The sequence below is a fragment of the Colwellia sp. BRX8-9 genome (assembly GCF_014077245.1).
Lineage (GTDB): Bacteria > Pseudomonadota > Gammaproteobacteria > Enterobacterales > Alteromonadaceae > Colwellia_A.
This window is the reverse complement of sequence record NZ_JACGVN010000034.1, coordinates 1-42091: the sequence shown is the minus strand read 5'-3', so window position 1 is coordinate 42091 and position 42091 is coordinate 1. Positions and strand designations below refer to the sequence as shown.

The 42091-nt window shown below is 39.2% G+C and carries 34 protein-coding genes, 1 pseudogene and 1 riboswitch; of the genes and pseudogenes, 14 read left to right on the top strand and 21 right to left on the bottom strand.

The features are described from left to right. Positions 1-200: 200 nt before the first annotated feature. From gmhB to H4J70_RS19205, 5 genes are all read right to left on the bottom strand, one after another. Complete coding sequence (gmhB, locus tag H4J70_RS19225; protein ID WP_182217466.1) at positions 201-737, bottom strand: D-glycero-beta-D-manno-heptose 1,7-bisphosphate 7-phosphatase; 537 nt, start codon at positions 735-737, stop codon at positions 201-203. A 165-nt stretch (positions 738-902) separates the two neighbouring features. Then, on the bottom strand, positions 903-1664 hold the full coding sequence (locus H4J70_RS19220; RefSeq protein WP_182217464.1) for an SDR family oxidoreductase: 762 nt from the start codon (positions 1662-1664) through the stop codon (positions 903-905). Positions 1665-1683: 19 nt separating this feature from the next. Further along, on the bottom strand, positions 1684-2790 hold the full coding sequence (locus tag H4J70_RS19215) for an enoyl-CoA hydratase/isomerase family protein (RefSeq protein WP_182251716.1): 1107 nt from the start codon (positions 2788-2790) through the stop codon (positions 1684-1686). Positions 2791-2839: 49 nt separating this feature from the next. Further along, entirely contained in the window at positions 2840-3883 is a 1044-nt protein-coding gene (locus H4J70_RS19210) for an oxidoreductase (RefSeq protein WP_182244837.1), read from the bottom strand. A gap of 113 nt (positions 3884-3996) precedes the next feature. Further along, a complete protein-coding gene (locus H4J70_RS19205; RefSeq protein WP_182217459.1) occupies positions 3997-7377 on the bottom strand; it encodes a methylmalonyl-CoA mutase family protein in 3381 nt (1126 codons plus the stop codon). A 192-nt stretch (positions 7378-7569) separates the two neighbouring features. On the opposite strand from H4J70_RS19205, the gene H4J70_RS19200 reads away from it, so the two are divergent. Together H4J70_RS19200 and recQ are read left to right on the top strand one after the other, a co-directional pair. After that, on the top strand, positions 7570-8493 hold the full coding sequence (locus H4J70_RS19200; protein ID WP_182217457.1) for an AraC family transcriptional regulator: 924 nt from the start codon (positions 7570-7572) through the stop codon (positions 8491-8493). A 305-nt stretch (positions 8494-8798) separates the two neighbouring features. After that, a complete protein-coding gene (gene recQ, locus H4J70_RS19195; protein ID WP_182251715.1) occupies positions 8799-10595 on the top strand; it encodes a DNA helicase RecQ in 1797 nt (598 codons plus the stop codon). Positions 10596-10734: 139 nt separating this feature from the next. Here recQ and H4J70_RS19190 read toward each other — a convergent pair whose 3' ends face one another. Continuing rightward, a complete protein-coding gene (locus H4J70_RS19190; protein ID WP_182217453.1) occupies positions 10735-11919 on the bottom strand; it encodes an acetyl-CoA C-acyltransferase in 1185 nt (394 codons plus the stop codon). Positions 11920-12170: 251 nt separating this feature from the next. Here H4J70_RS19190 and H4J70_RS19185 point away from each other — a divergent pair, with 251 nt between their 5' ends. The 10 genes from H4J70_RS19185 (at position 12171) to H4J70_RS19140 (ending at position 22902) form a co-directional block, all read left to right on the top strand. Beyond that, positions 12171-12572 (top strand): MerR family DNA-binding transcriptional regulator, encoded by a 402-nt coding sequence (locus H4J70_RS19185; RefSeq protein ID WP_070376356.1) that lies wholly within the window; start codon positions 12171-12173, stop codon positions 12570-12572. 39 nt (positions 12573-12611) lie between these two features. Next, entirely contained in the window at positions 12612-13781 is a 1170-nt protein-coding gene (locus H4J70_RS19180) for an isovaleryl-CoA dehydrogenase (protein ID WP_182217451.1), read from the top strand. A 123-nt stretch (positions 13782-13904) separates the two neighbouring features. Further along, entirely contained in the window at positions 13905-15512 is a 1608-nt protein-coding gene (locus H4J70_RS19175; protein WP_182217449.1) for a carboxyl transferase domain-containing protein, read from the top strand. Positions 15513-15523: 11 nt separating this feature from the next. Then, a complete protein-coding gene (locus H4J70_RS19170) occupies positions 15524-16348 on the top strand; it encodes an enoyl-CoA hydratase/isomerase family protein (RefSeq protein ID WP_182217447.1) in 825 nt (274 codons plus the stop codon). 34 nt (positions 16349-16382) lie between these two features. Next, complete coding sequence (locus tag H4J70_RS19165; protein WP_070377225.1) at positions 16383-18407, top strand: acetyl/propionyl/methylcrotonyl-CoA carboxylase subunit alpha; 2025 nt, start codon at positions 16383-16385, stop codon at positions 18405-18407. Next, positions 18407-19324: a hydroxymethylglutaryl-CoA lyase gene (locus H4J70_RS19160; RefSeq protein ID WP_182251714.1), complete on the top strand. Its 918-nt coding sequence runs from the start codon at positions 18407-18409 to the stop codon at positions 19322-19324. Before H4J70_RS19165 ends, H4J70_RS19160 begins: the two co-directional genes overlap by 1 nt. Positions 19325-19392: 68 nt before the next feature. After that, on the top strand, positions 19393-20100 hold the full coding sequence (locus H4J70_RS19155) for a CoA transferase subunit A (RefSeq protein WP_182217443.1): 708 nt from the start codon (positions 19393-19395) through the stop codon (positions 20098-20100). Between the two features lie 20 nt (positions 20101-20120). Then, positions 20121-20777: a 3-oxoacid CoA-transferase subunit B gene (locus tag H4J70_RS19150; protein ID WP_182217441.1), complete on the top strand. Its 657-nt coding sequence runs from the start codon at positions 20121-20123 to the stop codon at positions 20775-20777. Between the two features lie 249 nt (positions 20778-21026). Continuing rightward, a riboswitch (cyclic di-GMP riboswitch) is annotated at positions 21027-21126 on the top strand. 63 nt (positions 21127-21189) lie between these two features. Then, positions 21190-21549, top strand: coding sequence for a DUF3718 domain-containing protein (locus H4J70_RS19145; RefSeq protein WP_070376350.1), 360 nt, complete (start codon positions 21190-21192; stop codon positions 21547-21549). A gap of 198 nt (positions 21550-21747) precedes the next feature. Further along, a complete protein-coding gene (locus H4J70_RS19140; RefSeq protein ID WP_182251713.1) occupies positions 21748-22902 on the top strand; it encodes a patatin-like phospholipase family protein in 1155 nt (384 codons plus the stop codon). 398 nt (positions 22903-23300) lie between these two features. On the opposite strand, the gene H4J70_RS19135 is transcribed toward H4J70_RS19140, so the two are convergent. Continuing rightward, on the bottom strand, positions 23301-25268 hold the full coding sequence (locus H4J70_RS19135; protein WP_182222802.1) for a monovalent cation:proton antiporter family protein: 1968 nt from the start codon (positions 25266-25268) through the stop codon (positions 23301-23303). A 250-nt stretch (positions 25269-25518) separates the two neighbouring features. Here H4J70_RS19135 and H4J70_RS19130 point away from each other — a divergent pair, with 250 nt between their 5' ends. Next, complete coding sequence (locus H4J70_RS19130; protein ID WP_182217435.1) at positions 25519-26409, top strand: GGDEF domain-containing protein; 891 nt, start codon at positions 25519-25521, stop codon at positions 26407-26409. A 10-nt stretch (positions 26410-26419) separates the two neighbouring features. Here H4J70_RS19130 and H4J70_RS19125 read toward each other — a convergent pair whose 3' ends face one another. From H4J70_RS19125 to H4J70_RS19060, 14 genes are all read right to left on the bottom strand, one after another. Beyond that, positions 26420-27073: a hypothetical protein gene (locus H4J70_RS19125; RefSeq protein WP_070376346.1), complete on the bottom strand. Its 654-nt coding sequence runs from the start codon at positions 27071-27073 to the stop codon at positions 26420-26422. Between the two features lie 20 nt (positions 27074-27093). Next, a complete protein-coding gene (locus tag H4J70_RS19120; RefSeq protein WP_182217431.1) occupies positions 27094-28413 on the bottom strand; it encodes a DEAD/DEAH box helicase in 1320 nt (439 codons plus the stop codon). A gap of 79 nt (positions 28414-28492) precedes the next feature. Next, positions 28493-29896, bottom strand: a complete 1404-nt coding sequence (locus tag H4J70_RS19115) for a sodium:alanine symporter family protein (RefSeq protein WP_220470405.1) — start codon at positions 29894-29896, stop codon at positions 28493-28495. Positions 29897-30049: 153 nt separating this feature from the next. Beyond that, the gene (gene pntB, locus H4J70_RS19110; protein ID WP_182251712.1) at positions 30050-31453 is read right to left on the bottom strand and encodes a Re/Si-specific NAD(P)(+) transhydrogenase subunit beta; all 1404 of its coding nucleotides are present in this window, start codon (positions 31451-31453) and stop codon (positions 30050-30052) included. A gap of 11 nt (positions 31454-31464) precedes the next feature. Beyond that, complete coding sequence (locus tag H4J70_RS19105) at positions 31465-33000, bottom strand: Re/Si-specific NAD(P)(+) transhydrogenase subunit alpha (protein ID WP_182251711.1); 1536 nt, start codon at positions 32998-33000, stop codon at positions 31465-31467. 233 nt (positions 33001-33233) lie between these two features. Then, complete coding sequence (locus H4J70_RS19100; RefSeq protein ID WP_182251710.1) at positions 33234-34571, bottom strand: lipopolysaccharide assembly protein LapB; 1338 nt, start codon at positions 34569-34571, stop codon at positions 33234-33236. A 10-nt stretch (positions 34572-34581) separates the two neighbouring features. After that, positions 34582-35199: an energy transducer TonB gene (locus H4J70_RS19095; protein WP_182251709.1), complete on the bottom strand. Its 618-nt coding sequence runs from the start codon at positions 35197-35199 to the stop codon at positions 34582-34584. A gap of 15 nt (positions 35200-35214) precedes the next feature. Next, positions 35215-35628, bottom strand: coding sequence for a biopolymer transporter ExbD (locus tag H4J70_RS19090; protein WP_070376341.1), 414 nt, complete (start codon positions 35626-35628; stop codon positions 35215-35217). Between the two features lie 27 nt (positions 35629-35655). Then, complete coding sequence (locus H4J70_RS19085) at positions 35656-36186, bottom strand: MotA/TolQ/ExbB proton channel family protein (RefSeq protein WP_070376340.1); 531 nt, start codon at positions 36184-36186, stop codon at positions 35656-35658. Positions 36187-36189: 3 nt separating this feature from the next. Further along, positions 36190-37584: a MotA/TolQ/ExbB proton channel family protein gene (locus H4J70_RS19080; protein WP_182217424.1), complete on the bottom strand. Its 1395-nt coding sequence runs from the start codon at positions 37582-37584 to the stop codon at positions 36190-36192. A 10-nt stretch (positions 37585-37594) separates the two neighbouring features. After that, on the bottom strand, positions 37595-38386 hold the full coding sequence (locus H4J70_RS19075; RefSeq protein WP_182217422.1) for a DUF3450 domain-containing protein: 792 nt from the start codon (positions 38384-38386) through the stop codon (positions 37595-37597). 475 nt (positions 38387-38861) lie between these two features. Continuing rightward, the gene (locus tag H4J70_RS19070; RefSeq protein ID WP_182217420.1) at positions 38862-39515 is read right to left on the bottom strand and encodes a helix-turn-helix domain-containing protein; all 654 of its coding nucleotides are present in this window, start codon (positions 39513-39515) and stop codon (positions 38862-38864) included. Between the two features lie 496 nt (positions 39516-40011). Continuing rightward, positions 40012-41244, bottom strand: coding sequence for a serine hydrolase (locus tag H4J70_RS19065; RefSeq protein ID WP_182251708.1), 1233 nt, complete (start codon positions 41242-41244; stop codon positions 40012-40014). A 313-nt stretch (positions 41245-41557) separates the two neighbouring features. Continuing rightward, complete coding sequence (locus H4J70_RS19060) at positions 41558-41791, bottom strand: hypothetical protein (protein WP_182243800.1); 234 nt, start codon at positions 41789-41791, stop codon at positions 41558-41560. A gap of 148 nt (positions 41792-41939) precedes the next feature. Between H4J70_RS19060 and H4J70_RS20805 the strand changes: the two are divergent. After that, positions 41940-42091, top strand: a pseudogene (locus H4J70_RS20805) (transposase); the annotation flags it as partial.

The following is a 42091-nucleotide window of genomic DNA, read 5'->3' as shown; positions in this document are numbered from 1 at the left end:
TTCAAACCTTATCTATAAAACGTTAAGTTAACTACTTTACTCTAAAGTGATGTAGATAACTTATCAAAACAGCTCTTTCGTGGTTCGTTTTGACTGAACCCCTTGGAACTGGAGCGCATTCTAGAGATTTCTCGCTGGGCGTCAACCCTTTTTTGTAATAACTTTGAAATAAATGTTTGTTCGCTTATTTATCGAACAATTTAGCTAATATACGCGCTAGCTTCGCTAATTTTATTGATACGGTCTGCTTTAATCGCCTCATTATCGCTATATTGATCAACAAGCAATATCCTACTTTTTATACCAGCACGCTCAGCAGCCTGCATATCTGATACTTTATCACCAATAAAAATACTCTTTGCCAAATCAATGTCATGCTTTTTAGCAGCTGATAAAATCATACCAGGTTCTGGTTTTCTACAATCACAGGCCACCTTGTATTCACCAACGCCTTTATCTGGATGATGAGGGCAATGATAGACATCTGCAATTACGATCCCTTTCGATTTAAATTGCTTTACCATCCACAGAGTCAGTTGATTAAATTGCTCAACAGTATATTTGCCTCTAGCAATACCCGATTGGTTAGTAATGACAAATATTTCATAACCTTTATTGTGCGCATCCAAACAAACAGTAAAGATATCTTCGACAAATTCAAATGCTTCTTTTTTATAAACGTAACCATGGTCAACATTGATAATGCCGTCCCTGTCTAAAAACAGTGCTTTTTTCATAGTTAATTTCTTTTGACTCAGCGGCTAATGATAGGTTTTTTGATAGATTAATTAAGCCATCGCTCTTAAATATTTTGCTGCACGAATTAACAAATGATTTGCAGTATAGATATCTAAGAACGACATTTTGCTCAATATCTGCTGTTAATAAACAGCAGATATTTGTTACATGCAAAGACCGCCATCAATTTCTACGACACGGCCGGTAAAAAACTCATTTTCAAAAATATACTTTACGGTGTGAGCAATTTCATCTGCTTCACCTAAGCGGCCAACAGGTTTCATTTTTTCTAAACGGTCGCGCATTTCTGGTTTCATCGCATCAGTCATTGCGGTGCGAATAACACCAGGGGCAATAGCACCAACGCGAATACCATGACGCCCTAACTCGCGCGCCCAAGTAACGGTCATCGCGACAACACCCGCTTTAGATGCAGCATAATTGGTTTGTCCCATATTACCGGCTCTTGCGATGGACGACATATTAATAATGACACCTTTACGTTTACCTTCAATCATGTGAACAGCAGCTTCGCGACCACATAAGAAAACACCCGTTAAATTAACATCGATGACTGATTGAAACTGATCCAATGACATTTTCTTAGCAACGACTCCATCTTTAGCTTTAACGAACATACCGTCACGTAAAATGCCGGCATTGTTAATTAAGCCGTCGATACCTGAAAAATCATCATTAATCTGGCTAAAAATAGCTTCTACTTCACTTTCATTGGTGACGTTGGCTAAATAATACTTTGCCGATGAACCTGCTGCTTCAATAAGTTTTACTGTTTCTTGTAGTAACGTTTCATTTAAATCGATTAACGCTAATTTAGCACCATTCGTTGCTAAGCTAATAGCCATAGAACGTCCTAGGCCTTGTCCACCGCCGGTGATGACGATAACTTTATCATTCAAATCCATTATTTTTCCTTTATCTCTATTATATTTGTTCGTTGATAGCGCTAAAAAACCAATCAACTAATTTATGGTCAACATCACTAATATTTGAAAAAGCCCAATTTGGATTTTTGTCTTTATCGACTAATAATGCCCTAATACCTTCGCGAGCTTCAGTATACTGACAACAACGAAGGATTAAATTTAACTCTGAAGTAAAACATTCACTCAAACTTAACGTTTTAGTCGTTTGTAACTGCCTATATATAATACAAGCACTCAATGGGCTACCCGCCAGTAATTTGTTTTTTGCCTTATTCAGCCAATTATTGTCTGTTTGTACATTTAAAATCGCTGTGTGTATATCAGCAATATTATCGAAAGCTAATAATTTTGCTATAGCCACTTCATTGTTTTTTACCTCATTGGGTAAATGGTGTTCAAAACGGTTCGAAAACTCGGTCAATGCTTGCTTTAGCAGAGAGTTATTTCGATCATTGTCTTGCCAGTCAACTGTTAGTAAGTGATCAAAAACACCATTTTTAGATGAACTATCAATAATATAATCCGACAAGCCAAGATAATTAGCATCTACGGCATTAAACACAGCACCGGTGATCCCTAAAAACAAACCAAGATCTTCTGGTGTTTTATTTAAAAACCAACTCGACCCTACATCAGGAAATAGCCCTATTGATACTTCTGGCATTGCCATCAAAGTGCGCTCTGTGGTTACACGATGACTAGCACCAGCAAATAAACCTATGCCGCCGCCCATGATATAACCATCTCCCCAGATCATAATGGGTTTATTAAAATTATGAATTAATTGGTCAAGTACATATTCTTCACTAAAAAATTCATTAGCGAAGCCTGATGTAATGACATCATCATCTATTGGTGTGTCTAGTTCGTGTAAATAGTGATACAGGCTAACAACATCTCCACCAGCACAAAACGCTTTTTCACCCGCGCCCTGTAAAATAACCATCGCGATATTGTCATCTTGCTGCCAAGACGACAGTTTTTTGGTTAACAGCTTAATCATCGAAAGATTTAATGCATTAAGCGATTTAGGCGCATTAAGTTCTGCTATAGCTATCAGTTTATTATTATTACTGCTTAACTCTTTAAATATCACATCTGTCATTTAATTTAGCTCCGATTTTTTACGGGTTAATGTTCTCTTTGATAGCTATTTAAAGACTAGCATCAATCGCTACGACAGTTCGTCCGGTAACCGTGCCATCGACGTAAGCGTCAAATGCATTCCCTAAGTCTCGAAATTCAATGGTCGTAGGAGAAATCAGATCAAGTTTTGTTGGTTTTAAATCTGTTGCTAATCTTTTCCATCCTTGCGTGCGCACTGAAAGTGGCATTTCGACTGAGTTAATACCAAGTAGGCTCACGCCTCTTAATATAAAGGGCATAACAGTGGTCTCTAATTTGAAGCCACCGGCTAAACCAATTGAAGCAATATTTCCCCAAACATGAGTGGTGCGTGTTAACCAAGCTAACGTTTCACCGCCAACACTATCGACCGCCCCACCCCACTGTGCATTTTCTAGCGGTTTGCTGCCCATTTCAATATCATGACGACTAATAAGCTTAACCGCACCGAGCGCTTTTAAATAATCTTCTTGTTCTGTTTTACCCGTAAAAGCAATCACTTCATAACCAATATTTGACAGCATATTAATAGCAAAACTACCAACACCACCGGTAGCGCCAGTGACGACAATAGGACCTCGCTCTGGAATTTGACCATTATCTTCCATACGCTGAATAGCAAGAGCGGCAGTATATCCTGCGGTACCGAGTGCCATCGCATCACGTAAACTCATGCCTGTTGGCAATGCCACGACTGAATCTGCTTTTACCCGCGCATACTCACTGTAACCACCATCATAGAGTTCAGATAATTGTGCGCCGCAAACCAGCACTTTATCGCCGGCTTCAAACCTGTCATCAACAGAGCTAACCACAACACCCGACAAATCAATACCGCCTACTAAGGGATAAGTACGTAAGATTCTTCCTTTCCCTGTGGCAGCTAGAGCATCTTTATAATTAATGTCTGAATAGGCGACTTTAATAACCACTTCACCTGCGGTTAAATCATCAATACCAACTTGCTCAAACCCACTGGTGATTTTTTTCTTATCACCCTCTTGTATTTGATGAATACGAAAAGCCGTAAATTTTTCTGGTACTTGCCTTAACTCCGTGATCAACGTTGACATAATTATTCCTATTCAATTATCTAAATAAAGGTGTATGAAGAATTAACATCAAAGCATAAGTAGTGCACAGGCACTACTTTACTCTAATCTAATAAACTGACTATCTACTAGTGTTACATATTGCGACGATATTGACCGCCTGCTTCAAATAACGAACTAACAATTTGCCCTAAAGAACAAACCTTACAAGCATCCATCATTAATTCAAAAATATTTTCATGATTAATGGCGGCTGTTTGTAAACGCTTAAGTAAGACTTCTACTTCTGCTGCATTAGCTTTGTTTAAACTCGCTAACATATCAATTTGATAAGTTTTTTCTTCTTCGGTAGCGCGAATAACTTCTTCAGGCACAATCGTTGGCGAGCCCGTTGAACTAAGGAAAGTATTTACACCTATAATAGGATATTCACCTGAGTGCTTTAAATGCTCGTAATACATACTTTCTTCTTGAATTTTACCACGCTGATACATAGTTTCCATGGCACCAAGTACACCACCACGTTCGTTAATACGATCAAATTCAGTTAATACCGCATCTTCAACTAAGTCAGTTAACTCTTCAATAATGAACGCGCCTTGAATAGGGTTTTCATTTTTAGAAAGTCCTAATTCACGGTTGATGATTAATTGAATCGCCATCGCACGACGAACACTGTCTTCGGTAGGCGTAGTAATAGCTTCATCATAAGCATTAGTATGCAAAGAGTTACAGTTATCGTTTATCGCATAAAGTGCTTGTAATGTGGTACGAATATCATTGAAATCAATTTCTTGAGCATGCAATGAACGACCTGATGTTTGAATATGATATTTCAACATTTGTGCACGAGCATTGGCACCATATTTATTCTTCATCGCTTTTGACCAAATACGACGAGCCACTCGGCCAATGACAGCGTATTCTGGGTCGATACCGTTTGAGAAGAAAAACGATAAGTTAGGACCAAATTCATTAATGTCCATACCGCGGCTTAAGTAATATTCAACAAAAGTAAAACCGTTTGCCAACGTTAACGCCAATTGAGTGATCGGATTCGCACCAGCTTCTGCTATATGATAGCCAGAAATAGACACTGAATAGAAATTACGCACACCTTTTTCAATAAAGTACTCTTGCACATCACCCATTAAACGTAGGGCAAATTCAGTGGAGAAAATACAGGTATTTTGCGCTTGATCTTCTTTTAAAATATCGGCTTGTACCGTGCCACGCACTAGCGTTAAGGTTTTAGCTTTTATCGCTTGATATACCGCTGGAGGTAAAACTTGATCGCCAGTAACACCAATTAACATCAAACCTAAACCGTCGTTGCCATCGGGTAATTCACCTTGATAGCTTGGACGTTCACAGCCTTTGTCTTTATAAATTTTAGCTATGGTTGCGGCTACTTCTTTTTCCAAACCATTTTCGGTAATAAAACGCTCACATTGTTGATCGATAGCGGTATTCAAGAAAAAACCTAACAACATCGGCGCAGGGCCATTAATGGTCATGGAAACTGACGTCATCGCATGGGCTAAGTCAAAACCAGAATACAGTTTCTTGGCATCATCTAAACAACAAATAGAAACGCCGGCATTACCTATTTTTCCATAAATATCAGGACGAATAGCTGGATCGTTACCGTATAGGGTCACTGAATCAAATGCTGTTGATAAGCGTTTAGCCGGCATACCTTTTGAAACATAATGAAAACGACGGTTGGTTCTTTCTGGGCCGCCTTCACCCGCGAACATACGTGTTGGGTCTTCGCCTTCACGCTTAAAGGGGAATAAACCAGCGGTATACGGAAATTCACCCGGTACATTTTCTTGTAAGTTCCACTTTAAGATATCGCCCCACCCCTGATATTTAGGCATACTAATTTTAGGGATATCGCTACCAGAAAGTGATTTTGAATGAGTGGCTATCGACAGTTCTTTGTCTCGTACTTTAAATTTAAATTCAGGGTCTTTATAACGCTGAACTTTAGTCGCCCATTGCTCGAGTAATAATTTGTTTTTAGGGTCTAAGTCTAATTCGACTTGAGTATAAAGCGCTTCAAGTTGCGTCACTAAATCAGCAGAAACCACCGTTTCAGTGTCTTTTGCCGTTTCAATCGCCTGATGAATACCATAAAGTTTTTGTGCAACCGTTGTTTGTTTTTCAACCCAAGCATCATAACCGCGATTACTTTCTGATATTTCAGATAAATAACGAATACGATTACCTGGGATCACGCTACTTTTATTGGCTAATGTGCCTTCGGTAGAGAGAATATCGCCAACAATTAAGCCCGCTTTAGTGTTTAATGCTGTGATCACCGCATTATATAATTCGGTCATACCACGGTCGTTAAATTGTGAAGCTATCGTGCCGTAAACGGGTACTTCATCATCACCGGCTTCAAACATGCCACGGTTACGTTTATATTGTTTTTTCACGTCACGCAAGGCATCTAAAGCGCCCCGTTTATCAAATTTATTGAGCGCAATAATATCAGCAAAATCGAGCATATCGATTTTTTCTAATTGTGTTGCCGCGCCGTACTCTGGCGTCATCACATATAAAGAAACATCGGAATGTTCTTCAATTTCGGTATCTGATTGACCAATACCCGAAGTTTCTAGAATAATTAAGTCGAAATCGGTCGCTTTTAAAATTTCTAAAGTGTCATTAACATAAACAGACAATGCCAAATTTGACTGACGTGTGGCTAACGAACGCATGTAAACGCGATCATTGTTTACCGCATTCATACGAATTCGGTCACCGAGTAATGCACCACCGGTTTTACGCTTAGACGGGTCAACCGAAACAATGGCAATTTTGCTGTCTGCTGTTGCCATTAAAAAGCGGCGAATTAATTCATCAACTAGCGAAGATTTACCTGCACCACCGGTACCGGTAATACCTAATACCGGTGTTTTACTTGCTGAAGCAATTTTACGAATTTTCTCTAAATCGGCTTTATTTTCTTTTGGCGCATTTTCAGCCGCTGAAATTAAACGCGCAATCGCTTGTTTGTCATTTTTCTTTAAATTAGCAACATCGTCTTTTTTAACATTGACGCCAGTTTTAAAATCACAGCGCTCTAACATGTCATCAATCATGCCTAATAAACCCAGTGCACGGCCGTCATCAGGAGAATAAATACGGGTAATACCATAATCTTGTAGCATTTTAATTTCGTCAGGTAGTATCACGCCACCGCCGCCGCCAACGATACGAATATGTTCACAACCTCGTTCTTTAAGTAAGTCGTACATATATTTAAAATATTCGTTATGCCCACCTTGATAAGAAGTCATCGCAATAGCATTAGCATCTTCTTGAATCGCGGTATTAACCACTTCTTCAACACTGCGGTCATGGCCCAAATGAATAACTTCAGCACCACTTGATTGTAAAATTCGGCGCATAATATTAATCGCAGCATCGTGCCCATCAAAAAGTGATGCGGCAGTGACAATTCTAATTTTATTCTTGAGTTGGTATCTTTCAGTTGTCATTTTGAATTCTCTTTTATTAACTTACTCACCATTATAGGTGTAATATTTGTAGGTGTAATTTTTGGTGCTGAATTGCTATTTAAATTTTTTATTAATAATATTAAATCATAAAGAAAATGGTATTAACATTGATTTTATTGCTAATTTGATGGACTATCTTGTTATGGAATAAAAACGCGTAGCTTATTAATTATGCTTCAACAATCAAAGTCAGCAAAGCCGATAAAAACAGCAACTATCATTGATGATATTCGTTTACTTATTCCCGTTTTTTTATTGAAAAAATTGCAAGTTCATCCGCTAACCTCCAGTCTTTATCCATTATCGCTTGGGAAGCATTCAGATATTTCTTATCAAATAAATAAAAAAAACAGTGACCATCACAGCTTACTTTATTGTCAATCAACTAGCGCAACTCTAGACTATAAAAACAAAGTTAGAGAAGTTAAATCGGGCGATCTTGTTATTATACCAGCCAATGCGAGTTTTAAATTTACCGCCATTAACAGAGAAAATAACAGTGAAATTAAAAACAAGTCAGGAAAAGTCTATTGGTTAAATTTTAAAGGCGATCTCGCCAGTAATTTTGCCGAACGTTTATTAATGAAAATGGATGATGGCCTCGCACACGTCGGGAATGTAGATGAAGTGATCCGAGATTTTGACAATTTATTAGCGCTAGGTCGCCGCGGCTATACCGCTACTAATGTTATTCACGCGGTACATATTTTACAGCAAACCTTAAGCTTTTTAGCATTACAGTTGCGTTTAACTGACTTTAATAAAAGTTCTACTTTTGATATTGATGCGGTCGAACGTTTAATGCGCAATAATCTTCATCAAGAATTGAGTTTGGATACATTAGCGCATTACAGCCAGCTATCTAAATTTCATTTTTCAAAGAAGTTTAAAGAACTCACCGATACATCACCAATACAGCACTTTATTAATATGAAAATTCAACGCGCCTGCTCTGAGCTTGATAATAGCTCACAGACTATTAAAGATATTAGTGAGGGCTTGGGATATAGCGACCCTTACTATTTTTCACGCCTGTTTAAAAAATCGCTAGGAATGTCACCAAAGCAATATCGTGACTCTCGTCACAGTGCTTAAAAAAATAACTAGCAGTACGAGTATTAGCAATTTATTTAGCCAATAGCTAACTGTTGACCACAATAGCAAAGCGTTAACTATAGTAGTCTAATTTTACTCACCTTCATTTATAACGGCGTTGATGATACCTTTATCATATAATTGCTCGTTAAAAGTAAATAATCATTGCCTGCTATACTCAAGGTTACGCGATAACATCATCTATACTTAACTTTTAACCCGCTATTTAATACTCACCACTTAATATCACTTAATCTATGCTATTTAATTTCACTGACTTGTCTAGCGTTAAAAAGGAAATCAATATGGATATCAATACGGCAAAATCGGTTTTACAAAATACCTTTGGTTACGCTGACTTTCGACATCAACAAGCGAAAATAATTAGTGAATTAATCAGTGGCGCAGATGTTTTTACGCTTATGCCAACCGGTGGTGGAAAGTCACTATGCTATCAAATACCAGCGATAGTCCGTGATGGCGTAGGCATAGTGGTGTCGCCACTAATAGCGTTAATGAAAGATCAAGTTGATGCGCTAAAACTACAAGGCGTAAAAGCAGAGTTTTTAAATTCGTCGCAGGACCATGAAGAACAAAATCGTGTCGAGCAGCTAATAAGATCAGGCAATGTCGACTTATTGTACGTTGCGCCAGAGCGACTATTGAGTGATTATTTTCTAAACCTTATTGATAATATTACCATTGCACTCTTTGCCTTTGATGAAGCACATTGTGTTTCACAATGGGGTCACGATTTCAGACCTGAATACCAACAACTGTCCATTATCAGCCAGCGATATCCCCACACGCCTAAAATTGCCTTAACAGCGACAGCGGATATGAAAACGCGAGATGAAATTGTTCAAGTATTAAATTTAACGGCTGCTAAAATCTTTGTTCATAGTTTTGACAGACCCAATATTCAGTATCGGATCAGTGAACAAAAAAATAACAAAGAACAGCTCCTTAAATTTATCAATACCGAACATAACAATGATGCCGGTATCGTTTATTGTCTTTCAAGAAAATCTGTTGAGGCCACAGCTCAATGGCTGAGTGAACAAGGAAAAGTTGCTTTGCCTTATCATGCAGGTTTGGCCAATAATATTAAAGATAGCAATCAACAACGTTTTCTCAGAGAAGACGGCATCATAATCGTTGCCACCATTGCCTTTGGTATGGGTATTGATAAGCCCGATGTTAGGTTTGTTGCCCATTTAAATTTGCCTAAAAGTATTGAGGCCTACTACCAAGAAACTGGCCGAGCAGGCCGTGATGGTATGCCCGCCAATACTTGGTTAGCGTATGGCATGCAAGATGTTATTAAGCTAAAACAAATGACAAGTCAAAGTACTGGTAATGAACAGTTCAAGTTTATAACTCAACGTAAAATTGATGCCCTGCTTGGTTATTGCGAAGTGTGCTCTTGCCGCCGGCAAGTATTACTCAATTATTTTGGTGAAACGTTAGCTGAGCCTTGTGGAAATTGTGATAACTGTTTGAATCCACCCATAACATGGGATGGCACTGCTGCCGCTAGAAAAGCACTTTCAACGGTTTATCGAACGGGCCAAAGATTTGGTGTAGGCCATCAAATTGATGTCTTGTTAGGTAAGCAAACCCCTAAAGTTATTCAGGTCAATCACCAACAACTTTCTACCTATGGTATTGGTAAAGAGCATAAAGCAGAGGAATGGCAAACTGTGTTTAGGCAACTCATTTCAATGGGATATTTAGCCGTAGAAATGGAATATGGCGCTTTAAAACTTACTGAAAAATCTCGACCTTTATTAAAAGGCGAACTGACCATACAACTCAAGGTAAGAGAATACGGTAAGGCAAAGCTTGCGCGAAAATCAAAACAACCTAATGCCAGCAATTTATCAACACAAGAAGAAACCGTATTTGAAAAGCTCAAGCAACAAAGAGCATTATGGGCAAAAGAGAGAAATGTACCATCATTCGTTATTTTTCATGACGCTACCTTAATGGATATAGCCAAAGCTAATCCCAAAAACTCAGCGCAACTATTAAACGTTAATGGTATAGGTAAAACAAAACTTGAGCTTTATGGTGAAAAAATTATCGCACTACTCCACTAGCTAAAACCCTTGTCTTTGTTCAAAATACGTCTGTGCAATCAATTGAGCATTAATAAAAAAGCCGCAATGACTTAACATAGCGGCTTTAAAAATTTAATTTTTATCAGCATTACCTGAAAATAACAGCGAACTTAATGGTCTAAAACATTTCAACCGCAATCGCTGTAGCTTCACCACCACCAATACAAAGAGAGGCTAAACCTTTTGATAAACCTTTGTTTTTCAATGCATGGATTAGCGTTACCATAATACGAGCACCACTAGCACCTAAAGGATGACCCAGTGCACAAGCGCCACCATTGACATTCACTTTTTCAACATCTAAGGCTAACTCTTTAATCGCTAACATGGTAACCATGGCAAATGCTTCATTAATTTCCCATAGATCAACATCTGCAGCCGTCCAGTTTGCTTTTGCTAAAACTTTATTCATTGCGCCAACGGGTGCTACCGTAAACTCTTCAGGTTTTTGTGCATGCGTTGCATGAGCAACAATTTTACATAAAGGGCGTAGACCACGTTTTTCTGCTTCTGACTGTTTCATCATCACTAATGCCGCAGCACCATCTGAAATAGAGCTAGAGTTTGCAGCCGTAATAGTCCCGTCTCTTTTAAAAGCGGCACGTAATGAAGGTATTTTATCAGGGCGGGCATTACCCGGCTGTTCATCTATTGCAAAGACAGAGTCGCCACGACGAGATTTAATCGTTACTGGCGATATTTCATTTTCGAAAGCACCGGCAGCAATCGCTGCATTGGCACGTGCTAATGAGCGAATAGCATATTCATCCATGTCTTCACGAGTAAACCCAGCATCATCGGCAGTTTCTTGTGCGAAACACCCCATAGCTATACCATCATAGGCATTTTCTAAACCATCAGTCATCATATGATCAAGAATTTGACCATGTCCCATTTTTATACCACTGCGACCTTTAGGTAAAAGGTGCGGTGCATTAGTCATGCTTTCCATACCACCGGCAACAGCAACATTAATAGAGCCAGCCATCAGTGAATCATGTGCTTGCATTGCAGCTTTCATTCCAGAGCCACAGACTTTATTAATGGTGGTACAAACTGTTGATAATGCCAAATCAGCCGCCAAAGCTGCTTGACGAGCAGGCGCTTGTTTTAAACCTGCAGGCAATACACACCCCATGATTACTTCATCAACTTGATCGTTAGCAATATTTGCCGCAGCAAGTGCGCCGCGTATAGCCGTTGCGCCTAAGTCAGGTGAAGTTACAGCAGATAATCCGCCCATAAAACCACCCATAGGGGTTCTAGACGCTGAAACAATAACAATAGGATCTGTAGTAGACATGAAAGCTCTCCGAGATAAAAATAAAAAGGGATAAATTAATGATTAACACCATAACTTATATTTGACGTTTACGCCAACGTAAACTTTAATAGTAAGGACACAATTATAGCCAATTTATATAGTAACGATTTTAACTGAGCGGGTAAATTATTGACGGGATATTTATTAGCAGCTTGATGAAAAAAGCTCTTACTTTACGTTAACGTAAACTTCCTGTAAGGTGAGTGCATAACATAAATGTAGAGTTTTTCATGGCAGAATTAAAAGCACGGACTTTTTCAATCAGCGATCTTTCTAAAGAGTTCGATATTACGACTCGCAGTATTCGTTTTTACGAAGATCAAGGCTTGCTTGCCCCGACTCGCAAAGGACAAACTCGAATTTATAACCAAAGAGATAAAGTTCGACTAAAGTTAATTTTACGCGGTAAACGCTTGGGGTTTTCATTAGCCGAAACAGGTCGCATCTTTGAATTATACGATTTAGACAATACCAGCGCCAGCCAATTAAAACTGATGATGGATATTATTGAACAAAAAAAATCAGACTTACATCAACAACTCGACGATATAAAAGTGGTGTTGATGGAATTAACAAATTTAGAAGAAAGCTGTTTAGCTACTTTATCAGCTATCGACAATACAAAAACCTAACGCATAACTTTACGTAGCTAACTAAGCTAAGGAAATAACATGATTTCTACTTTTTCATCATTAAACTTTAATCTAGGCGAAACCGTTGAGATGATCCGCGAGTCAGTTAACGCTTTCTCTCGTGACGAAATTGCTCCACGTGCCGCACAAATAGATATTGATAACGAATTCCCAAATGATTTATGGCGCAAATTTGGTGATTTAGGCTTATTAGGCATGACCGTTGACGAAGAATATGGCGGTTCAGGCTTAGGCTATTTAGAACATATGGTGGCAATGCAAGAAATTTCACGTGCGTCTGCTTCTGTTGGTCTAAGTTACGGTGCTATGTCTAACCTTTGTTTAAATCAATTAAACAAAAACGGTTCGCATGAACAAAAAGCTAAATATTTACCAAAACTTTGTAGCGGTGAGCATATTGGCGCATTAGCGATGAGTGAACCTAATGCAGGTTCTGATGTAGTCAGCATGAAATTGCGCGCCGACAAAAAAGGCGACAAGTATATTTTAAATGGCAACAAAATGTGGATCACCAATGGTCCTGATGCCAACGTTTATGTTATTTACGCAAAGACTGATACTTCAGCGGGTTCAAAAGGCATTACTGCTTTTATCGTTGAGCGTGATTACCCAGGTTTTTCTCGTCATCAAAAATTAGACAAATTAGGTATGCGCGGTTCAAACACCTGTGAATTAGTTTTCCAAGACTGTGAAGTACCAGCAGAAAACATTTTAGGTGAAGAAGGTAAAGGCGTTCGAGTCTTAATGTCTGGCCTTGATTACGAGCGTATCGTATTAACCGGTGGACCTTTAGGTATTATGGATGCGTGTATGGACTTAGTTGTTCCTTATATTCATGACCGCAAACAGTTCGGTCAATCCATTGGTGAGTTCCAATTGATCCAAGGTAAAATTGCCGATATGTACACCCAAATGAATGCGGCTAAATCTTATGCTTATTTATGTGCACAAGCGGCCGACAGAGGTGAAACCACACGTAAAGATGCGGCCGGTGTTATCTTAGTTGCTGCAGAACTTGCGACAAAAATGGCCTTAGATGCTATTCAATTACTTGGCGGAAATGGTTACATCAATGAATTTCCAGCAGGTCGTTTGTTACGTGATGCTAAATTATATGAAATTGGCGCAGGTACTTCAGAAATTCGTCGTATGCTAATAGGTCGAGAGTTATTCGCCGAGTCTATATAAGGTTATAACTTGCTACAGCCTCTCGATTTAGAGAGGCTGATGAGAGCCACACTGCTCTTGTTTAGCGCGTAACATTAAAGCTAATGTTCTTACTGATAAAATTCCATAATAAAGGCAAATATCGTGGCTAAAATAATTTCAAAAATCAATGTACGCAGCCCAGAATTCATTGAAAACGCTGCTCATATGCAAGTTCAAGTAGACGATTTAAAAGTAAAGCTTGAGCAAATAAAATTAGGTGGCGGACAGCGCAGCCGTGATCGTCATTTATCTCGCGGTAAATTATTACCACGCGATCGCGTTAATGCCCTACTTGATGCTGGCTCACCATTTTTAGAATTATCTCAACTAGCCGCTTATGAAGTTTATGAAGCAGATGTTCCCGCTGCTGGTATTATCACCGGCATTGGCCGAGTTGGTGGACAAGAGTGTGTTATTGTCGCTAACGACGCTACCGTAAAAGGCGGAACCTATTTTCCGCTAACGGTAAAAAAACATCTTCGCGCACAAACGATTGCCCAAGAAAACAACTTACCCTGTATTTATTTAGTCGACTCTGGTGGCGCTAACTTGCCTAACCAAGACGAGGTTTTCCCTGATAGAGAACACTTTGGTCGCATATTCTTTAATCAAGCAAATATGTCAGCACAAGCCATACCGCAAATTGCTGTTGTTATGGGCTCTTGTACTGCAGGTGGCGCTTATGTACCCGCAATGGCCGATGAATCTATTATTGTTAAAGAACAAGGCACTATATTTTTAGCTGGACCGCCGTTAGTTAAAGCCGCGACTGGCGAAGTCGTTAGTGCTGAAGACTTAGGTGGCGCAGACATACATTGTCGTACCTCTGGTGTCGCCGATCATTACGCACAAAATGATCATCACGCTTTAGAAATTGCCCGCAGTATCGTTGGTAATTTAAATCGTGTTAAACCGGTAACCATGAATATTCAACCTATTGTTGAGCCCGCTTACGACGCACAAGAAATATACGGTGTGGTACCCAAAGATGCCCGCCAACCTTTTGATATTCGTGAAATTATCGCCCGTGTCGTTGATGGTAGTAATTTTGATGAATTTAAAGCCCTTTATGGCACGACTTTAGTCTGTGGTTTTGCACGGATATTTGGCTACCCCGTAGGCATTATCGCCAATAACGGCATTCTCTTTGGCGAATCAGCTCAAAAAGGTGCTCATTTTATTGAATTATGTGCACAACGAAAAATTCCTTTAGTCTTCTTACAAAACATCACCGGATTTATGGTCGGTAAGCAATACGAAGCAGGCGGTATAGCTAAGCATGGTGCAAAAATGGTCACCGCCGTTGCCACGGCACAAGTCCCCAAATTTACCGTGCTAATTGGTGGTAGTTTCGGCGCAGGTAACTATGGTATGTGTGGTCGTGCTTACGATCCACGCTTCTTATTTATGTGGCCAAATGCCCGTATTTCAGTGATGGGCGGTGAACAAGCGGCTGGCGTTTTAGCACAAGTTAAACGTGACCAAAAAGACAAACTCGGTGAACCGTGGAGCGAGCAAGAAGAAGCTGACTTTAAACAACCGATTATTGATACTTATGAGCATCAAGGCCACCCTTACTATGCTTCAGCTCGCTTATGGGATGATGGTATTATTGACCCTGCTGATACTCGTCAAATATTAGGTTTAGCCATTTCTGCTTCGTTGAATAAACCTATTGAGGATACCAAATTTGGTATCTTTAGAATGTAGGGCTGAACAAGATGACACCATTAAAAGAGATCAATACCGGTCAAGTATTATTTAACGTAGACCGTTACGGGGTAGCAACAGTTACCTTAAATAATCCTGACAAGCACAATGCTTTTGACGACAAAATTATCGCCCAATTAACGATGATATTTATCGAAATAGCCCAACGCGACGATATTCACCTGATGATACTCGCATCGACTGGCAAAAGTTTTTCTGCTGGGGCTGACTTAGCGTGGATGAAGCGCATGGCCAGTTACTCATATGAAGAAAACTTACGTGATGCTAACGCGCTTGCTCAGATGTTACATGCACTTAATTTTCTACCGCAAACCACTATTGCACAAATACAAGGTGCTGCTTTTGGCGGCGCAGTGGGTTTAGCCAGTTGTTGTGACATTGTTATCGCCAGCAATAAAGCCAGCTTTTGTCTCAGTGAAGTTAAATTAGGTTTAATTCCTGCGACCATCAGCCCTTATGTCGTCAATGCTATTGGCCAAAAAGCCAGTCGTCGATACTTTCAAACGGCAGAACGTTTCTTTGCAGACAAAGCGCAACAGTTAGGCTTAGTTGATGAGATTGTTTCGTTAGAAGCGTTAGAAAGCACCGTTATTGATATGGTGAGTACAATATTGAGCAACGGCCCGAAAGCCGTTCGTCAAGCAAAACAACTTGCTTTAGATGTCGCTTATCAAGAAATTAATCTTGAATTACTTAGCATGACCAGTGAACGCATCGCATCAATTCGCGTTTCTGCAGAAGGCCAAGAAGGCTTAACTGCTTTTTTTGAAAAACGACCAGCAAGCTGGCAAAAAGAACCGACGAGTGAAGGATAAAAACATGTCTCAACTAACAACTAAAACAGCTAAAATGTTTACTAAAATTCTTATTGCCAACCGTGGTGAAATCGCCTGTCGCGTAATTAAAACTGCTCGTAAAATGGGTATTTTAACCGTTGCCGTATATTCTGATGCTGATGCTGACTCGCTTCATGTCAACATGGCTGATGAAGCCATTTACCTTGGTCCATCGCCCTCTCGCGAAAGCTATTTATTATCAGAGAAAGTGATTGAAGCAGCAAAACGTACTGGCGCTCAAGCCATTCACCCTGGTTATGGTTTTCTCTCAGAAAATGCTGACTTTTGTCGTCGATGTAGCGATGAAAACATCGTTTTTATTGGTCCGCCCGTTGCGGCCATTGAAGCGATGGGGTCAAAGTCTGCCGCTAAAAACATTATGGAAAAAGCCAATGTTCCCTTAGTCCCTGGTTATCATGGTGATGATCAATCCGAAGCCATCATTAAAAAAGCGGCTGACGATATGGGCTATCCGGTATTGTTAAAAGCTACCGCCGGTGGTGGTGGTAAAGGCATGCGACAAGTGTGGAGCGAAGCTGAGTTTAGTGAAGGTTTTGCTGCCGCTAAACGTGAAGCAATGTCATCCTTTGGTGATGATAGAATGCTGGTTGAAAAGTATCTAACACAACCTCGCCATGTTGAAATTCAAGTATTTTGTGATAATCATCAACATGCCGTTTACTTATTTGAACGTGATTGTTCAGTGCAACGCCGTCATCAAAAAGTTATTGAAGAAGCGCCAGCCTTTAAAATGAGTGAAAAGCTACGTAAAGCGATGGGCGAATCTGCGATAAAATCTGCCCAGGCTATTGGTTATCAAGGCGCAGGCACGGTAGAATTTTTACTGGATGTTGACGGTTCATTCTACTTTATGGAAATGAACACTCGCTTACAAGTAGAGCACCCGGTGACTGAAATGATCAGTGGCCAAGATCTAGTCGAATGGCAATTAAGAGTTGCTGCTGGTGAAGTTTTACCAAAAACACAAGAACAGTTAGTCATTAATGGCCACTCTTTTGAAGCGCGAATTTACGCTGAAGACCCAAATAATGATTTTTTACCCGCAACGGGCACGCTAGATTTTTTACAACCGCCAGCAGAAAGCGCACATGTTCGTGTTGATACCGGTGTTCGTCAAGGTGATGAGGTGAGTGTATTTTACGATCCTATGATAGCCAAGCTAATTGTCTGGGATGAAAATCGTGAAAAAGCACTGCAACGCTTAACAAAAGCCTTGTCGGAATATCGTATTAAAGGTGTTACCACCAATATTGATTTTCTTTATAACTTAGCGACATCAAAACCGTTTATTAATGAAGAAATAGATACCAGCTTTATCGAGAAATACGACAGTGAAATATTTCATGATAACAAACAAGCGTTAGCCGACGAATTACCGATGGCAGCTTTGTATTTAGTGCTTTCACTGGCTGAACAAGCGAAACAAAAAGCAGCAACGACCAAAGATCCTTTTTCTCCTTGGAATAATACCTCGGCGTGGCGCTCTAACGAAGCGCATAATCACCGAGTAGTTCTTGCTCATAATGATATTGAATATCCAGTGACTGTTGAACAGAAACGTCAAGGTAATCGTAGTTACTATTTAATTTCAGTTGCAGGACGAACAGTTGATTGCCAAGGTCGAATTGCCGGTGACACACTCCATGTCAGTATTGATGGCTATCGCAGTCAAGCCACTATCGCCCACAACATTGACAGTTCAGGTGATCAAATTAGCTTATATCGTCAAAATGGCGTTTTTAACTTTATTCATATTAAACCTGATTGTGGTGACAACAATGCTGATGATAATCATGGCGGCCTATTAGCACCGATGAACGGTACTATGGTCAGCGTGTTAGTCAAAGCCGGCGATAGTGTGACTAAGGACCAACCCTTAATGATCATGGAAGCGATGAAAATGGAGCACACCATTCGAGCACCTGAAGACGGTACCATTGATACCTTATTCTACGCCGAAGGTGACATGGTTGATGGCGGCAGCGAATTACTTGCTTTTACGCCACAGGAATCATAATGAGCTCCCTTGCTAATAATACCTTACCTAAAAAAGTAAAAATCGTTGAGGTTGGCCCGCGTGATGGCCTACAAAATGAAAAACAACAAATCAGTGCCGAAGATAAAATTGCCTTAATTAATCTGCTCAGTGATGCCGGAGTCACTTACATTGAGAGTGGCAGCTTTGTTTCTCCGAAATGGGTGCCTCAAATGGCAACATCGGCTGATGTTTTCAATGGAATAGCACGTAAAAAAGGGGTCACTTACGCTGCCCTCACGCCAAATATGAAAGGTTTTGAAGCGGCTGTAGCGGTTAATGCCAGCGAAGTTGCCATTTTTGGCGCGGCCTCTGAAGCGTTTAGTCAAAAAAACATTAACTGTTCAATTGCTGAAAGCCTTGAGCGATTTGAACCGATAATGGCTGCAGCCAAAAAATTAAACATTCCGGTACGTGGCTATGTTTCTTGTGTTGTCGGTTGTCCTTACGAGGGTGAAGTATCACCAGAAAAAGTGGCTGAAGTGGCTGAAAAACTTTACCAAATGGGCTGTTATGAAATATCGCTTGGCGATACGGTTGGTGTAGGCACACCTGTTAATGTACAGAAGATGTTACAAGCGGTTAGTGCCCGTGTACCTAAGGCTAAACTAGCGGTTCATTTTCATGATACCTATGGTCAGGCGTTAACTAACATTTACACCGCTTTACAAAATGGTATTGCCGTTATTGATAGTGCCATTGCTGGATCGGGTGGTTGCCCTTATGCTAAGGGCGCTTCAGGTAATGTTGCCACTGAAGATGTGGTTTATTTACTCAATGGTTTAGGTATTAATAGCGGTATTAATTTAGATAAGTTAGTCCATGCCGGTTGGTTTATCAGTGATAAATTAGGTAAAACCCCGGCATCTAAAGTTTCTAATGCTTACCGTGCACAGTAATAAATATAATAATAAATGACGATGTATGATAAATACTCCATAGAAATAAATGTAATGAGGATTAAATAATGGCCGGATTTGACAAAGTAGTAGCAAGCTATGAAGAAGCGATGGCAGGACTTGAAGACGGCATGACCGTTATCTCGGGTGGCTTTGGTTTATGTGGTATCCCAGAAAACCTAATTAGTGAAATAAAGCGCAAAGGCACTAAAGCATTAACGATGGTTTCAAATAACTGTGGTGTCGATGATTTCGGTTTAGGTGTGTTACTGCAAGACCGTCAAATCAAAAAAATTGTTGCATCATATGTTGGTGAAAACGCTGAATTTGAACGCCAAATGATGAATGGCGAATTAGAAGTAGAACTCACACCACAAGGCACTTTAGCTGAAAAAATGCGAGCTGGTGGTGCTGGTATACCCGCTTTTTTTACGGCAACAGGTTATGGAACACCGGTAGCAGAAGGTAAAGAAGAGCGTGAAATAGACGGTAGAATGTATATCCTTGAGCCCGCAATTAAAGGCGACTTTGCCATTGTTAAAGCCTGGAAAGCCGACCGTTACGGTAATTTGGTTTTTAGAAAAACAGCACGTAACTTTAATCCTATGGCAGCAACGGCAGGAAAAATTACCGTCGTTGAAGTTGAAGAGATAGTTGAACCTGGCGAGCTAGACCCAGACCAAATCCATACACCAGGTATCTATGTTAATCGATTGATTTTAGGTACATTTGAAAAACGCATTGAACAACGAACTGTTCGTACTGCTCAGTCATAAATAATTCCGGAGACTAAACAATGGCTTTAACAAGAGAACAGCTAGCACAACGTGTAGCACAAGAATTACAAGACGGTTATTACGTTAACCTAGGTATAGGTATTCCAACGTTAGTCGCTAACTATATTCCTGCGGGAATAGAAGTGATGCTTCAATCTGAAAATGGTTTACTTGGCATGGGACAGTTTCCCACCGAAGACGAAATTGATGCAGATTTAATTAATGCCGGTAAACAAACGGTCACGATGGCAAAAGGTGCCTCTATCTTTGATAGTGCCGAGTCATTCGCAATGATACGTGGCGGACATGTCGACTTAACCGTACTAGGTGCCTTTGAGGTCGATGTAAACGGTAACATTGCTTCATATATGATTCCAGGCAAGCTGATTAAAGGTATGGGCGGTGCTATGGATTTAGTTGCGGGTGCTGACAATATTATTGTTACTATGACTCACGCTTCTAAACATGGTGTTTCAAAACTTTTATCTAACTGCACTTTACCGTTAACAGGTAAGGGTTGTATTAAAAGAGTACTAACTGATTTAGCCTTTATCGAAATTAAAGATGGCAAGTTTCATTTATTAGAGCGAGCGCCAGGGGTCAGTATTGAGGAAATAATAAAACTCACTGAAGGTGAATTAATTGTTCCTGAACATGTCCCTGAAATGAAATTTTAATAACCTAGCGGCATATTAATCATACGATTAAATAAAAAAAGAGCTTCAGCTCTTTTTTTTTACCCTATATTTTAACATTACATTAAAGTTCACTTAACGGTTCTAATAGTCAATCATTCGATTAAGCACATGTTCTATTTGAAAAAAAATTGATAAAAGTGTTTTCTTTATTAAATTTCTTTACGCGTGTCATTAGCGTATTACACATTTTTCTTGCATTTATAGGCTCAATTCGCAATACTAAAAGAGACAAAGAAAAGGCAAAACACGTGAAATCGTGTTACGCAAAACCACCGGTCTAAGGGATTTATGTTTTATATATAAATTCTATGACAGCGGAGTCACCTCGTTATACAAGGTACATCCCGTGGTTTTTTCCTTTACTAACTAAATTAATTACAAGGTTATTAAAATGAAAAAATTATTACTAGCTTCTACCATCACTATTTTAACATTAACGTCTGTTGTATCGGCGCCGAAAGCACAAGCTGCTGACATCGCTCAAAGCGTTTGCCAGTATGTAGCTGCAGACGACAAGAAACGCATGCGTTCGTTCTTAAAAACGAATAGATTAAAAATTCGCACTATCTTTCATGGTATTGAGTGTAATGGACAGAATCTGTTGGCGTTTGCATCGTCTAATGGTTCAGTTAAAACAGGTTCTTTGATGATTTCAAAGTTACCAAAGAAAGTTGTTTCTGAAAACTTAGCTATTTTGCAAACCGGATCGCAACCATTGATAGACGCAGCTAACGAACGCGTTAGCAGCTAAACTTATTTTTTAGTAGATGTTATTTGTTCAATCAAGTGTACTGTTTTACTAGATAATAATTCTATGTCATTTTAAAAAGCCTGCTTCTGCAGGCTTTTTTTTGCCTTAGTCATTTCAATCTATTTTTTGACTCGTTAAGCTAGCACCAGGTTAAAAAACTGATTACACTTAAGTTATACGAAGAAGACTGCGATATACATGTTGAATAAAAGAAGTTATAAAGACAGTAAGAATGCTTTAGTACTTACTGGCGGTGGCGCTCGAGCGGCTTATCAAGTAGGTGTGCTTTCTGCCATATCAAAATTTGTCCCTAGAAATCATGGCATCCCCTTTCCCATTATATGTGGCACCTCTGCTGGTGCTATAAATACCACAGCGCTAGCTTGTTATTCTTCATGCTTTCATTTGGGGGTAAAAAAATTAGAATGGGTTTGGAAGAATATTAATACCAGTCGAATATACCATAGTGATGGTATACGGGTTTTCTCACATTTGGCGAAAGGTATACTGGCAAGTTTCCAAGCAGATTATGCCAATAAAAGTGCCCGTAGTTTACTAAACAACGCGCCACTTCGTGACTTACTGAATATGGTGGTCGACTTTAAACGTATCGACACCAATATTTTACGTGGCTATTTATCTGCAGTTTCTATTACTGCATCAAGTTACAGTAATGGCGATTCAATTAGTTTTTATCAATCTGATGAGTCTATTTCTCCTTGGTTTCGCGCTAAACGTCGTGGTGAGCCTTGCCAAATTAATAGTGAGCACTTAATGGCTTCTGCCGCTATTCCCCTTGTGTTTCCTTCAATCAAAATTCGCCAAGAGCATTATGGTGATGGGTCTATACATCAACTTTCACCGTTAAGCCCTGCGATACACTTAGGTGGAGAAAATTTGTTTATTGTTGGTGTTGATCAACCTAAAGCACCACTTCATAGTAAAGTGAATAATCCTCATCCTCCGACAACCTCTACTGTTGCCGGTCATTTACTTGATACTATTTTCTCAGATACATTACACAGCGATATTGAACGTCTAGAACGAATTAATGAAACAATAAAACTTATACCACCAGAACTTAGAAAAGAAAAAGATGGTTTAAAACCGATATCATCATTTCTCCTTAATCCCAGTCATGACTTTAATGCCATGGCCGTAGAGTATTTTTCAGACCTACCACTATCGATACGTTTATTATTACGCAGCGTAGGTATCTCTAATGACTCTGAATCAAGTATTGTTAGTTATTTATTATTTGAAAAAAATTATTGTCGGCAGTTAATTAAACTGGGATTTGAAGATGCTATGGAGCAAGAGACTGCGATTAGAAAATTTTTATCTCTTGAATAGCGATCCATTGCTAAAGTAATAAAGTAAACGCCTTGTTGAACAAGGCGTTTATTGGCTTAGTACACTGCGGACAACCAAGAAAAAATTCCCCCTCTCTTGGATGAAATGTCCTGCTCGTTATACTCATCTAGACCTAACAACACTGCGGACAACCAAGAAATAAGTTACCCCTCTCTTGGATAAAATGTCCTGCTCGTTATACTAATCTAGACCTAACAACACTGCGGACATCCAAGAAAAAGTTACCCTCTCTTGGATGAAATGTCCTGCTCGTTATACTCATCTAGACCTAACAACACTGCGGCAATCAAGAAAAAACTCCCCCCTCTCTTGGATGAAATGTCCTGCTCGTTATACTCATCTAGACCTAACAACACTGCGGACAGTCAAAGGAAAAGCTAAACCCCCTTTTGAACAAAGCGCTCTGCTCGTTCTACTCGTCGAGGCTTGCCGCGTACAATCAGGGTATCCTGAGCTTGAAGAATAGTGGCTTCATCGGGTTGCTCTGATTCAATATTGTTACGGCGAAGCGCAACCACCGTGACCCGTTTTGCCGATAAATTCAGTGACGCTATAGAATGCCCATTAGCATAAGAGTTTTCCGTTAATATAATCCCATTAGCGAATTCAATGCGATCCATAGCTTCAGGACTCATGTCAGTATGCTCCCCCTGAAAAAACCCATGCAAATGGCTGTAGTGGTCTTTACGTTCTTTTTGTACACGGCGAATTATACGAGAGAAAGGCACTCCGGTTAAAGATAACACTTGAGAGACCAGCATTAAGCTGCCCTCTAAACTCTCTGGTACCACTTGATTAGCACCCGCTTCTTGCAATGCTTGTAGTTGATCGTCATTTCGAGTGCGGACAAGGATAGGAACATCGGGTGATAATGATCTGACTTTTTGAATAACCTCAAGTGATTGTTTGTCTTCACCAAAAGCAATAACAACAAGCTTAGCTTGCGATAAGTGAGCCGCCTGTAGTAATTCAGTTTGTCTTGATGAGCCAAAAAGCACATTTTCTCCTGCTTCACGCGCTTTTGTTGCCCTAAGTGGGTCAATATCGATAGCAACAAACTTAATCGATTCTTGCTTTAAAAAGCGACTCACCGTTTGGCCAATTCGACCAAAACCACAAATAATGACATGGTCACTTAACTCTGTTTGCTCGGGAAGTTCAGCTAAATGATCGGTATCTATGGGCTTTTCGTTACTCAACATCAACGACCAACGACGAGCATTGTTAATCATATAAGGTGTTATCGCCATACTCAATACACCTGCGCCTAACAAGATAGAAGCCGTTTCAACCGGTAACAATTTAACCTGATTGGCTAAAGCAATAAGCACAAAGCCAAATTCACCCATCTGTGCCAACATAATACCTGCAGCCCAAGCATCTTTAGCCGCTTCCCCGGCACGTTTTGCTAAAAAGGCGATAATGAGTATTTTAACCACCATAAAGCTGACCATAACGCCGATAATAACCAATGGTGAGGAATAAACGATGCCGATGTCGAGTTTCATACCGACCGTTACAAAAAATAAACCTAGCAAGATATCACGATAAGGCCGAATATCGGCTTCAAGCTGATACTTGTACTGGCTTTCACCTAACATCATACCTGCGAGAAAAGCCCCTAAAGCCATAGATAAGCCAAACCATTGCGTCAATGATGATGCGACTAAGGTAACTAATAAGGTTGTTAAAACAAATAATTCATCGGTTCTAACTTGCGCCACTAAATTAAATAAACGTGGCAGCAACCATTTACCGGCAAACATTAACAAGGTAACGACAAAGACGCCTTTAACTAGAGCAATCAGTAGCTCAACAACCATTGAACTATCAGACTCCTGGGCAAACATCGGGATGATAATTAATAAGGGAACAACGGCTACATCCTGAAAAAGTAAGATAGCAACAGAGAGCTGCCCAGACTTTCTTTTCATTGCGCCCGTTTCACTCAATTGCCGAATAACGATGGCTGTTGAAGAAAGCGCTATAATACCACCAATAATCAAAGCACTAGCAAATGTCTGACCAAACAACAAAGCAATGCCCATAAAAAAAGCTAGCGAAATACCTACTTGAAGACTACCGACCGCTAAGACCAGATGGCGCATGGCGATTAATTTAGGTAATGAAAATTCTAAGCCTAGGGTAAAAAGTAAAAAGACGATACCTAACTCAGCAAAGTGATCGTAATCCACTTGGTCTTGAACCAAAGATAAACCATGATCACCAACCAGCATACCTGCCACTAAGTAGGCTAAAATTGCCGGTAAGTGTAAACGGCGAAATAACCAAACAATAAGTACAGCACTTGATAGAATAGCTAAGAGTTCAAAATGACCTGTCACAAAAAATCCTTATTATATCATTCGCATCGGTATTAAATTTATAAAAATAGAGTGAGCACTACTGAGTCTAAAGCAATTATCGGTAGTTTGACAGCGGCAACTCCTTGCCATTAATGAATTGTCAAAAATTCGTCAAAGATTTTATTAATATAAACTCATTTAATATCAATACTATAAAAACAACCACTTTAAAATAAATTTAGGTATAAAAATTGCTTAATAATATCTGATAAAATAATCAGGTGATGATATGCAGACATTAAATTTAGTAGATAATCAGGCTTTTCAATATAACGCTTTTAAAGTGTTTGATAGTCCTGACCATGAAAAATCTAATAGAAAATTAGCGTTAATGGAACAACTCCAAACATCGCTAGAGCTTGATCGTTTACTCAATATTTTTGCAATGGAAGCAGCTAAGTATGTCGATTTTTCAGGTCTATATTTCAAGAAAGGTGATATGACCGCTTCGATTAGAGGGAGTAGACAAGGTAAAAATGAACGTAGTTTTGAATTAAAACTAAACCAAAAGTTTGTTGGTATTTTGACCTACGCCATTAATTCACCAATAAGCATTACTAATTATAAGATACTTAACGAGTTACACCAGTATTTAATTCACCCATTAAATAATGCTTTACAGTATCAGGAAGCTTTGCTGTTAGCGATGCAAGATGGATTAACCTCTTTAAATAACCGTCGATGTTTTGATGAGCAGTTAAAGCGTGCTATGCACCATGCAAACCGCCAAAATAGTAAAGTCGGTTTAATCGTCTGCGACCTCGATAAGTTTAAATTAATTAACGACAGTCATGGCCACAATTTAGGTGATGATGTCTTGATTCAGTTTTCTTTGGCGCTTAAAGAAAGTGTCCGAGATTCTGATAGTTTATTTCGATTTGGTGGTGATGAGTTTTCAATCATTGTTGAAAATGCCACGCTAGATTCTCTACTCGTTATTGAACAGCGGATATACAGCGCAATGACTCGTGATCCTTTATTATCAAAACATCAAGTCAGTTGTAGTTTAGGGCATACTTTTATGGACAGGATGGATACGCAAGCAAGTTTTTTTAAACGCGCCGACAAAGCGCTATATCAAAGAAAAATATTTAAAGACCGTAAGCTAAGTTTAGTCTAGTGAGGTTAACTTAGCTTAATTTTTCGTCTTCTGCAAAATAGCGAAGCGCTAATTTTTGTTGCTCTGGCGTTCTGCCAATAAGCAGGCGGCAAAACCTTACCGCTTTGCCAAATTTGTCAATGCCAACAATTGATAGTGCTTTCTTAAAGTTTTCAGCCGACAAGTCATAGGTTTCTATAAAGTGCTCAATAGCAAGATCAACACTTGGATAAGTTACCCCATCAAAAGTAAACTCGGTGCCAATATAATCAACATCGAGTTCGACGCCCTCAAGCGACAATAACCAGCCTTGATAATTTAAGCGTTGTTTGGCTATTTCATACATCATCCAAGCACTTTTTTGAAAGCCAACAAAATTTCCGCTTTCAAACTCACTATCGGCAAGCTCTTCTTTCGTCCAATTGATACCTATCGCTAAATCTTTTTGATAGGTTTGTGCTAAAAAGTGCTTAACATTATTGGCAACAGCCCAAATAGAATGCTGCTTTGCCTTTCTCGCTAAAGAAGTACATTCACGACAACTAGGTACAGATAATGGCGGATGTGAGCAATCAAAAACTAGAAAATATTGATGCGGAAAGCCAAATGTTAATTCAGATGGCTCGCCACAAAACCAGCACTGGTGGCGTTGTTCAAAGGGTATATCAACTAAGGTGTGTGCCATAAGTACTGTTCAACAATAAATTATCTACGTTTGCCGGTAGGCGCTGGTTTGGCTTTTTTGGCCACTTTTGCACGTCGTTTAGCCGCAGGCGTACTGTCTGCCTTTTTACGAGCTATTAATTGGTTTTTCTCTTGTGTCGCTTTGTAACGGCTTTTCTTTAGAGGTTTATCCTCTTTTTCAGCATATTGTGCTGGTAAAGCACGTTCTAGTTCATAGCCAGGGACAATTGTTCGTTCAAAAGTTCGACCAATTAATGCTTCGATATTTTCTAAAAACTGTTCATCTTTAGGGCTAACTAGTGAAATTGCCGTACCAGACTTTCCTGCTCGGCCTGTACGTCCAATACGGTGCACATAATCTTCAGCAAGATAAGGCAAGTGAAAGTTAACAACGTAAGGTAAATCAGGAATATCTAATCCTCGGGCTGCAACATCGGTAGCGACAAGCACGCGAACTTTTCCTTCCGTAAATTGTTCAAGGGCTTTGTTTCTTGCGCCTTGTGTTTTATCACCATGACACAACGCCGACTTAATTCCGTCAAGCTTAAGTTCTTTGGCGAGTATATTTGCACTTTCTTTGGTACCTGCAAAAACAAGTACTTGCTGCCAATTATTAATACCAATCAATTCTGATAACAATTCACATTTACGTGTTTCTGATACCCAATAAACTGATTGTTTAACCTTGCCTGATGTTGAGTTTTGGCGTGAAACTTCTAAGGTTTTTGGCGTATGCAAGACTTGTTTAGCTAACGTTTTCACTTTATTTGAAAATGTTGCTGAAAACATCAATGTTTGATGTTTTTGCTTAATAACACTGATTAATTGCTGAATGTCATTTAAAAAACCCATATCTAGCATACGATCAGCTTCATCTAAAACAAGAAATTTAACTTGTGATAAATCTACATTTCTCGCCACTACATGCTCAAGTAGACGCCCAGGTGTAGCAACAAGTACATCAACACCTTGCTTTAACATTCTAGTTTGTGGTGGCATATTTACACCGCCATAAACAGCACCGCAGCTTAATGGTAAAAATTCACTATAGCTTTCGATATTACGGGCAACTTGTTGAGTAAGCTCACGCGTTGGCGTTAAAATAAGTGCGCGAATGGTTTTTGATGAATTATTATCACTTGGAATTTTAGCTAAAGCCTCTAGTATAGGTAAACTAAAAGCGGCTGTTTTACCGGTACCTGTTTGCGCACTTGCCAGTAGATCAACCCCAGACCGAATAAGCGGTATAGCTTGCTGCTGAACAGGCGTCAACGTTTTATAACCACAGGCTTTAACTGCCTTTAATAGTTCAGCCGACAACCCTATTGCATCAACACTCATATATCACCACTTATCAAAAAAAAACGAAACCCAAAATTAAGGCGCGCATTCTAGCATAGTTTAAAGATTATTCATCAGACTATTTTTGCCAGATCCCTTTTGTCAAATTAAAACGATTATGCTCGCTTTCACTTGGCTTATAGCTCGGCAATTTTCCTTGGTTATGTTGCTGATGATAGTCTTGAGTAATACTCACCACAACTTTAGACAAGAGTAATAAAGCCGTGACATTAACAACCGTCATAAGCCCTGTAGATAAATCAGCTAAAGCAATAACTTGAGGTAAACTCGCTACTGAACCAAAAATCAACATCGCCAAAAATCCACAACGTAAAAACCAATGTCCAAGTGGATTATCCATATTTAAATACTTTAAATTATTTTCAGCATAAGCAAAGTTGGCAACAATTGAGGTGAAACCAAACAGTAAAATAGCGATAGTAATAAAATCGCTACCCCATGCGCCCACTTGATAAGCTAACGCTTGCTGAGTTAATTGTATCCCTTGTGCATCGCTACCTGTTTCTTTGAATAATAAAATAAGAAAAGCGGTACAAGAACAAATAACAATAGTGTCAAAAAACACAGCAAGCATTTGTATATAACCTTGTGAAACAGGATGAGGAGGATAAGGTACTGCGGCGGCAGCGGCATTGGGTGAGCTCCCCATCCCCGCTTCATTAGAATAGAGTCCACGTTTTATGCCTTGGACTATTGCCGCACCAACTAAGCCGCTGCCCGCTTCTTTTAAACCAAAAGCAGAAGCAAATATATCGCTAATAATGGCAGGGATTTTTTCAATATTTAAAAAGATAACCGCTAGACAGACTAATAAATAAGCGAGCCCCATAAAAGGTACCGTTATTTCTGCAAAACGAGCGATATTTTTCAAACCACCAAAAACAATACAGGCCGTTGCTATAGTAATGACAATCCCGGTAAATAACGGGTTAATACCAAAAGAGCCATCAAAAGCACTGGTAATTGAATGGGCTTGAACTGAGCTAAAAACAAAACCATATCCGAAAAATAAACACAGCGAAAAAGTCACCGCAAGTTTTCTACTTTTTAAGCCTTTGCTCATATAATAAGCAGGACCACCACGAAAGTTTCCGTTGGCGTCTTTTTCTTTATAGAGTTGGCCTAATGCACTTTCAGCAAAGGCAGTTGCCATACCAACAAGAGCAATAAGCCACATCCAAAAAACAGCACCAGCGCCACCTAAGGTAATAGCGACAGCTACCCCCATCAAATTTCCGGTGCCGACACGGGCGGCAAGCGAAGTACATAATGCTTGAAAAGAAGAGATGCCTTGGCTGTCTGTTTTGCGACTTAATTTAAGTAACGTAAACATGTGAGTAAAGTGGGTTATTTGCAGGCACTTTAATCGCCAAGTAAACCAAATACCACAACCGGTCAGTAAATAGATAAGGACACTGCCCCATAAATAACCATTGATTGTACCTATCCATTGTTCTATCAAAATATCTTTCTCACCTTTTTAGATTATTACTAATTATCATAACAAACAAAGTACTACCAGCGTTAGACCCTATTAGTGTTAAGAAAAAAAATAGTACTAAGCAAAAAAAACCAGTGAACGATCACTGGTTTTTATTACTCAATGTAAAGTTAATTACAGCGCTTTAAATATTTTTTCAACAGAGTCTTTAGCATCACCAAATAACATCTGAGTATTTTCTTTAAAGAATAATGGGTTTTGAACCCCAGCATAACCGGTACTCATTGAACGTTTAAAGACAATGACTTGTTTGGCATTCCATACTTCTAGCACTGGCATACCGGCAATAGGGCTGGTTGGATCTTCTGCAGCTGCAGGATTTACCGTGTCATTTGCCCCAATCACCAAAACAACATCGGTTTTAGGGAAGTCATCGTTAATTTCATCCATACTAAAAACAATATCATATGGAACTTTTGCTTCTGCTAATAAAACATTCATATGTCCAGGCAAGCGCCCTGCAACCGGATGAATAGCAAAACGCACATCGATCCCTTTCGCCTTTAACGCTTGAGTCATTTCATAAACAGGATATTGAGCTTGCGCTACAGCCATACCATAACCTGGCGTAATAATAACGGATTTAGCTCCGCGCAACAGATCAGCAACAGCCTCGGCATTTATTTCAATGTGATCGCCATAATCAGTATCGTTATCAATAACAACATCGGTACCAAAACCTCCAGCAATAACACTAATAAAAGAACGATTCATCGCCTTACACATAATGTATGACAGTATTGCCCCTGATGACCCCACCAAAGCGCCGGTTACAATTAACAAATCGTTGTTAAGCATAAAACCTGCGGCTGCGGCTGCCCATCCAGAATATGAATTGAGCATAGAGACAACAACAGGCATATCAGCACCGCCAATTGAAGCAACTAAATGCCAACCAAAGACAAGTGCAATAAAGGTCATCATGTACAATGGATTAATAGCGCCATCACTTTGAACAAAGCTAATAAGTAAAACTAAAGTAACAATACCTGCTACTAAATTTAATTTATGGCGATGTGGTAACATCAATGCTGAAGAGCTAATAACACCGCGTAATTTAGCAAAAGCGACAATTGAACCGGTAAAGGTTATCGCGCCAATAAAAACACCTAAGAATACTTCAACTAAATGAATGTTGGTCTCCATTTGTTGGGTATCGGTTAGGTTTAACGCTAAAGAGTGGTCCATTTCAAAATAACTGTTAAAGCCAACAAGTACCGCAGCTAGGCCAACAAAACTATGTAAAATAGCGACCAGCTCTGGCATCTGCGTCATTTCAACTTTTTTGGCTAAATGTAAACCAATAAAAGCGCCAACTGACATGGTAATAAATATCACTAAAACATTATCGACACGTGGGTCGGCAATGGTTGCGATTAAAGCAACGGCCATACCCGTGATGCCATACCAATTACCTGTTTCAGCCGTTTCTTGCTTACTTAACCCTGAAAGACTAAAAATAAATAATAATGCAGCAACAATATAAGCTGCGCTAATTAACCCTTGAGAAAATTCCATCAATGCGCCCCTTATCTTCTAAACATTTTTAACATACGTTTGGTCACTACAAAGCCACCAACAATATTTATTGTGGCAATGAGCACCGCAATCCCCGCAAGTATTTGTATCAATATATTGTCTTGCCCTATTTGTAACAAAGCGCCAACAATAATAATGCCCGAAATGGCATTAGTAACACTCATTAAAGGCGTATGCAGCGAATGACTGACATTCCACACCACGTTGTAACCAATAACACAAGAAAGCACAAAAACAGTGAAATGAGAGAGAAAATCCGCGGGAGCAACACTGGCCACCCAAGCAAACAATAACGCGCCTATTGCCATAAACAGATGCTTTTTAGTTTGTGATGCGGGTTCTTCTTTCACATCGACTGCTTTAATTTTTACTGGAGCAGGTTTAGTGGGTGCCGCACTGACTTGAATTGGTGGTGGCGGAAAGGTAATTTCATCATGATGAACGACGGTCATATTTCGAACCACTTGATCTTCAAAATCAACCGTAATGGTACCGTCTTTATTTGGACACACTAATTTAGTTAAATTAACCAAATTATTTGAATAGAGCTGTGATGCTTGATTGGGTAAACGAGAAACTAAATCTGTGTAACCAATAATTTTAACACCACCAACATTAGAAACTTTACCCGGAACGGTTAAGGCACAATTACCACCACCAGCGGCCGCTAAATCAACAATAATTGAACCGGCTTTCATTGAATGAACCATGGCTTCTGTAATTAACTTAGGCGCTGGTTTGCCAGGGATCATCGCTGTGGTAATAATAATATCAACATCTTTGGCTTGTTCTGCAAAGAGTGCCATTTCAGCATCAATGAATGCTTTACTCATTTCTTTTGCATAACCATCGCCTGATCCCGTATCTTCGGGTTCTTCGTAGTCAAGCTCAAGAAACTCTGCGCCCATACTTTCAATTTGTTCCTTTACTTCGGGGCGCGTATCAAAAGCGCGAACCACAGCGCCTAAACTTCCAGCGGTACCAATAGCAGCAAGACCTGCAACACCCGCACCAATGATCATTACTTTTGCAGGAGGCATTTTACCCGCAGCTGTAATTTGTCCTGTTAAGAAGCGTCCAAAAAGATGGGTTGCTTCAATAACAGCGCGATAGCCGGCAATATTTGCCATTGAACTTAGTGCATCCATTGACTGAGAGCGAGTCATACGTGGCACCATTTCCATGGCAAAGGTCGTAATTGATTTTTCGCGTAAGGCTTCAAGTAACTCTGGACTTTGCGCTGGTGCAATAAAACTGACTAAATGTGCGCCATCTTTCATTTGTGCAACTTCATCAAGTGAAGGTGCATTTACTTTAAAAATAATATCTGACTGCCAGCATATTTTTTTAGTGACTAATGAAGCTTCTGCGTCGGCAAACTCTTCATCAGTAAAACTGGCTTTTGTGCCAGCTCCTTTTTGTACTTGGACACTAAAGCCAAGCTTAAGTAGAGCAACTACCGAGCTTGGCGATGCTGCTACTCGGTTTTCCCCTGTTAGTGTTTCTTTAGGTATTCCAATATTCATAAGCCACCTTTTTTAAAAGATCGCAACTTCAACGTAAATTAAGATAAAGCTGCAACATATTACTTTTCTTATGGGTTTTATAATTAATGTTTTACCATCAATTGAATGAATTTCATACACCTAAAAATAATAATGGCTATTTTCATGATAAATATAGCCAGCTCCCCCCAGAACTAATTTTTTATCAGTCAAGGGGAAGTTCGCAGAGGAGAATAAGGTAAACTACGGAATAATTAATTTAACATCGCCAAATTTTGCTTAGCAACTTGCTCTTTTTCAACATACTGAAACCATTGTTTAGCTGTTTTAGCCGAACTTTTAATTTTTTTTGCTTGTTCAAAGGCAGATAAAGATTCGCCAAATTTTTGCAGATTAAATTCCGCCATACCTTTTGCTAAATACATATTACCCAGACTAACTTCTGAAGCTAAGTCACCACGACTTAGTGCTTCATTAGCTGAATTAATAGCAAATTGCCATTTTTCTAAGTTTAAATAAGCTTGTGCTAAAGCAGCATCAAACTTACCTGTTTCAGAAATTTCTGCTGCTTTAATTAATACCGGAATTGATTTTTCATCATCTTTTGCCGCTATGTATGCATTAGCCAGCATCTCTAAATATTTTTCTTGGGCGATAACTTGACCACTGTCTATTGCTTCAGCGAGTAAGTTTGCCGCTTTAATTGGCACGTTATGAAAGCGATACAGCTGCACTAAGGTGATAATGTCAGTTGACTGAGTCACATAGCCCGCTTGCCAAGCGCTTTCCATCACCGCAAGCTGCTTATCTTCTTGGCCAATTTCACCATACATTGCTGAAAGCTGTAACCAATATTTAGGTTTATTGTAATAACGAACCAGATTTTCTATCACAGCGGTTACTTCAATTGGCTGCTTTAATTCAAAGTAATTTGCACGTTGTAAAATCAACCAATTTTCTTTAGGAGTTTCATTGGCCACGATACTTTGTTCAATAGCCTGTGAAACATAGTGCAGAGACTGCTGATATTGTTTATTTTGATAATAAACTTGGGCAAATAAGACTTGTTGAGTATCGGTAATTGCTTTGTCGTTAGTTGCTTGCCACAAAACTAAAAATTTTAAAGATTGTGGAAAATTTTGCATTTGCATTGATAATTGCGCTAAAGAGTAAAGTGTCGACAGCCTTAATGTTTCAGGGATCGCCTTTTCATCGATAACTTTTTCAAAGCTATCAATGGCTGAAGCGATATCGTCATTACCGTAATACATAAAGCCATAAAAATTCCATAACATCGCACGTTCGTAACTGTTTAAACTATCAATGCGGTCTTGCACTTCATCAAGTACATCAAAGCCTTCTAAACCGTTACCCTCATCAGCAAGTTTTTGTGCTCTTGCCAATTGCGTATAAACACGGTTACGCATCGCCGGTACTTTCACTGAGGTTGTTTCTTTACCCAACTGTGCTGATGATTGCGCATTTGCAATACTGCCACCAATATTTTGGTTAAGTATTACCGGAGCGCTAAAGAGTAACGCGATTGAAAGGCAAGATAGCGCTTTTCTTTTTAATGTTGTCATTTTAGTCATCCTCGACTCCTTAACCTTCTATTTGGAAAGAAATTTTATTCTGCACGCCAGTAACTTCCATAGCGACACCATCAACTACCCGTGGTTTGTACTTAAATTTTAATGCTGCCGCCATTGCCGCTTGATCAAAAATACCCTCAGGTTTAGCTTCAACAACTATAGCGTCTCGCACTGAACCATTTTTAGTGACAATAAATTCAACAATAACATACCCTTCAATGCCACGAGATTGAGCACGACGTGGGTAAATAGGTGAGACTTTCACTATGGGCAAATAATCGCCATCACCGCCACTTAAACTTAAGCCCCCGGCTAAACTTAAATCGGTTTGAATATCAGCACCAAACCCGCTAGCAGTGCTTAATGCATTGGGATTAGCTTGCTGCATTTGTGGTTGCTGCATTTGCGGTGGAGGTGCTTTAGGTGCTGGTGGTTTTTGCGGTTTACGTTCTTTTTTTGTAAGTTGCTGCTCTTTTTTCAATCTAATAAAATCGAGCACATTACCGCGAGGCGCTTCAGTTAAGGCATTATTACCACCAGAAATAAGCGCTTGCATCCCCCATAAAAGAAAGAAAGTCATCACCACAGCAAGTAATAAACCTATACTGTAACGGGCAGGAGTGTTCATCACTGTTGCCATGACTTAGCCCTCTTGAGCAGCAATTGAAACATCAAAAACACCCGCTGAACGAGCAGCGTCCATCACTTTAATTAACGTATCAGTTGTCGATGCTTTATCGGCTTGAATAACAACAGTACCCTGAGGGTTTTCTGCCTTTAAGCGCTCAATATTCGCCTGTACGGCTCGAATATCAATACGACGCTTATTGATCCAAATATCGCCTTTATCACTAATTGCCACTAAGATATTGGCTCGTTCCTTTTTAACGGCAGTAGCCGCTTCTGGTCGATTCACTTCAATACCCGCTTCTTTAACAAACGAGGCGGTAACAATAAAAAATATCAATAAAATGAAGACCACGTCCAACATAGGCGTCATGTTAATTTCTTCGGCTTCTTCTTGTTCTTGTAAAATATTTGATAGTTGAGAACGCATAGCGTTACTCCTTAATTAAACTGCTAATTATTGGTGAGCCATCGGAAGACTGTCTTCCATTTGCTCAGTTCTACGTTTCGTTTTACGCTGTAACCATGTCACCATAAATACACCAGACAAAGAGCCGACCATGCCAGCCATTGTTGGAATAGTCGCGCGCGAAACGCCTGAAGCCATTGACCGTGCATTACCACTGCCCGAAATTGCCATAACGTCAAACACTTCAATCATACCGGTTACCGTGCCCATCAAACCAAGCAGTGGACACAAGACAACTAAACATTGAATTAAGGTAACGTTAGTTTTAAGCATTTCAGTGGCTCTTGATATATGAGCAATTCTTATATGCTGGGCATTCCACGAATGTCGTTCTGGGCGTTTAAACCAACTTTTAATGATGTTTTCTTTCACCGTTTTATAACTGTGCAAGTAAAAAAATAATCGTTCAAAAATAAGTAACCACATTAAACAAATAACCGCGGCGATAACGCTTAACACTAGCCCCCCCGTATCCAAAAATTCTTGGATACGATTCATCATTTCGATGAAGAGGATCATGGTTTATGCTCCTTGCTTTGATGTCAGCGGTTTTTCAGAGCTTTCTGAGCGTTCAGCTAAAATCCCTGCACTTTGTTGTTGTAAAATATTAATAATACCGCGACTTCGGGTGTTGAGCAGTGTAGAAATAAAGACCATGGGAATAGCAACAACTAAGCCCAGTACCGTTGTTACTAACGCTTGAGAAATACCACCTGCCATTAGTTTAGGGTCACCTGTGCCAAATAAGGTAATCGCTTGAAAGGTATTGATCATCCCTGTAACTGTGCCTAACAAACCAATTAAAGGCGCAACTACTGAAATGATTTTGATGAAAGTGAGCCTAGTTGTTAATACAGGGACTTCTTTTAAAATACTTTCAGAGAGCTTTAACTCTAAGGTTTCAACGTTATCAAGGGGATTTTTATCTTGGACTAACATAACCCGACCCAGTGGATTGTCATTTGATGCTTGATCGCTCTTTAATTGACGATTGACTTTACTGCCAATGAAAAAGAGTGTGATAAAACGTTCAATCGCAATCAGTAAACCAATGAGACCAATCGCTAAAATAACATAACCAACCGCACCACCTTGTTCAACGCGTTCTTGTAAGTCAGGTGCTTGTACTAATAATCCTAGGATTGAACCACCTGTTGGGTCTAAAGCAAAAGGAACGACTTGATTAGTGCTTGAAGTGAGTGCATTAGCACTTGATAAATAACGACTCGATGGTTGTCTCATTAATTGTGCAACAGAAGCTGTTTCATCAATATATTCAAGATACTTTCCTTGTGAAACTAGATTAAAACCACCAACACGCACCACATCTGCTTGGCTTTTCTCACCGTTTGCTAACACAATTTCTCGGCTAAATTTATGTACTTTTCCACTTTGTGTCATTTCACGTTGTAATTCAAACCACAAACGTTCAATTTCTTCAATCGAGGCTAATTTTGATGAGGAGCCCATACTTTGCGCAAACTCATCAAGAAACTGACCTCGACCAGGAATTTGTGCCGAAATAACAGAAGTTTGAAATTTACTGCGCGTATCACCAGCGACTTGTTGTAATACACCAAACAATTCTTTTAATTCACCCATACGCTTATTGAGCGCATCGGTATTATTACCTAAGGTTACATCGTTATCTTGAAAGTTTTTTTCAAGTTGTGTACTTAAGTTAATCGCTTGATCTCGCTGCTGTCTTGCTTGGTTTAATAATTGGGTTTGTTGGCTTTTTTTCGCATTGAACTCTGCTTCTCTATCTTGATTTTGCTTACTTTGTGCAATTTTTCCTTGCGCTAATTGTGACAGTAAGTCATCTAAACTCGTTGCTTGTTGCGCGATGGCATTGCCACTGAATACTGAAACAGCTGACAAAGTTATTGCCGATATTAATAGAAGTAATTTTTTCATGGGTTATTCCTTATTCGGCCGAGTTTTGCGTTACGGGGACAATAATTAAATCGGGGGCAAGTTGTTTACGAGCAATGCGTAAACCTTTATTAATATCTAAACGATATTGCGCTGAAAGAGGCTGCCATGATTTAGAAGCGTTATCCCACAAACCTAACTTTTGACCATCACGTGTTTGATACACTAGACTTACGCGGCCAATTCTGAGGAAATCAACATTTTGCTCACTACCGTCAATATCAATTAAGCCAGAATACGCCTCTATTGTTCGACCATAATCAACTTCAATTTGATAAGCGGCGAGTACTCGGCGAAACTTTTCAGAAATAGCAACATCAGCGCGTTCCATCATACTGTGTAAATCAGCAATACGTTTATTACGCTCGGTTGTTAAAAATTGCACATCCAAGGTAATAAAGTTTGCTAAGGTTTCAATCATACGCGCCATTAACGGTGAAACTTGTCGTTCTATAATACTCACTTGTTCCATTGACACGGCTATTTGGTCAAGCTCTTTCAATTGGTTCGCCACTTGGGTTTTCATTTGCTGGTTATAAACAGTTAAGCCATCAATTTCCTTGTTAATGGTTTTAAAATGTTGTGACTTCGTTTGTATTTGCTCGTTAATAGCATTAACGCGCTGTTGAGACTGACTGGCCGATTGGTTGATTTCTTTACCAGCATCAACGACTTGGCTGAGCTGTTTATCATTATCCGCTAGTGTGGGTGTTGCATCGCTAATTAAGCTAGTTGTGCTTAAGCTCAGTAATAAACAAGCTTGTGCAATTTTCGAAAGAGTCATAAAAACCTTTTGCCTTTGTTTGAGCTAATCAGATCTTATTTGATTACCCCTAAAATTAATGTCGATAATATTAATGGCTAAATATGACAATTAAGTTTCAGGAATATTGCCGATTTATTAAATGACAAGGTTGTGACATTTTTCTTACTGTGGAAATTCAGATTGATATTAATAATTTATCTTGAGGGAATGCGGAGGAGTCATTAAAATTAAAATCGTGTCAATAAATCAGAATTTTATCATTGCACACGATGCTTGAGTTAATGACTGCTTCAAGATAATAGCTGGCGTTGGTACTTGTCATTTAAACGACAACCTTGCGCGAGCAGCGGACGATTAAGCAGGCAAGCGTACGGTTATTATTACCTCAACTGGGGTCATTAACTCTTGTTGGTTAAAGTTGATTCGATTCAGGTTTTGCATCGCTATTTTGTCGCACTTCAACCTTGATACTAAGTAATTGTTACTTTAAAAATTACTCTACATTATCTTTAGCATCGACAATAGCTTGAATAAGATAGTTTGGCTGATTCGTTCCTAACCTAATAAATGAACCTCCCTTTAGTTCAATTTCTATACCTAAAAGCCCCGAAACATTATAAATCCAACCAGTTCCAAATGAGTGTATACCGAATCCCATCCATATTGGATTTTTCACATTATTGCAGTTCGCAATCTCTTCCAGTGCTATTTGTTTTTTAAATACTCCCGGACCAAAATACCAACTGACTTCACTTTCATTAACTTCAATTGTCATAGAGCTAAATATAATAGCAACTATAGTTAGCACACCGAAAATAATCCCTAGAGCTTCCGATGGTAAAAATTTATACCCATCATTTATTCCTAGTATTGCAGCCGCTAAAATAAATATAGCGGTGAATGTAACAATTCCCCATTGCTTGTGCTTATATGCTTGGTAACACCCATCACGCCAGACAAGAGTAGCGGCATCTACTTCAAAAACAGATGCTAGTGACATGATTGTTTCGGATGAACAACTTCCGCGAGACTCCAACCTTTGAATAGTCCTTAAGCCAAGCCCACTTACTTTTGATAAATGCTCTTGCGACCAGAGTCTTTCCGTTCTGTATTTTCTAATAAGTGATGATTTTACTTTCATATCCATAATTCATAACCTCAGTTAAATAGAGGAATGAAACTACCCTAATATTATCAATTTCTGTTACGCCACTTCACCGTCAATACCCCGCCTACTTCACTATCTAACTGATAATTAGTAATAATCGAATATTGAGTGGTGTATCTGACATAACGCTCCATTAAGCCGGTAAAAAGGGTTGGCTATAATCGCGAAGCGATAGCCAACTGTTATTATCCGTTTAAGCAACTTGTTATTTGCAGCCATATCCGTATTAAACACCATAGAGCAAAGCTCGTTATTTAATTTTATAAAGTCTAAACCTTTCAGCTACCAATAAACCACTGACATTATCAGCTTGATCCCGATGGAATACAAACGGGTTCATTTCAGATTAAACATTAATAAATGTCACCTTATTGGAAGGTATTAGTCGTGAAAACAGCGCTTCATGTTTTTCTTTAACTTTAGGCAGCCCATCAATAATTTTGACCTCCACAATGAAGCCACCAGTTATCAGTTTCTACTCTCCTATAAAGCCCTTGAGATTGTTCATAAATAAAGTTAACGGTTCTATGCTCTTTCGTGAGTGAAAGCCCATTTTATAATATTTGGAGATAGCGATCATAATTTTTTGATTAATTTGCCGCGCATTATCACCATTACTCATTACTACCATCCCTTCGCCTCTATTCACGAAGGCTTTAAATTCATTAGTAAAACCAAGGTTTTTTCCAGAATGAGAAAAAACAAGTTGATTGTTAACTTCACTCATCGCCGGCCCTAGCCCCCAATTTCCTTGATGCTTACTGAACATAGCTGTTACTGTCGATTTATTTACTATTCCGTCATTCTTTCCTGCCATTATTGCTTGCATATGAATAGCATAAATCGCTAAGTCTGACGGGGTAGTCCATAATCCCGCTGCGGCCTTCTCTGCGTAGTCATTGTATATTGCTGGATACATTTCACCATTAGAGTCATAAGCTGCACTGGTATGTTGTTTTAATTTTTTGGGTAACACATGTTGAAAGGTACTATTGAACATGCCCATAGGTTTAAGAATTTGATTGTCAGCATATTCAGAAAATGGCATTCCTGTGACATCTTCTACTATTTTTTGCATTATAGTATAGCCACCACCTGAATACCGCCATTTACTTCCCGGCGCTTCATTGACCTCAACTTTATCGGTATTTCCTTTACCACTTAGCACATCAGTTGTACTTGGTATTTCACTACCTGTTGCATATCCGGGAAAGCCGTGAACACTAATACCGCCAGTGTGGGTAAGAAGGTGACGTAAAGTAACAGGATTTTCTTTAGTTAATAAGTCTCCCTTAACCTTCCAGCCTTTTAGATATTGATTAACATCAACATCAAGATCTAACTCTCCTTGTTTAACCAATTTTAGCGCAGCAATGGCTGCAACTGGTTTACTAATTGACCCCGCTTGAAATAACGTAGTAGAGTCTACTTTTCTTGTACCAGTAGCAATACCGTAACCTTTTGACCAATCAATTTTTCCTTTATGAATTACCGCAATACTAAGACCAGGTACATTTAACTGCTTCATAAGATTTACGATTGAATCACTCGATTCGGTTTCGCTATTAGTCTTTATATTACTTTTTAAATTATTCTCAATGACCTCAATGGCTTCGCTGCTCGCATAAACTGCACTTGTAAATATTAATACAGTGAGTGAAACAAGCGAAGAAAAGAGAAAGTCGGTGGTTTTAGTTTTATATTTCAATGATAGTTCCTTTATTAAATAATATTATGTATTGGAAAAACAATTCCATTTTAGCTACTCTGAATGAAGGTTTTTTTCAACTCATTCATCCGACTAGTTTCCCCGCGAGCCTCAAGCCGAGAACAACCAAGTAAAACAATAAAAAATTAATTATCAATACGATAATCATCAGGTAATAAACATAGACTTCGTCATATTACTTAGGCTTAAACCTGCATATAACATTTTGCTAAGCGGCTAAAAATGGCTGTCTATAATACCGAAGTACGAGCATAGCCACCTGCTTGTTTCCGTTTAAGCAGCTGGCTATATTTTATTTTACACTTATCTCATTTATTTTTAGGACTTTTTTAAAAGCTGAAAAAATAGCTTCAAAATATTGATGTTTTAAATAATCTTTAGCAATGTAGGCGTGACCATCGTAACCATACTTGATAATCAAATTGTTAGGTATCCCTTGCCTACCTTCGGCAAAGTACACTTCGGTAATCTCTGAAAATTTAAGCTCGATGACTTTTAAAGAATCACCCAACTCATTAAAAATCATAGATTTAACATTAATAGTAATTACACGTTTATGACCATGTAATCTAAAATATGTTTTAATACTGCAATCAAGCCACCCATAATAACTTGTTTATTTTTTCAACAATAAACTACACTTAATTTACCCTCTTATAAGTGTGGTGATTGTCATGCCCAAGCCTCGTTCACAACAAATTAGTTTATCTGATACGCCGTATTATCATATTTGCAGTCAAACCGTTCGCAAAGCCTTTTTATGTGGTGTTGATAAAGAAACCGGTGTCAGTTATGAGCACAGGCGTCATTGGATTGAACAGCGCAT

Coding starts and splice junctions, on each gene's coding strand:
- gmhB (WP_182217466.1), bottom strand. CDS start 737: ATGAAAAAAGCACTGTTTTTAGACAGGGACGGCATTATCAATGTTGAC.
- H4J70_RS19220 (WP_182217464.1), bottom strand. CDS start 1,664: ATGGATTTGAATGATAAAGTTATCGTCATCACCGGCGGTGGACAAGGC.
- H4J70_RS19215 (WP_182251716.1), bottom strand. CDS start 2,790: ATGACAGATGTGATATTTAAAGAGTTAAGCAGTAATAATAATAAACTG.
- H4J70_RS19210 (WP_182244837.1), bottom strand. CDS start 3,883: ATGTCAACGTTGATCACGGAGTTAAGGCAAGTACCAGAAAAATTTACG.
- H4J70_RS19205 (WP_182217459.1), bottom strand. CDS start 7,377: ATGACAACTGAAAGATACCAACTCAAGAATAAAATTAGAATTGTCACT.
- H4J70_RS19200 (WP_182217457.1), top strand. CDS start 7,570: ATGCTTCAACAATCAAAGTCAGCAAAGCCGATAAAAACAGCAACTATC.
- recQ (WP_182251715.1), top strand. CDS start 8,799: ATGGATATCAATACGGCAAAATCGGTTTTACAAAATACCTTTGGTTAC.
- H4J70_RS19190 (WP_182217453.1), bottom strand. CDS start 11,919: ATGTCTACTACAGATCCTATTGTTATTGTTTCAGCGTCTAGAACCCCT.
- H4J70_RS19185 (WP_070376356.1), top strand. CDS start 12,171: ATGGCAGAATTAAAAGCACGGACTTTTTCAATCAGCGATCTTTCTAAA.
- H4J70_RS19180 (WP_182217451.1), top strand. CDS start 12,612: ATGATTTCTACTTTTTCATCATTAAACTTTAATCTAGGCGAAACCGTT.
- H4J70_RS19170 (WP_182217447.1), top strand. CDS start 15,524: ATGACACCATTAAAAGAGATCAATACCGGTCAAGTATTATTTAACGTA.
- H4J70_RS19165 (WP_070377225.1), top strand. CDS start 16,383: ATGTTTACTAAAATTCTTATTGCCAACCGTGGTGAAATCGCCTGTCGC.
- H4J70_RS19160 (WP_182251714.1), top strand. CDS start 18,407: ATGAGCTCCCTTGCTAATAATACCTTACCTAAAAAAGTAAAAATCGTT.
- H4J70_RS19155 (WP_182217443.1), top strand. CDS start 19,393: ATGGCCGGATTTGACAAAGTAGTAGCAAGCTATGAAGAAGCGATGGCA.
- H4J70_RS19150 (WP_182217441.1), top strand. CDS start 20,121: ATGGCTTTAACAAGAGAACAGCTAGCACAACGTGTAGCACAAGAATTA.
- H4J70_RS19145 (WP_070376350.1), top strand. CDS start 21,190: ATGAAAAAATTATTACTAGCTTCTACCATCACTATTTTAACATTAACG.
- H4J70_RS19140 (WP_182251713.1), top strand. CDS start 21,748: ATGTTGAATAAAAGAAGTTATAAAGACAGTAAGAATGCTTTAGTACTT.
- H4J70_RS19130 (WP_182217435.1), top strand. CDS start 25,519: ATGCAGACATTAAATTTAGTAGATAATCAGGCTTTTCAATATAACGCT.
- H4J70_RS19125 (WP_070376346.1), bottom strand. CDS start 27,073: ATGGCACACACCTTAGTTGATATACCCTTTGAACAACGCCACCAGTGC.
- H4J70_RS19120 (WP_182217431.1), bottom strand. CDS start 28,413: ATGAGTGTTGATGCAATAGGGTTGTCGGCTGAACTATTAAAGGCAGTT.
- pntB (WP_182251712.1), bottom strand. CDS start 31,453: ATGGAATTTTCTCAAGGGTTAATTAGCGCAGCTTATATTGTTGCTGCA.
- H4J70_RS19105 (WP_182251711.1), bottom strand. CDS start 33,000: ATGAATATTGGAATACCTAAAGAAACACTAACAGGGGAAAACCGAGTA.
- H4J70_RS19100 (WP_182251710.1), bottom strand. CDS start 34,571: ATGACTAAAATGACAACATTAAAAAGAAAAGCGCTATCTTGCCTTTCA.
- H4J70_RS19095 (WP_182251709.1), bottom strand. CDS start 35,199: ATGAACACTCCTGCCCGTTACAGTATAGGTTTATTACTTGCTGTGGTG.
- H4J70_RS19090 (WP_070376341.1), bottom strand. CDS start 35,628: ATGCGTTCTCAACTATCAAATATTTTACAAGAACAAGAAGAAGCCGAA.
- H4J70_RS19085 (WP_070376340.1), bottom strand. CDS start 36,186: ATGATCCTCTTCATCGAAATGATGAATCGTATCCAAGAATTTTTGGAT.
- H4J70_RS19080 (WP_182217424.1), bottom strand. CDS start 37,584: ATGAAAAAATTACTTCTATTAATATCGGCAATAACTTTGTCAGCTGTT.
- H4J70_RS19075 (WP_182217422.1), bottom strand. CDS start 38,386: ATGACTCTTTCGAAAATTGCACAAGCTTGTTTATTACTGAGCTTAAGC.
- H4J70_RS19070 (WP_182217420.1), bottom strand. CDS start 39,515: ATGGATATGAAAGTAAAATCATCACTTATTAGAAAATACAGAACGGAA.
- H4J70_RS19060 (WP_182243800.1), bottom strand. CDS start 41,791: ATGATTTTTAATGAGTTGGGTGATTCTTTAAAAGTCATCGAGCTTAAA.